The following is a 57671-nucleotide window of genomic DNA, read 5'->3' as shown; positions in this document are numbered from 1 at the left end:
ATCTCGGTTATGACGGCGTACAGCAGCCGGTAATGATTGAGGGGGATGACGTTTTGCTGGGCGAACTCTGCGCTAACCTGCTGGAGAATGCGATCAAATACACGCCGGAGCAGGGCATCGTGACGGTGTACCTGCGCATGGATAACGATGCCGTTGAGCTGAGCGTGGAGGACAGTGGACCGGGTATTGCCGAAGACCAGATCTCCCAGGCCATGCTGCCGTTTCATCGGCTGGATAACGTGGGCGATGCCGCCGGGTCCGGCATTGGCCTGGCGCTGGCCAACGATATTGCCCGCCTGCACCGCAGCCATCTTCAGCTGATGCCCAGTGAAAATCTGGGCGGCCTGTGCGTAAAAATGCGTTTTTTATTGATGATATAAATACCGATATTATCAAATCGTTACAAACTAATTGCCCGATGTCCACTGAGCGCATTGATCCCACAGACAGTCAGGTTAAAATCTCGCGGTTTTTGGACATCTCTGAATATATTGTGCGGGATCACGACAATGAAAAAAGTGGCATTAATGGGCTTAGGCCTGATGTTTGTATCGGCAGCAGCCAACGCTATTTCCTTCAACGGCTCGGCGGGCGAAGATTATACCCACCTGGGCTTTGGTCTTGGCACGGATAGCGCAGGCCTGGCGATGACCGGCGGCTGGACGCATAACGACGACGATGGGGATGCGGCAAGCCTGGGGCTGGGCTTCAACGTACCTTTGGGTCCTTTCCTGGCGACAGTCGGCGGTAAAGGGATTTACACCAACCCGAACGACGGCGACGAAGGTTACGCGGCGGCAGTGGGCGGCGGTTTGCAGTGGAAAATCGGCGACAGCTTTGGCCTGTTCGGTGAGTACTACTACTCTCCGGATTCCCTCTCCAGCGGTATCGATAGCTATGAGGAAGCCAACGTGGGTGGACGCTGGACCATCATCCGTCCTGTCACCATCGAAGCGGGTTATCGTTATCTGAACCTGGCGGGTAAAGACGGCCACCGCGACAACGCGCTGGCAGATGGTCCCTACATCGGTGTGAGCGCAGGTTTCTAATCCTTTCGGCGCGGCGTTCAGTCGCGCCAGTTTCTCTCTTCCCCCGGTCTTCGATTGCGCTATAGTGTTTTGACCATTGAAATGGGAGAACACAATGATAAACGTGGAAATGTTATCCACTGGCGACGAAGTGCTGCATGGGCAAATCATTGATACCAATGCCGCCTGGCTTGCCGATCTCTTCTTTGAGCAAGGATTACCGTTAACGCGCCGCAACACCGTGGGTGACAATCTTGAGTCGCTGGTCAACGTTCTGCGCGAGCGCAGCGAACGCTGCGACGTGCTGATTGTGAACGGCGGGCTTGGGCCCACCAGCGACGATCTCAGCGCGCTGGCCGCCGCCACGGCCAGAGGTGAAGGCCTGGTCCTGCACGAGGCGTGGCTGGCACAGATGGAGCGATTTTTCTCCGAGCGTGGCCGCGTGATGGCCCCCAGCAACCGCAAGCAGGCTGAAATTCCCGCCAGCGCGGAACTGATTGATAACCCGGTCGGCACCGCCTGCGGGTTTGCCGTTCAGCTGAACCGCTGCCTGATGTTCTTCACCCCGGGCGTGCCGTCGGAATTTAAAGTGATGGTCGAGCAGCAGATCCTGCCGCGCCTGCGCGCGCGCTTCACGCTGCCTGAACCGCCGCTGTGCCTGCGTCTGACCACCTTTGGCCGCTCGGAAAGCGATCTGGCTCAGAGCCTCGATCACCTGCAACTGCCTCCCGGCGTGTCGATGGGCTATCGCTCCTCCATGCCGATTATTGAACTGAAGCTGACCGGACCGGCGTCAGAGAAAGCCGCTATGCTGGCACTGTGGCCGGAAGTGCAGCGCGTCGCCGGGGAAAGCCTGATTTTCGAAGGAACGGAAGGGCTGCCGGCGCAGATCGCAGCGCATTTGCATTCCCGCCAGCTGAGCGTGACGTTAAGCGAGCAGTTTACCGGTGGGCTTCTGGCGCTTCAGCTTACCCGGGCGGGTGCGCCGCTGCTGGCCAGTGAAGTGGTGCCGTTCCAGCAGGAGACGCTGGCGCAGACGGCGCGCTGGGCATCCGAGCGCAGAGTGAAGCATTTCGCGGGGCTGGCGCTGTTTGTGGGCGGGCTGGATGAGGAGCATCTCAACTTCGCCCTGGCAACACCGGAAGGGACCCACGCCCTGCGGGTGAAGATGAGTATTACCCGCCACAGCCTGGCCGTGCGTCAGGAGGTGTGCGCGATGATGGCGCTGAACATGCTGCGCCGCTGGCTGAACGGGAAAGAGGTCGCCAGCGAGCACGGCTGGATCAACGTCGTGGAATCGCTGTTCGTAGAGTGAGGATGTGCCGGGGCAGTGTCCCCGGCAACGGTTACGCCAGTGCGTTTGCCAGCAAGGTAATGGGATGTTCACAGCGTTTGCTGGTGGACATCTCGATCTGCCACTTGCAGGTTTCACAATCCGTCACCACGATATCTGCGCCGCTCTCTTCAATCTGCCGGAACAGCGGCGCGCCAATGGCCTGTGACGTTGGGTAGTTTTCACGCTTGAATCCGTAGGTGCCAGCGATGCCGCAGCAGCGTGAGTCCAGCACCGTCAGCTCCAGCCCCGGGATCAGCCGCAGCAGCTCCAGCGTATAGATCGACCAGCCCATCTTCTCCATATGACATGGCGTGTGATACACCACCTTCAGCGGCAATTTGCCCAGCGGTAACGTCTGCCCGCTGTCAAGCTTGCGCCAGAGAAAGCGAGTCGCCAGCTCAATGTGCTCGCGCAAGCCGGTGTTATCCACATCCAGCAGATGCGGATATTCATCGCGCAGCGTGAAGGTACAGGTTGACGACGTCGCCAGTACCGGTATCCCGTTGTCGACGATCGCCTCACGTAAAGAGGTGACGTTGCTTTTCGCCTGCCTGCGCGCTTTGTCGGTAAAACCGTTGGCAATCAGCGGAACGCCGCAGCACTTCTCTTTGCTTAGCAGCTGAACCCCCGTCCCCATGGCGTTCAGCACTTTCAGCAGGTCTTTTCCCAGCTGCGGATGGTTGTAGTTCACGTAGCAGCCGTGGAAGAAGGCAACCTGCTCAGCGAACTGCGCCTGTTCTGCCGCCACGGATTTATACCAGCGGCGGAAGGTGCCGTGAGAATATTTCGGCAGACTGCGGTGATGGTCGATTTTGAGCGTCGCATCCAGCAGCCTGCGCACCGGCTTCAGGGCGGTGGCGGCATTGACGACCGGCGCGAAAGGCGTCGAGAGGCTGCCCATCAGATCGGTGTGGCTCAGTATCGCGTCGCGCAGCGTCGGTTTTTGCGTACTGTAGCGGGCGCGGGCGCGCTGGATGATATCGCCTATTTTCACGTCCGACGGGCAGGCAACTTCGCAGCGTTTACAGTTGATACAGTATTTCAGCGCCTCGTCGTAGAGCGCGCCGTCCTTCAGGCGCAGACGCTCCCCGTCGGGGCCGGCCTGTTTCGGGCCGGGATAGCGCGGATCAACGCCGCTGACCGGGCAAACCGTGGTGCAGACCGTGCATTTGATACAGCTTTCAAATCGGGTGTCGTTCATTGTGCTCCCTCCCTGCGCTGGATAATCTGCTCCGCGACATGCAGCGCGGTGACGGCGCAGACGCCGCCACCGCAGCCCTGTGCCACGGGATCGTACCCGCCCAGAACCGAGCCGATGGCGTAAAGATTTTCAACCGGTTCCCCGCCCAGCTGCGGGCGCAGTTGGGTATCGACGATCACGCCGAACTGCTGCCAGGGCTGCGGGGTGAAGAAATCGCTTTGATACCAGTCCGCGCGGGAAGCGCTTTGCCGGACATCCAGCCCGAGAATTGCCTCACGCACGCCATCCCGGCTGCTCAGCAGACCGTTACTGAAGAAACTGCCGCTTGCCAGCACCGTATAGCGTGCACGAAGCGGGATGTCGCCGTGGTTGCGGGTCCAGATTTCGCTTACCGCGCCCTCTGCCAGGGTGATTTTTTTCACCTCGTCGCCTGCCATCCAGACGCCACCCTGGGCGACAAACTGACGCTGAAGCTGGGTATGCAGACGAATGCCGGGCACGGAAGGGGGGAGCGTCGGCAGTAAACCGAGCGTACAGGGCAGGCGCGCCGAGAGCCAGCGCCAGAGCCGGTTGTCCGTTAAGCCAAAACAGGCGGGCATAAACAGGGCGTCGCAGCTCTCGCCGAGCGGTTGAAGCGCCGCGTACAGCTGCGGCCAGTAGCGTTCATTATCCAGCAGGCGGGCAATGTTCACCGCACGAAACTCGCTGGGGTTTTCGCGCAGCACGTCGAGCTCGGGGAGATCAATCTCCGCCGTATCCACCTGAATGCCTTGCTGTCTGAGAGACGCGGCGGCAAGATGCGGCTGGAAATCAAGGAAACCGCTGATCCCCACCACCCGCACGTGCCCGGCAGCGATGGGGGCGACAGGCACCTCTTCCGGGCTAAGCCAGGCGGCGCGCAGAGTGCCGAGCGGCGTGACGCGCTGATGATTTTGCTCGGCGTCACCCTGCATGCGTGCGCCGCAGGCGGTCAGCAGGTGTTCGGTTTCGCAGGCAAAGCGGGCCATATTCTCTGCGCCCGTCAGGCGGTAGGGATGTTCAGGCGGCAGATCGGCGAACGATAGCGCGCCCAGTAAATCCAGCGAGCCGGAAGAGAAGTGCAGGGCACTTTGACCGCGAGTGACAATGGCGCAGCGCAGACCCCGCTGCGTCAGTTTGAGACCGCACAGCAGGCCCGCCAGCCCTCCACCCACAATCACGGTATCAAATTTCATGGTTGTGCTCCTTCTCCAGACCGCAAAGTCCCTGATAGACCCAGCGGGTAAACTCACTTTCGCGCAGGGCATCGCCCCAGGCGACGGGCTGAATGCCTTTCCAGCGCTCATTTAAAAAATCGCTGAGCTGGGCGAGCGACTGGGTTGAGGAGGTGGCATGAAAACGTTGTAGCAGCCCGGCGGCACGGCAGGCGCACAGTTCCCCCTGACAGGTGCCCATCCCGACTCGCGTGCGGCGGCGTAAATCAAGCAGGTTGTTCACCGTCAGGTTTTCCACGGCATATTGCACCTCGCCTGCGGTCACGGCTTCGCATTCGCACACCAGGCTGCGGCTGAGTCGCCCTTCACCAAGCCAGGTCGGGGTGCGGTCGCCGTGGCGGTAAATCGCCGAACCGCGAAGCGGGGCAGGAAGTGAAATGATTTTGTGCAGCGTTTTTTCTGTCGATTGCTGCGAGCCGGGCAGGGCCCGCTCCGCCGTCACGCACGGCGCGGTGTTACCGAGCTTACGGCAGACGGCATCGGTGGCCCACTCCGCCATCAGCCGGTAGGTCATCAGCTTGCCGCCGGTAATGGTGATAAACCCGTCCATGCCGTCGCGTTCGGCGTGATCGAGCAGCACGATGCCGCGGCTGACGTTACGCCCGCTCGGATCGTTGTCGCTGGCGACGAGGGGACGCACGCCCGCGTAGGCACGCAGAATACGCGTCTGCGCCATCACCGGGGCCAGCTTTTCCCCTTCGCGCAGCAGATTATCCACCTCTTCGGCGGTAACGCGGTTGTAATCAATTTCGCTGTAGTCCACATGCATTGAGGTCGTGCCGATCAACGAAATGGTGTCCCCCGGCACGAGGATGTCGGCGTCAGACGGTTTACGGCAGCGGTTGATGACATGGTTATTGATGCGATGGTCGAGGATCAGCAGCGAGCCTTTGGCCGGGAACATGCGGACGGATAAATCGGCGTATTCCGCGATGCGCTGGCCCCAGATCCCCGCCGCGTTGACCACGACGGTGGCATACAGCTCGCGGTGTTCATTGTACTGCGTATCACACACGCGCACCCCGCGTACGGTATTACCTTCACGAATAAGCCCGGTGACGTGATGCCCGGTCAGGATCTGTGCGCCGTGTTCCCGCGCGTCGAGCATATTGGCGGCGGTCAGGCGGAAAGGATCAACGGTTCCGTCAGGCACTTTTACCGCGCCCAGTAACGCCGGGTTCACCGAGGGTTCCAGACGGCGCGCCTGCGCAGGATCGAGCGCCTCGGCCTGAATGCCTGCCGCCGTGCAGGCGGTAATAAAGGTTTGCTGAAAGCCGAGGTCATCCTCGGGAAGGGTGATAAAAAGGCCGTTGGTCGGTTCAACGCAGTGGCGGGCGATGCGCCTGAGGATCTGGTTTTCAGCAATACACTCGCGCGCGGACTCAGCGTCAGTGACCGCATAGCGGGCGCCGCTGTGCAACAGACCGTGGTTACGCCCCGTTGCGCCGGTGGCGATGTCGTGGCGTTCCAGAAGCGTGACGCTCAATCCCCGCAGGGCGCAGTCGCGTGCGATGCCGGCACCCGTCGCGCCACCGCCAATGATAATCACATCGCTGAAGCGTGGATCGTGAATTGTCATTGCCTTTCCTCTATGTTCGTTTTTTAGCATTTAGCCACATTGATCGTGTGGTTTGTTTGATTTCGAACATAAACGCGCGAAATTCGAAAGTGAAACGTGATTTCATGCGCTTTTTTGCGCATTCTGTCATATTTCTGTAACAATCTGTGCGTTGATTCACAGTAACATTCACCGTGATTTCTTAACATCGCCGCCTCTGTAGCCGGGCGCGAGATGCCCGGTCATTTTTGAAAGGCCACGGAGGCTGTTATGCTCAGTATCTTTAAACCTGCGCCACACCGGGCGCGACTGCCAGAGGCAGAGATTGATCCTCTCTACCGCCGTCTGCGTTGGCAAATCTTCCTCGGGATCTTCTTCGGGTATGCGGCGTACTATCTGGTACGTAAAAACTTTGCGCTCGCCATGCCGTACCTGGTGGAACAAGGCTTCTCCCGCGGCGATCTGGGCTTTGCGCTGTCGGGGATCTCCATCGCGTACGGTTTTTCGAAGTTCATTATGGGGTCGGTGTCGGATCGCTCGAATCCGCGCGTGTTCCTGCCCGCCGGTCTGATCCTCGCGGCAGCGGTGATGCTGTTCATGGGCTTTGTGCCATGGGCGACCTCCAGCATTGCCGTCATGTTCGTGCTGCTGTTCCTCTGCGGCTGGTTCCAGGGGATGGGGTGGCCGCCATGCGGACGTACCATGGTGCACTGGTGGTCACAGAAAGAGCGCGGTGGGATTGTATCGGTCTGGAACTGCGCGCATAACGTCGGGGGCGGGCTTCCGCCGCTGCTGTTCCTGCTGGGGATGGCCTGGTTCAACGACTGGCACGCGGCGCTCTATATGCCTGCCTTTGGCGCCATTCTGGTGGCGATTATCGCCTTCGCCCTGATGCGCGACACGCCGCAGTCCTGCGGCCTGCCGCCGATTGAAGAGTACAAAAACGACTACCCGGATGATTACAGCGAGAAGCACGAAGAAGAGCTGACCGCGAAACAGATCTTCATGAAGTATGTGCTGCCAAACAAGCTGCTGTGGTACATCGCGGTGGCGAACGTGTTTGTCTACCTGCTGCGTTACGGCATCCTCGACTGGTCCCCGACTTACCTGAAAGAGGTGAAGCACTTCGCGCTGGATAAATCCTCCTGGGCCTATTTCCTGTATGAATACGCGGGCATTCCCGGCACGCTGATCTGCGGCTGGATGTCGGACAAAGTGTTTAAGGGCAACCGTGGGGCGACGGGCGTGTTCTTTATGACGCTGGTGACCATCGCGACGGTCGTTTACTGGCTTAACCCGCCGGGTAATCCGGGTGTGGATATGGCCTGTATGATCGTAATCGGCTTCCTGATTTATGGTCCGGTTATGCTGATCGGCCTGCACGCGCTGGAGCTGGCGCCGAAAAAAGCGGCAGGCACGGCGGCAGGCTTTACCGGTCTGTTTGGCTACCTCGGCGGTTCAGTGGCGGCAAGTGCCATCGTCGGTTACACCGTCGATTTCTTCGGCTGGGACGGTGGCTTTATGGTGATGATTGGCGGCAGCGTGCTGGCGGTTCTGCTGTTGATCGTCGTGATGATCGGTGAAAAACGTCACCATGCCGAGGTGCTGGCGCGTCGTCAGTAAGGAGCATTGCGATGAAATTAACTCAGTTAGCGACAGGCCTGCTGCTGGCGGGCCTGATGACAGGCTCCGCGCTGGCGGCGGATAAAATCGTGATCGCCCACCGTGGCGCCAGCGGTTATCTGCCAGAGCATACGCTGCCGGCAAAAGCGATGGCCTATGCCCAGGGCGCAGATTATCTGGAGCAGGATCTGGTGATGACGAAGGACGACCAGCTGGTCGTTCTGCATGACCATTATCTTGACCGCGTGACGGACGTGGCGGAGCGTTTCCCGGATCGTGCCCGTAAAGATGGCCGCTACTACGCCATCGACTTCACGCTGGCGGAGATCCGCTCGCTGAAGTTTACCGAGGGCTTCGAGATTGAGAACGGTAAGAAGGTGCAGGTCTATCCGGGGCGTTTCCCGATGGGCAAGTCTGACTTCCGTATTCACACCTTCGAAGAGGAGATCGAGTTTGTTCAGGGGCTGAACCACTCGACGGGCAAAAATATCGGTATCTACCCGGAAATCAAAGCGCCGTGGTTCCACCATCAGGAAGGAAAAGACATTGCCGCGAAGACGCTGGAGGTACTGAAAAAGTACGGCTACACCAGCAAGAAGGATAAGGTTTTCCTGCAATGTTTCGATGCCGCGGAACTGAAGCGCATCAAAACTGAGCTGGAGCTGAAGATGGGGATGGATCTCAATCTGGTGCAGCTGATTGCCTATACCGACTGGAATGAAACTCAGGAAAAACAGCCGGACGGGAAGTGGGTGAATTACAGCTACGACTGGATGTTTAAGCCGGGCGCGATGAAGCAGATTGCGCAGTACGCCGACGGCATCGGGCCGGATTACCACATGCTGGTGGCGAAAGGCTCAACGCCGGGCCACGTGAAGCTGACGGCGATGGTGAAAGAGGCGCATGCGAGCAAGATGCAGGTGCATCCGTATACCGTGCGTGCAGACCAGCTGCCGGAGTATGCGACGGACGTGAATCAGCTTTACGACGTGCTGTATAACCAGGCGGATGTGGACGGATTGTTTACGGATTTCCCGGATAAAGCGGTCGAATTCATTCACCGGAAGTAGGTTTTGTAGGTCGGGTAAGGCGAAGCCGCCACCCGACAATCAGGCTCTGCGGCCTGATGCCCTCACCCTAACCCTCTCCCACCGGGAGAGGGATCCCAGTAATTTTTTTATGCAGAAGCAATAAAGTTGCTTTCTAAATGACTGAGGGCTGTCAGCGATGCCCTGGTCCGGCTGTAAATCGCTGAGGCGTTTGCCTTCCGGCCGGGGCGAGGCGCAGGGATGCGCCGAGAGGGCGGCTTTACAGGGACGTTGCCTCCGCCCGTACCCGATAAGCCGGAAGGAATAAGCCGAGGGCACCGCGAAGCGGCGATTTACCGCCGGGAGCCCGGGTCGCCAGGGTGGTGGCGACTGAGCCACCCTGGCACGTTCACCGGTCATGTCGTTACAGAGTAGCAATGAACATAAAGTGAACGGAATGACCACCACCGCCGTATGTTCCCCTCACCCTAACCCTCTCCCCGGAGGGGCGAGGGGATTGCTCAGTGCTCACATTAATTTGTGGGGAACCCTCTCCCACCGGGAGAGGGGATAAGGACAACATCACATCTCGATCTCTATATCGCCTTTTGCCCGGCAGCAGCAGGGCAAAATTTCCCCTTCACTGATAAAGGCCAGCGGTTCGGTCAGCCAGTCTACCTGGCCTGCGACCAGACGGCAGCGGCAGGAGCCGCAGTAGCCTTCACGACACTGGTACTCGACTTCTACCTGATGCGCTTCAAGCGCCACCAGCAGAGAAGGGTGCTCTTCCTGGCACAACACCTCTGTACCCGAAAGGCTCAGCGTTACGCGGCTCATCAGAGCTGGAAATCGCTCAGGTCGTCGGTGTTGACTTCAGAATCAATCTGACCGACCAGGTAAGAACTCACTTCCACTTCCTGCGGCGCGACCTGCACGTTATCGGACACCAGCCAGGTGTTGATCCACGGGATTGGGTTAGAGCGCGTCTGGAACGGCAGGTCGAGACCGACGGCCTGCATGCGGATGTTGGTGATGTACTCAACGTACTGGCACAGAATGTCTTTGTTCAGGCCAATCATGGAGCCGTCGCGGAACAGGTAGTCTGCCCACTCTTTCTCCTGCTGGGCCGCCAGCACGAACAGGTCGTAGCATTCCTGTTTGCACTCTTCCGCAATTTCCGCCATCTCCGGATCGTCTGCACCGCTGCGCAGCAGGTTCAGCATATGCTGAGTCCCGGTCAGGTGCAGGGCTTCGTCACGGGCAATCAGACGGATAATTTTGGCGTTGCCTTCCATCAGTTTGCGCTCGGCAAACGCGAAGGAGCAGGCGAAGCTCACGTAGAAGCGGATCGCTTCCAGGGCGTTGACGCTCATCAGGCACAGATAGAGCTGTTTTTTCAGGATCCGCAGGTTTACGGTGACGGTTTTACCGTTCACGTTGTGCGTACCTTCGCCCAGCAGATGCCAGTAGCTGGTCATCTCGATCAGTTCGTCATAGTAGTGCGCAATGCCTTCGGCGCGCTTCTGGATCTGTTCGTTGGTGACGATATCATCAAACACCACCGCCGGATCGTTCACGATGTTGCGGATGATGTGGGTGTAAGAGCGGGAGTGGATCGTCTCGGAGAACGCCCAGGTCTCAACCCAGGTTTCCAGCTCAGGAATCGAGATCAGCGGCAGCAGCGCCACGTTCGGACTACGCCCCTGAATGGAGTCCAGCAGCGTCTGGTATTTCAGGTTGCTGAGGAAGATGTGCTTTTCGTGTTCCGGCAGCGCCTGGAAATCGATACGGTCGCGGGAAACGTCAACTTCTTCCGGACGCCAGAAGAAAGAGAGTTGCTTTTCAATCAGCTTTTCGAAGATGTCATATTTTTGCTGATCGTAGCGTGCCACGTTGACCGGCTGGCCGAAGAACATCGGCTCTTTGAGCTGGTCGTTTTTCGTCTGTGAAAAGGTGGTATATGCCATTGCGGTGAGTCCTGTGGTGTTATTTCCCCTCACCCCGGCCCTCTCCCACAGGGAGAGGGGGAAAGAGTTCCCTCTCCCTGTGGGAGAGGGTTAGAGTGAGGGAATTTATTAGATCTTACATGCGCCGCTTTCGCAGCCATCGTCCTGAATTGACGGCGCCAGGTCGTCCTGCGCGTCTTCCGCACCATCACGGGTGTTGTGATAGTACAGCGTTTTCACGCCAAATTTGTAGGCGGTGAGCAGGTCTTTCAGCAGTTGCTGCATCGGAACCTTGCCTGACGGGAAGCGCGTCGGGTCGTAGTTGGTATTGGCAGAGATCGACTGGTCGATAAACTTCTGCATGATACCCACCAGTTGCAGGTAGCCGTCGTTGTTTGGCATTTCCCACAGCAGCTCGTAGTTGTTGCCCAGCGTTTCGTAATCCGGTACCACCTGACGCAGCACGCCGTCTTTCGACGCTTTGATGCTGACGTGGCCGCGCGGTGGCTCAATACCGTTGGTGGCGTTGGAGATCTGCGAAGAGGTCTCGGACGGCATCAGGGCAGAGAGCGTGGAGTTACGCAGGCCGTGAGTTTTAATGGACTCGCGCAGGCCTTCCCAGTCGAGGTGCAGCGGCTCGCTGACGATCGCATCCAGGTCTTTTTTGTAGGTGTCGATCGGCAGAATGCCTTTCGCGTAGGTGGTTTCATTGAACCACGGGCACGCGCCTTGCTCTTTCGCCAGCTCGTTGGAGGCTTTCATCAGGTAGTACTGAATGGCTTCGAACGTCTGGTGCGTCAGATTGTTGGCGCTGCCGTCGGAGTAACGCTTGCCGTTTTTCGCCAGCCAGTAGGCGAAGTTGATCACGCCGATACCTAAAGTGCGACGGCCCATTGCGCCGCGTTTTGCCGCCGGGATTGGGTAATCCTGGTAGTCCAGCAGGGCGTCGAGCGCACGAACCGCCAGCACGGCCAGCTCTTCCAGCTCGTCCAGGCTCTTAATCGCACCCAGGTTGAACGCAGAGAGCGTACACAGGGCGATTTCACCATTTTCATCGTTCACATCGTCCAGCGGTTTGGTCGGCAGGGCGATCTCCAGGCACAGGTTGGACTGGCGCACTGGCGCAACCACCGGATCGAACGGGCTGTGGGTGTTGCAGTGGTCAACGTTCTGGATGTAGATACGGCCGGTAGAGGCACGTTCCTGCATCATCAGGGAGAACAGATCGACCGCCTTCACGCGCTGCTTGCGGATGCTGTCGTCTTTTTCGTATTTGGTGTACAGACGCTCGAATTCGTCCTGATCGGCGAAGAACGCGTCGTACAGGCCCGGCACGTCGGATGGGCTGAACAGGGTGATATCTTCACCTTTCAGCAGGCGGGTGTACATCAGCTTGTTGATCTGCACGCCGTAGTCCATGTGACGCACGCGGTTGCCTTCCACGCCGCGGTTGTTCTTCAGAACCAGCAGGCTTTCCACTTCCAGGTGCCACATTGGGTAGAACAGGGTGGCAGCGCCACCGCGCACGCCGCCCTGAGAGCAGGATTTTACTGCCGTCTGGAAGTGCTTGTAAAACGGGATACAGCCGGTGTGGAACGCTTCACCGCCGCGGATCGGGCTGCCCAGCGCACGGATACGACCAGCGTTGATGCCGATACCAGCACGCTGGGAGACGTATTTCACGATGGCGCTGGAGGTCGCGTTGATGGAATCCAGGCTGTCACCACACTCGATCAGTACGCAGGAGCTGAACTGACGGGTAGGGGTACGCACGCCAGACATGATTGGCGTAGGCAGAGAAATCTTGAACGTAGAGACCGCATCGTAGAAACGCTTCACGTAGTCCAGACGGGTTTCACGTGGATAATTAGAGAACAGGCAGGCGGCCACCAGAATATAGAGGAACTGGGCGCTCTCGTAGATTTCGCCCGTCACACGGTTCTGAACCAGGTATTTGCCTTCGAGCTGCTTCACCGCCGCGTAGGAGAAGTTCATGTCGCGCCAGTGATCGATAAACCCGTTCATCTGCTCGAACTCTTCTTCCGTATAGTCTTCCAGCAGATGCGTGTCGTATTTGCCCAGCTCAACCATTTTCACTACGTGATCGTAAAGCTTCGGCGGCTCGAACTGGCCGTAGGCTTTCTTACGCAGGTGGAAAATCGCCAGACGCGCAGCGAGGTACTGATAATCCGGTGCGTCGCGGGAGATCAGATCTGCCGCTGCTTTGATAATGGTTTCGTGGATATCAGACGTTTTGATGCCGTCGTAGAACTGAATGTGAGAACGCAGTTCGACCTGGGATATAGATACGTTGTTCAGTCCTTCTGCTGCCCAGTCGAGAACTCGATGGATTTTGTCCAGATTGATACGCTCGGTAGTACCGTCGCGCTTTGTCACCAGCAGACTCTGATTCATGTGGGTTTTTACCTGTCCGTGAAATAAAAAAATATCCCCCGCTTATCCACAGAACCGCCTTGTGACTAACTCTGTGGATAAATACTACATATAGGGGTTTTGCGATAAGAAGAACGCTATATGGTGAGTATTCTAGTATCGAATCTTTTCAGCACAAGGGTTGATTTTGACGTTAAATTGAGGTTGTGAAAGGGTAAAAAAGGCTAAGTCCTCGTACCGTAAGGCCTGGAAGAGATGTCAATATTCCAGAAAAAAAATTCAAAATTTGATCGAGTGCTGATTTCTTCAACGGGAGGTTAGAATTGCGCAACATGATGTCGCGCAATCTTTATAAGAATAACGAATGACGTTAGTCGTTTTTGGCGGTTGTGTGCAACATATAGTTAACATCCACGCCCGGGGCAAGTTTGAATTTATCCGTCAGCGGATTGTAGTGCAGACCCGTCATGTGCTGTTCCTTAAGCCATGTCTGGTCAACCCAGCCCAGCAGTTCGGCAGGCTTGATGAACTTCTTCACGTCGTGCGTCCCTTTCGGCACCATGCGCAGCACATATTCCGCGCCTACCACGGCCATCAGCCAGGCTTTGCCGTTGCGGTTGATGGTCGAGAAGAAGACCTGTCCACCCGGTTTCACCAGTTTTGCACAGGCGTTGACGACCGACTGCGGATCGGGAACGTGCTCCAGCATCTCCATGCAGGTCACCACGTCATACTGGTGCGCATGTTTAGCCGCGTGCTCTTCCACGGTTTCCTGGACATATTCTACCTGTACGCCGGACTCCAGCGCATGAAGACGCGCAACCTGTAGAGGTTCGAAGCCCATGTCCAGACCGGTGACGGTGGCCCCTTCGCGCGCCATGCTTTCCGCCAGGATGCCGCCGCCGCAGCCGACGTCGAGCACTTTCTTACCGAACAGACCGCCGGAACGCTCCGCGATATAGCCCAGACGTAGCGGGTTAATACGATGCAGAGGTTTGAACTCACCTTCGAGATCCCACCAGCGGGACGCCACCGCTTCAAATTTGGCAATCTCTTCGTGGTCAACGTTGTGAGCCACCGGGGATTTTTCGGCATTCATGGGCGCTTTTACTCCTTATTTAGCAAGACAAATGAGTATATCAGGCAATCCCTGTGAATAAAGCGTATAGGTTTACCTGTATCACCGCGGCTGTGTTATAATTTGCGACCTTTGAATCCGGGATACAGTAGAGGGATAGCGGTTAGATGAGCGACCTTGCGAGAGAAATTACACCGGTTAACATCGAGGAAGAGCTGAAAAGCTCCTATCTGGACTATGCGATGTCGGTCATTGTTGGCCGTGCGCTGCCGGACGTCCGCGATGGCCTTAAGCCGGTACACCGTCGCGTACTATACGCCATGAACGTATTGGGCAATGACTGGAATAAAGCCTACAAAAAATCTGCCCGTGTCGTTGGTGACGTAATCGGTAAATACCATCCCCATGGTGATTCCGCGGTGTACGACACCATTGTCCGTATGGCGCAGCCTTTCTCGCTGCGTTACATGCTGGTAGATGGTCAGGGTAACTTTGGTTCTATCGACGGCGACTCCGCCGCGGCAATGCGTTATACGGAAATCCGTCTGGCGAAGATTGCCCATGAGCTGATGGCTGACCTGGAAAAAGAGACGGTTGATTTCGTTGATAACTACGACGGCACGGAAAAAATTCCTGACGTTATGCCAACGAAGATCCCAAACCTGCTGGTGAACGGTTCGTCCGGTATCGCCGTCGGTATGGCAACCAACATTCCGCCGCACAATATCACGGAAGTGATCAACGGCTGCCTGGCCTACATTGACGATGAAGACATCAGCATTGAAGGGCTGATGGAACACATCCCTGGCCCGGACTTCCCGACGGCGGCAATCATCAATGGCCGTCGCGGTATTGAAGAAGCGTACCGTACCGGTCGCGGCAAGATTTACATCCGTGCCCGCGCCGAAGTGGAAGCGGACGCCAAAACCGGCCGTGAAACCATTATTGTTCACGAGATCCCGTATCAGGTGAACAAAGCGCGACTGATTGAAAAAATCGCCGAGCTGGTAAAAGAAAAACGCGTTGAAGGCATCAGCGCGCTGCGTGACGAGTCTGACAAAGACGGTATGCGCATCGTGATTGAAATCAAGCGCGACGCGGTGGGTGAAGTTGTGTTGAACAACCTTTACTCCCAGACTCAGCTTCAGGTCTCCTTCGGTATCAACATGGTTGCGCTGCACCATGGCCAGCCGAAGATCATGAACCTGAAAGAGATCCTGAGCGCGTTCGTGCGTCACCGCCGTGAAGTGGTGACTCGCCGTACCATCTTCGAACTGCGCAAAGCGCGCGACCGTGCCCATATCCTTGAAGCACTGGCCGTTGCGCTGGCGAACATCGACCCGATCATCGAACTGATCCGCCGTGCGCCGACGCCAGCAGAAGCGAAGGCGTCGCTGGTTGCGCGTCCATGGGATCTGGGTAACGTGGCGGCGATGCTGGAACGTGCCGGCGATGATGCCGCGCGTCCTGAGTGGCTGGAGCCGGAATTCGGCGTGCGTGACGGTCAGTACTACCTGACTGAACAGCAGGCCCAGGCGATTCTGGATCTGCGTTTGCAGAAACTGACCGGCCTTGAGCATGAAAAACTGCTCGACGAGTACAAAGAGCTGCTGGAGCAGATTGCCGAGCTGCTGCATATCCTGGGTAGCGCAGAGCGCCTGATGGAAGTGATCCGTGAAGAGCTGGAGCTGGTTCGCGATCAGTTCGGCGACGAGCGTCGCACCGAAATCACGGCTAACAGCTCTGATATCAACATTGAAGATCTGATCAACCGCGAAGACGTGGTCGTGACGCTGTCTCACCAGGGTTACGTGAAGTATCAGCCGTTGACCGACTACGAAGCACAGCGTCGTGGCGGTAAAGGCAAATCTGCGGCGCGTATTAAAGAAGAAGACTTCATTGACCGTCTGCTGGTGGCCAACACCCACGACACGATCCTCTGCTTCTCCAGCCGGGGCCGTCTGTACTGGATGAAAGTCTATCAGCTGCCGGAAGCGAGCCGTGGCGCGCGGGGTCGACCTATCGTTAACCTGCTGCCGCTGGAAGCGAACGAACGTATCACCGCCATTCTGCCGGTACGCGAGTACGAAGAGGGCGTGAACGTCTTTATGGCAACCGCGAGCGGTACCGTGAAGAAAACCGCGTTGACCGAATTCAGCCGTCCACGTTCCGCCGGGATCATCGCGGTGAACCTGAACGAAGGCGACGAGCTGATCGGCGTGGATCTGACCTCCGGTTCTGATGAAGTGATGCTGTTCTCTGCGGCCGGTAAAGTGGTGCGCTTTAAAGAGAACGCCGTGCGCGCAATGGGTCGTACGGCGACCGGCGTGCGTGGTATCAAGCTGGCGGGTGAAGACAGCGTGGTTTCCCTGATCGTTCCGCGTGGCGAAGGCGCAATCCTGACCGTCACCCAGAACGGCTACGGTAAACGTACGGCGGAAAGCGAATACCCGACCAAGTCTCGCGGCACGCAGGGCGTTATCTCCATCAAAGTGACCGAGCGCAACGGTTCCGTTGTTGGCGCGGTACAGGTGGACGACGCGGACCAGATCATGATGATCACCGATGCCGGTACGCTGGTGCGTACCCGCGTGTCAGAGATCAGCGTGGTGGGTCGTAACACCCAGGGCGTTATCCTCATCCGAACTGCGGAAGATGAAAACGTCGTCGGTCTGCAACGCGTTGCTGAGCCGGTGGATGACGAAGAGCTCGACTCTATCGACGGCAGCGTCGCGGAAGGGGATGATGAAATCGTCCCGGAAGCGGACACCGATGATGAAGCAGCGGATGACGCTGACGAGTAACGTCTCCTGACGCATAAAGGGCCGGTTTCCGGCCCTTTTGTTTTGCGCAAGCAGACAAGTGAACGTTGCGACAAGCCGCGTTTACCGCTACCTTAACCACATTCTTTTTTCCCCGATGGCGGAGCCTCGCCCCTTTGAAATACCTCGTCTCCTTTCGTACCACGTTAAAAGTCTCTCGCTATCTGTTTCGGGCGCTTGCGCTACTGCTATGGTTGCTGGTGGCACTGCTCTCGGTGTTTTACATCGTTAACGCGTTACACCAGAAAGAAGCGGAGATCCGCCAGGAGTTTAACTTAAGCTCGGATCAGGCCCAGCGCTATATCCAGCGCACGTCTGACGTGATGAAAGAGCTTAAGTATATCGCTGAGAATCGACTGACGGCGGAGAACGGCATTCTTGCCCTCCGCGGTCGGGATGAAAAAACCGAAGTACCTGATTTCGAACCGCTCTTCCCGGACTCCGATTGTTCCGCGATGGGTAAAGCCTGGCGTGGCTCACTGGAGTCCCTGTCATGGTTTATGCGCTACTGGCGCGATAATTTTTCGGCCGCTTACGATCTAAACCGCGTCTACCTGATTGGCAACGAAAATCTTTGCATGGCGGACTTCGGTCTGCGGGATATGCCCGTCGAACGCGAAGACGCGTTGAAAAGCCTGCATGAGCGGATAGTGAAATACCGCAATGCGCCTCAGGAAGAGCGCGGGAACAACATCTTCTGGATAAGCCAGGGGCCGCGCATGGGCGTCGGCTATTTCTATGCCCTGACTCCGGTTTACCTCGGAAACCGCCTGCAAGCGCTGCTGGGGATTGAACAAACCATCCGCATGGAAAACTTCTTCACGCCGGGCAGTCTGCCGATGGGCGTGACCATTCTGGATGAGAACGGCCACCCACTCATCTCCCTTACCGGGCCTGAAAACCGCCTGAAGGTGGAGCCCAGCTGGATGCAGGAGCGGTCATGGTTTGGCTATACCTCCGGGTTCCGCGAGCTGGTGCTGAAGAAAAGTTTACCGCCATCGTCGCTGAGCATTGTCTATTCGCTGCCGGTGGACAAGGTGCTGGAGCGCATTCGCATCCTGATCCTTAACGCCATTTTGTTGAACATCGCGGTAGGCGTCGCGCTGTTTATGCTGGCGAGAATGTATGAGCGGCGGATCTTTATTCCGGCGGAAGCGGATGCTCAGCGTCTGGAGGAGCACGAGCAGTTTAACCGTAAGATTGTCGCCTCGGCGCCGGTAGGGATCTGTATCCTGCGTACTCAGGACGGGACAAATATCCTCAGTAACGAGCTTGCCCATAACTACCTGAACATGCTCACGCATGAAGACCGCCAGCGGTTAACGCAGATCATCTGTGGGCAACAGGTTAACTTTGTGGATGTGCTGACCAGCACCCACACCAACCTGCAAATCAGCTTCGTCCATTCGCGCTACCGCAATGAAAACGTGGCGATTTGCGTGCTGGTGGACGTCTCCGCGCGCGTTAAGATGGAAGAGTCATTGCAGGATATGGCGCAGGCGGCGGAGCAGGCCAGCCAGTCGAAATCGATGTTCCTCGCGACCGTCAGCCATGAGCTGCGTACGCCGCTGTACGGCATTATCGGTAACCTCGATCTTCTCCAGACCAAAGAGCTGCCGAAAGGGGTCGACCGCCTGGTGACGGCGATGAACAACTCGTCCAGCCTGCTGCTGAAAATTATCAGCGATATTCTCGACTTCTCTAAAATTGAATCCGAGCAGTTGAAAATAGAACCGCGTGAGTTCTCCCCGCGCGAGGTGATGAACCATATCAGCGCCAACTATCTGCCGCTGGTGGTGCGCAAACAGCTGGGGCTGTACTGCTTTATCGAGCCGGATGTGCCGCTGACGCTGCATGGCGATCCGATGCGTCTGCAACAGGTCATCTCGAACCTGCTAAGCAACGCCATCAAATTCACCGATATCGGCTGTATTGTGCTGCATGTCTGCCGGGCAGGGGAGTACCTGACTATTCGCGTACGCGACACGGGTGTTGGCATTCCGGCGAAAGAGGTCGTTCGCCTGTTCGATCCGTTCTTCCAGGTGGGGACGGGCGTCCAGCGTAATTTCCAGGGGACCGGGCTGGGTCTGGCGATTTGCGAGAAGCTTATCAGCATGATGGACGGGGATATCTCCGTCGATACCGAGCCGGGTATGGGCAGCCAGTTCACCATCCGTATCCCGCTCTACTCGGCACACTATCCGGTGAAAACCACGGTCGACGGGCTGAGCGAAAAGCACTGCTGGCTGGCGGTGCACAACGCCTCCTTACATGATTTCCTGACCTCGATGCTGACCAGCAGCGGCGTGCGGGTCTCACGCTATGAAGGCCAGACGCCGGACGCAGATGACATGCTGATTACTGACGTTGAGCCAGACAAGGCGTGGGCGGGGCGGGGCGTGGTGATGTTCTGCCGCCGTCATATCGGTATTCCGATTGAGCGTTCGCCCGGGGTATGGGTGCACAGTGTGGCGACACCGCACGAAATGTTGGGCTTGCTGGCGCGTATTTACAGCGTACAGCTTGAGGACAGCGATGGCGCTACCGTGCTGGCTTCCCCTGATGAGCTGGCATCGGTGAATGACGATATGATGATTCTGGTCGTCGACGATCATCCGATTAACCGTCGTCTGCTCGCAGACCAGCTTGGCTCTCTGGGCTATCAGTGTAAAACGGCCAATGATGGTGTGGATGCCCTGAATGTCTTAAGTAAGAATCATATTGATATTGTGCTCAGCGATGTGAACATGCCTAACATGGACGGCTATCGTCTGACGCAGCGTATCCGACAGCTGGGGCTGACGCTGCCGGTGGTGGGGGTGACAGCCAACGCACTGGCGGAGGAGAAGCAGCGCTGTCTGGAGTCGGGAATGGACAGCTGTCTGTCGAAGCCGGTCACGCTGGATGTACTGAAGCAGACGCTATCCGTGTATGCGGAGCGGGTGCGAAAAGCAAGACAATAAAAAAGGCCCGAAAGGGCCTTTTTTATGTGTCCGACGGCACTGCGCTTGCGCGGGCCTACGGGGTCTTTAGACCGGGTAACCGCGAGGGTCACCCGGCGTAGACAGCGACGATCAATCTTTGTCCGTTGCGCTCAGCGTCACGGAAGAGAGATAGTTCAGCAGGGCGATATCGTTATCCACACCCAGCTTCATCATCGCGGATTTTTTCTGGCTACTGATGGTTTTGATACTGCGGTTCAGTTTCTTGGCGATTTCAGTAACCAGGAAACCTTCAGCGAACAGACGCAGAACTTCACTCTCTTTAGGCGAGAGACGCTTGTCGCCATAGCCACCTGCGCTGATTTTTTCAAGCAGGCGTGAGACGCTCTCAGGCGTGAATTTCTTCCCTTTCTGTAGCGCCGCCAGCGCTTTAGGCAGATCGGTAGGTGCGCCTTGTTTCAGCACAATCCCTTCAATATCAAGATCCAGAACGGCGCTCAGGATCGCCGGGTTATTGTTCATGGTCAGAACAATGATCGAAATGTCCGGGAAGTGGCGTTTAATGTATTTGATGAGCGTAATCCCATCACCGTATTTATCCCCAGGCATGGAGAGATCGGTAATGAGCACGTGCGCATCAAGTTTCGGCAGGTTGTTAATAAGGGCTGTGGAATCTTCAAATTCACCGACTACATTCACCCACTCGATCTGTTCAAGTGATTTGCGAATACCGAACAGTACAATCGGATGGTCATCGGCAATAATTACGTTCATATTGTTCATGTATAAGGCTACCTTGCTACAGCAAGCTCTTGACGTAAGCGTCAATGTCGCTGATGTATTTTTCAATGCCAGAGGCATCTTTCTCACGAATTAGATGTTCCAGCGTTTCACATAACTGCTTGCCGGGAACCAGATTAAGCATGGCAAACACCCCTTTAAGCCGGTGTGCTGTCTGTGCCAGCGCTGCAAAATCCTGCGCAGCGGACTCAGTATACAACCGCTTAACATCATCTGGTACTGTATCAACGAAGAGCGAATAATATCCGCTGGCATGGAGTTCGGCATTTTCATCGCCGCCTAACGGTGACTCCAGGATCTCTTCCTGCGCCAGATTCTCTTCAATCAGTTGTAATACAGCTTCCTGCATTGCATTGCTCATATTAAAGTTGACGCGCAGCTGCCCAGGGCCGATTTTCCGCACGCCTGGCTCATCATCGCTTAAAAGCAAGCCGGAGGCAGTAAGATTAGACGGATTATCAGTTAAAAATAGATCAAATTCTTGACTCGCGAGCCTTTCGTCCGGGGTAATGCAGGACGCGCCCCAGTTTTCCAGCTGACGAACGACGATATTACGGATCTCACTTGAGGTCACGTCCACCATCACCACCACATCATCCAGCAGACGCTCTTCATCCTCTTCCTGAGGATTCGCCGCCATTTTAACATGCAAGGAGTAGCGGGTGCCGAGGGATTCGCGCGCCTTAATGTTCAGATGACCGCCCAGCTTACGCGCCAGCTGATCGCAGAGCCAGAAGGTGAGGGCATTCGCCTTACCGTAGTGGTCGCGCTGGGTATCGTTCAGGAACGGGAAGTGCAGGTTATCGATTTCGCTCACGGTGACGCCTTCGCCCGTATCCAGAATACGGAACGTCAGACGATCGTCGGTGGACTCATCGGTGCTGACTTCAAGGGTGATCTTGCCGATCTGTGTCGTGGTGACGGCATACTGAATCAACATCATCAGGATGCGACGCAGCGCATCGCGATCGCCGTGACGCTCGTCGTTGGCCGGTAAATGGTTGTTGATCAGCAGCTGGAGCCCTTTGCGCTTGATCACCGGCAGGACTTCCGGAACCACCTCATCAATCAGATCCTGGATGGAGAAGAGCGTAGGGGTGCCCTTCCAGATGTCATTCTCCAGCATGTTCGCAAGCTGGATTTCGTCCACCAGACGAACCAGCGAGTCGGCCTGACTGCTAAGCTGTCGGCTTTCCGGCGTGCTTAAATCAGCAATCTGCGTGGCGAGTGACTTCAGCGGCTGTTTAAAGGCATCGCCAATGTTTTGCATAAACGCCGCGCGGCCATGCTGGTTTTTCTCATACAGCCTTTGCGCCTGCTTGAGCTTTTTATTCACCAGCACTTCGCGATCCTGATCGCGGATGATGAAGATTTGCGTGCGCGAGGCGACCTGACTGCGGAACTGACGGATCTCATACAGTTCATTATTAATGGTGGCCTGAATGACGCCCTGATGCTGGTCCGCCATGGCCGTAATATTTTGCAGGTTAAGATGCGGCAGAAGGTGATCGGCAATTTTGTTGCTCATCACCGTCCGGTTTGCCTCCTGATCGTGAACAAGCACCCCAAGCGGCAGCACGGAAATAATCTCTTCATTCAGGGCACGAAGAACACGCAACTCGTTGCTGGTCCCGGCTGATACCGACGTCGAGTCGCTCTGGCGGCCCGACTGGAAACGGAAGGTGCTGTAGCCAAACAGCGCCAGCGCCAGCAGGCCGATATTCAACAGCAGCGGCAGCATAATGTTTTGCAGGGTATCAAGCATCAGGGTGCCAAAAGGCACCTGCCACACCAGCCGCATACCGGTTGAGTTGAGCGATGAGGCAATCTCAATCTTCGAGCCATTGAATGAGATCGCTACGCTGTCCGGGCCTTCTTTATCCGACGGCGTGCGCATATTTTGGGTGCTGTTGTCTGGCTCCAGTCGGAAACTGTCCAGCGGCATATCCGGCGGGATAAGATCGTTAATTGGCAGATCGAAGGCAACCACGGTCGCCAGATGGCCCGGCTGGTTAAAGGTGGTTCGCAGCGTAAAGTAGTGGCCATTCTGCCAGGCAAGACGGCGTAATGACGAGAAACTTTCGCGCTCGTCCAGCGCGTTGGCCTGTTGCAGCATTTCTGCCCGACGGGAATCGACAATGCTGCCAACGGTGGTCTCTTTAAAGCCCGACGAGAGATCCTTAAGCGGCAGGGTCGAGATCAGGATCATGCTGTTGTCCTGACCGTTCAGGTAATACATGGACCACGGTACGGTCTCGGCGCCCCACAGGGTGTCCAGATAGGAGGAGATCCGCTGCGTCATCTCAAGCGTTGCGCTGTCGTGCGAGCCGAAAATCAGGGCTTCCGTCTTACGCTGCGGTTTTTCAAGGTAATACACATCCTGCTTAAGGCGCGTTTCCTGCAACCCTTCGCCTGATGAGGTGGCAGGTGTGGCGGCGATATTGTCGTAGATTTGCCAGGTCGCGTAGCGCCACGTATCAATGCGCTTATGCACCGCATGGGTGATATCGACAATTTGATAGCTTTTATCTTTAAGCCAGGTATTCACGGCGCTCTGAACCATCACTCCCATTGTGACTAACAGCACAACGATCAATAGAAGAAAGAAACGGGTGATGCTGCCCGGTAGAAGGGAGAATTTGCTCGGGGCGGTAGTTTCAGTCTGACTCATCGATGTGTTTAACCCGTAATGGCCGCGCGGTAATGGGATAGGGCAGTATAAAGGGTAATAACTGAATTTCCAGCGTCGTTATCGGTATGACCTTGACTTTTTATCTGTCGCAACCCGCTTCAACGTCATCCGTGTGAAAGATGTACAAAACCCAGTGAAATGTACAAATATGCTGTTACAACGGCAGTAAAATAGCACGAATTAACAAGAAATTAATTTTGAAAGTGAAAAGGAAAATCTGTAAACGCCGGGCGATGGATTTAGTTAATAGTCGTTATCATTACAGACGGGTAGCACATAAAATGTCTGTTGACGTAAAGAAAGGTAAAAAAAAACCGAATGCGGAGCATCCGGTTCAATTAGGGATAAACAGACATTCAGAACTGAATGACGGTAATAAATAAAGTTAATGATGATAGCGAGGGTTATTTTAGTGGTGTTGACGGGAATTTTTTTGTCATTCAGTGCTGTACTCTTTTTTAAGATAGTCTTTTGAATTTTATAGGATATATTTTTGTTTTGATTATCCGTGCTATATTTTTAAACTTTTGATGCTTTGTGAAAGTTCCTTGAAATTTACATATTGAAACATCTTGATGGTAAAGTGAAACATCTTCAAAGTTTTCGTATCATATTCCTGTTGGATTATTCTGCATTTTTGAGGAGAATGAACTTGCCGACTGGTTAAGAGGGTTGACCAGTAAGCAGTGGTAAATAATAAGGCATATAACAGAGGGTTAATAAAATGAAAGTTAAAGTACTGTCCCTCCTGGTACCAGCTCTGCTGGTGGCAGGCGCAGCAAATGCGGCTGAAATTTATAACAAAGACGGCAACAAATTAGATCTGTACGGTAAAGTGGATGGCCTGCACTATTTCTCTGATGACGACAGTGCAGACGGCGACCAGACCTACATGCGTCTGGGCTTCAAAGGCGAAACTCAGGTTAACGACCAGCTGACCGGTTACGGCCAGTGGGAATACCAGATCCAGGGTAACTCTGGTGAGAACGAAAACAACTCATGGACGCGTGTGGCGTTCGCAGGTCTGAAATTCGCTGATGCGGGTTCATTCGACTACGGTCGTAACTACGGCGTTGTTTACGATGTGACTTCTTGGACCGACGTTCTGCCGGAGTTCGGCGGCGATACCTACGGTTCTGACAACTTCATGCAGCAGCGTGGTAACGGCTTCGCGACCTACCGTAACCAGGACTTCTTCGGTCTGGTTGATGGTCTGAACTTCGCGTTGCAGTACCAGGGTAAAAACGGCAGCGCAAGCGGCGAAGGCCAGACCAACAACGGTCGTGAGGCACTGCGTCAGAACGGTGATGGCTACGGCGGCTCTCTGACCTATGATCTGGGCGAAGGCTTCGCTATCGGTACGGCAGTCACCAGTTCTAAACGTACTGCTGACCAGAACGCTGCGGGCTACTACGGTGAAGGCGATCGCGCAGAGACCTACACCGGTGGTCTGAAATATGACGCGAACAACATCTACCTGGCTGCACAGTATACTCAGACTTACAACGCGACCCGTGCGGGCGACCTGGGCTGGGCTAACAAAGCGCAGAACTTCGAAGTGGTTGCGCAGTATCAGTTCGACTTCGGTCTGCGTCCATCCGTGGCGTACCTGCAATCTAAAGGTAAGGACCTGGAAAACGGCTACGGCGACCAGGATCTGCTGAAATATGTTGATGTTGGCGCGACTTACTACTTCAACAAAAACATGTCCACCTACGTTGATTACAAAATCAACCTGGTTGATGAGAACGACTTCACTCGCGCAGCAGGTATCGGTACTGACGATATCGTCGCGCTGGGTCTGGTTTACCAGTTCTAATTGCTCATACAGCGACAAAGGGGCCATCAGGCCCCTTTTTTCATGCTTTTTTAGGGTCTTACAAATACGCTGTTTTAGTGTACTCTTGCCGCCCTGGCATGAGGATAATAACCAATGGATATGACTTTTTTACGCGCCAGCGTTCTGGCGACTTTTTTACTCCTGACCGCGTGTGACTCTTCTACACAGCCCGCAAAAATCGACGCACCCGCCGCGACGGTGCTGGAAGGGAAAACCATGGGGACCTTCTGGCGCGTCAGCGTGATGGATATTGATAAGTCCCGCGCTGAAGAACTACGCGGTAAAATTCAGGCGCAGCTGGATGCCGACGATCAGCTACTCTCTACCTATAAAAATGACTCAGCGCTGATGCGTTTCAATCGCTCCAGCAGCACCTCGCTGTGGCCGGTGAGCGAAGCAATGGCCGATATCGTCACGGAAGCCATGCGCGTGGGCTACAAAACCAACGGCGCAATGGACGTGACCGTGGGGCCGCTGGTGAACCTGTGGGGATTTGGCCCCAACAAGCAGCCGGTGACCACACCCGATCAAGCCGCCATCGACGACGCCCGCGCGCGTACAGGGTTACAGCATCTGGCGGTGATCTCCCAGTACGGTCAGCAATACCTGCAAAAAGACATTCCCGACCTGTTTGTGGATCTCTCCACGGTAGGCGAGGGGTATGCTGCGGATCATCTCGCGGCCCTGATGGCGCAGGAAGGTATTCCCCGTTATCTGGTTTCCGTCGGGGGCGCGCTCGTCAGCCGGGGCATGAACGCCAGCGGCAGGCCGTGGCGAGTGGCCATCCAAAAACCAACCGATCAGCAGAACGCGGTGCAGGCGATTGTCGACATCAACGGGCACGGTATCAGCACCTCCGGAAGCTACCGCAACTATTACGAGCTGGATGGCAAACGTATCTCGCATGTGATTGATCCGCAAACCGGACGCCCGATTACCCACAACCTGGTGTCCGTGACGGTGATAGCGCCAACTGCGCTGGAAGCCGACGCCTGGGATACCGGATTGATGGTGCTCGGCACGGAGAAGGCCAAAGAGGTGGTGCGTCAGGAAGGGCTGGCCGTTTATATGATCACCAAAGAGGCTGACGGGTTTAAAACCTGGAGTTCACCGCAGTTCAACAGCTTCCTGGTGAGCGAAAAAAATTAAAAAGCAAGGTTGCGGGTTTTTGTTCGGTGGCGTTCAGGCAAGCTGAGCGTATGCTTGTAAGAGGAGCCGATGATGAAAAACACAACCTATCTTACCGATGAGGATCGCTGGCAGGCTGTTCTGGCCCGCGATCCGCGTGCGGATAACCAGTTTGTCTTTGCCGTGCAGACGACCGGCATTTATTGTCGTCCGTCCTGCCGTGCCCGCCACGCGCTGCGTAAAAATGTCTGCTTTTATCCTGATGCTCACCAGGCCGCGCAGGCGGGTTTCCGCCCCTGTAAGCGCTGTAGGCCGGACCAGGTCGACCCTATGGCGCAGAAAAAGGCCAACGTTGCGCTGGCCTGCCGACTGCTTGAGCAGGATGCCGCGCTGAACCTGGAGGCACTGGCGCAGCAGGTTGGCATGAGTCCGTTCCATCTCCACCGCTTGTTTAAATCCGTTACCGGCATGACGCCGAAAGCATGGCAGCAGGCTGCGCGTGAACAACGCCTGCGTAGCCTGCTTGCACAGGGCGGTAAAATCACCGACGCCGTACTGGCCGCTGGCTTCCCGGACGGCAGCAGCTACTACCGTAAAGCCAACGGCGCGCTGGGCATGACGGCGAAACAGTACCGTAACGGAGAGGCTGCGGTCCGCTATGCCATCAGCGACTGCTCGCTGGGCCACTGTCTGGTGGCGGAAAGCGAGCGCGGGATCTGCGCAATACTGCTGGGTGATGACGACGCCGGGCTGACGGCTGAGCTGCTGTCACTGTTTCCGCTTGCCGTCCGCGAACCGATGGAAGGCGCATTTGCCGGGCGTGTTCGTCAGGTGATTGCCTCTGTCGACAGCCGCGCGACGCCGTTGACGCTGCCGCTGGATATCCGGGGTACCGCCTTCCAGCAGCAGGTCTGGCAGGCGCTGCGGGCTATCCCCTGCGGTGAAACGGCAAGCTATCAGCAGGTGGCGAAGGCCATTGGTAAACCCAATGCCGTACGTGCCGTGGCGGGGGCCTGCGGAGCCAACAAACTGGCGATAGTTATCCCCTGTCACCGCGTGGTGCGTAACGACGGTGCGCTGTCGGGTTATCGCTGGGGCGCAGCGCGTAAGGTGCTATTGTTGAAACGTGAGGCGAACAACCCGGAGGGATAATGCTCGATCTTTTTGCTGATGCTGAACCCTGGCAGGAGCCGCTCGCGCCGGGGGCGACGATCCTGAGACGTTTTGCGCTTTCCCGCGCGGCGGCGCTGTTCGACGGTATTGATACCGTCACCGCCCGTTCGCCGTTTCGCCATATGGTCACGCCGGGCGGGTATACCATGTCCGTGGCGATGACCAACTGCGGCGAACTGGGATGGGCGACGAATGAGCGGGGCTATGTATATGCCGCGAACGACCCGCTGACGGAGAGGCCGTGGCCGCCGATGCCGGAGGCGTTTCAGGCGCTGTGTCACGATGCCGCCGTCGCGGCCGGCTATCCTGATTTTCGTCCCGATGCCTGTCTGATCAACCGCTATGCCGTCGGCGCAAAACTCTCCCTGCATCAGGATAAGGACGAGCCTGACCTGCGCGCGCCGATTGTCTCGGTATCCCTTGGGTTGCCCGCTGTCTTTCAGTTTGGCGGCCTGCGGCGCAACGACCCGCTCAAACGGCTGATGCTGGAGCATGGCGATGTGGTGGTCTGGGGCGGTGAATCACGGCTTTTTTATCACGGCATTCAGCCGCTTAAAAATGGCGATCACCCGGTGGCGGGGGCGTTTCGCTACAACCTCACGTTCCGCCAGGCAGCGTACAGAGAATAAAAATAAGAATTATTCTTGATGTGTGTGAAAGGCAGTTTACACTGCTGGCTGATTTTTCTTGTCCGGATTGCTCTGCATGCAACTACTTCTTCTTGTCTGGCGGCAGTATCGCTGGCCTTTTATCGCGGTGATGGCGCTAAGCCTTGCCAGCGCGGCGCTGGGGATCGGCCTGATTGCCTTCATTAACGTGCGTTTGATCGAAATGGTCGACACGTCACTCTCCGTCCTGCCGGAATTTCTGGGTTTACTGCTGCTGCTGATGGCAGTCACGCTCGGGTCACAGCTGGCGCTGACCGCGCTCGGCCACCACTTCGTTTTCCGTCTGCGCAGCGAGTTCATCAAACGGATCCTTGATACTCAAGTGGAACGCATCGAACAGCTGGGAAGTGCTTCTCTGCTGGCGGGGCTGACCAGCGATGTGCGCGCCATTACCATCGCCTTTGTGCGCCTGCCGGAGCTGGTGCAGGGGATCATCCTGACCTTTGGCTCGGCAGCCTATCTCGCCTGGCTCTCCAGCAAAATGCTGGCGGTAACGGCGCTGTGGATTGTTATTACCATCTGGGGCGGGTTCCTGCTGGTATCACGCGTCTATAAGCACATGGCGGTGCTGCGCGAAACGGAAGACAAGCTCTATAACGATTATCAGACAGTGCTGGAAGGGCGCAAAGAGCTGACGCTGAACCGCGAGCGCGCCGAACATATCTTCAACCATCTCTATATCCCGGATGCGCACGAATATCGTCATCACATTATTCGCGCCGATACGTTCCACCTGAGCGCCGTGAACTGGTCCAACATCATGATGCTGGGTGCCATTGGCCTGGTGTTCTGGATGGCGAACAGCCTGGGGTGGGCGGATACCAACGTGGCGGCAACGTACTCCCTGACGCTGCTGTTTTTACGCACGCCGCTGCTGTCGGCCGTTGGCGCACTACCGACGCTGCTGAGCGCACAGGTGGCCTTCAACAAGCTGAAGAAGTTCGACCTTGCGCCGTTTAAGTCTGAGTTCCCGCGCCCGCAGGCCTTTCCGAACTGGCAAACGCTTGAGCTGCGTAACGTGACCTTCCGCTATCAGGATAACGCCTTCTCCGTGGGGCCGATAAATCTGACCATTCACCGCGGCGAACTGCTGTTCCTGATCGGCGGTAACGGCAGCGGCAAATCCACGCTGGCGATGCTGCTGACGGGCCTCTATCAGCCGCAGTCAGGCGAAATTTTGCTGGATGGCAAAGCGCTGAGCGCGGAGAAACCGGAGGACTACCGCAAGCTCTTTTCGGCGGTATTTACCGACGTCTGGCTGTTCGACCGGCTGCTGGGCCCGGAAGGGCAGCAGGCGGATCCGGCGCTGGTGGAGAAGTGGCTTGCGCATCTGCAAATGTCACACAAGCTGGAGCTACAGGATGGCAAAATCCTGAATCTCAAGCTGTCGAAAGGGCAGAAGAAGCGCGTGGCGCTGCTGCTGGCGCTGGCCGAAGAGCGCGACATCATCCTGCTGGATGAATGGGCCGCCGATCAGGACCCGCACTTCCGTCGCGAGTTTTATCAGGTCCTGCTGCCGCTGATGCAGGCGATGGGGAAAACCATTTTTGCCATCAGCCATGACGATCACTACTTCATTCACGCCGACCGTCTTTTGGAGATGCGCGACGGCAAACTGAGCGAGCTGACCGGCGATGAGCGCGATGCGGCGTCACGGGACGCGGTGGCGCGCACGGCCTGATTGCAATTGTGCCGGGTGGCCCCCGGCACACTCATTTTTCATATATGCCGTTTTTTTCTCCATCCCGACCCGCCGTTTATTCTTATTTACATATCCCCGCGCTATGCTTAACGCCAACTCATTTAATGGATTTATGATTGATGTCGGTATTAAAGAAAAACAGCGCCAGGCAGCGTGACCAGGAGCGTGCGCGGCTCATCTGGCTCCTGACGACCGATAAAGCGGTCACGTCAACGTTATTGGGTAAGCTAACCCTGGCTGAGCAATATGATGTCGGCACGCTGGCCGACGATATTGCTGAGGTAGGTGCGCTGGTTGCACATTTACCACCTCCGGATCTGGCGGACACCCTGGAGGCATTGCCTTCCGAGGAGCGCCACGCCCTGTGGCGGCTGGTGCAGGATCATGAGCGCGGTCAGGTGCTGCTTGAAGCCTCGGAAAACGTCTGGGATGACCTTATCGATGAGATGAGCGATCGGGACATTCTTGACGCCCTGCAAACGCTGGATATCGATGAGCAGATTTACCTCGTTCAGCATCTTCCGCGCAACCTGACCGGACGCCTGCTGGCTTCCCTGCCTGCCGAGGAGCGGGCGCGCGTGCGTCAGGTGATGCACTACGAGAAAAACAGCGTCGGCGCGATCATGGAGTTTGGCGTCATCACCGTGCGTCCGGACGTCACCCTGGGTACGGTGCAGCGCTATCTTCGTCGCCTGGGCAGTATGCCGGACAACACCGATAAACTGTTCGTCACCTCGCGGGATAAAACCCTGCTCGGGGAGCTGGAGCTGAAAACGATCCTGCTGAACAGCACCCAGCAGCGGGTAAGTGAGGTCATGGAAACCGAGCCGATGGTCTTCTCGCCGGAAGACGATGCCGAAAAAGCCGCGCGTACCTTCGAACGTGATGACCTGGTGAGCGCGGCGGTGGTGGATTCGGTGGGCAAGCTGATGGGGCGTCTGACCATTGATGAGATCGTTGACGTGGTCTATGAAGAGACCGATAACGACCTGCGTGCCCTTGGCGGTATCAGTGCCGAAGACGATGTTCATGCCTCCGTCGGCAAGGCCGTCAAAACCCGCTGGGCGTGGCTCGCCATCAATTTATGCACCGCGTTCGTGGCGTCCCGCGTTATTGACGGCTTCGAACATACCATTTCCCAGCTGGTGGCCCTGGCGTCGTTGATGCCGATTGTGGCGGGGATCGGCGGGAACACCGGCAACCAGACAATCACCATGATCGTTCGCGCCCTGGCGCTGGAAAACATTCAGCCGGGTAATTTTTCGTGGCTGATTTTCAGGGAGATGGGCGTCGCGCTGATTAACGGCCTTGTCTGGGGCGGCATCATGGGCGGCATTACCTGGTGGCTGTACGATGATATGGCGCTGGGCGGGGTCATGATGCTGGCGATGGTGCTGAACCTGCTGGTGGCGGCGATGATGGGCGTGATTATCCCATTGACGATGACCCGGCTGGGGCGCGACCCCGCGGTGGGGTCGAGCGTGATGATCACCGCCATTACCGATACCGGCGGTTTCTTTATTTTTCTTGGACTGGCGACGATTTTTCTTCTGTAGCCAGTGCTTTTTGCTTAAGTCGGGCAGGGAGGATGAACATCATCACAATCCCGCCCAGCACGCCAATCGCCAGGTTGCCGGTGTAAACCGTTGCCACAACCGTCACCAGCATCACGACGGTTTCAGCCACCGGCGCGTTTTTCAGCGTGCCGGGCTGAACGCTATGCCAGCTAAAGGTCTTGACGGCCACAATGGCCATAATACCCGCCAGTACCGCCATCGGGATTTTGGCCATCACCTCGCTGAGCGCCGTAACCAGCACAAGCAGTACGATACCCGCCGCAAGGGTGGAGATACGGCTTCTGCCTTTCCCCATCTCCACGTTAACGATGGTCTGCCCAATCATCGCGCAGCCCGCAATGCCGCCGTAGAACCCGGCCATAATATTCCCCACGCCCAGACCGATGCTCTCGCGGCGCTTGCTTGAAGGGGTAACGGTCAGTTCATCCACCAGCTTAGCCGTCAGTAGCGATTCCAGCAGGCCAACAAAAGCGATACTTAGCGCGCACGGCCAGATAATGCTCAGGGTTTCCAGATTGAGCGGCACCAGCAGTTGCGTAAAGCCCGGCAAACCGCCGCTCATGGAGCCTTCATCCCCTACCGTCGGCAGGATTTGCCCGCTGGTGACGGTGAACAAAGTCAGCAGCACAACGGCAATCAGCGGGGAGGGTACGCTTTTAATATAGCGTGGCACCCACAGCACAATCAGCAGCGTCAGCACGAACAGGCCTACTATCAGCGGGCTTCGGCTCCAGAAATGGGGCACCTGGGCAAAGAAAATCAAAATGCCAAGGGCGTTAACAAACCCGGTCATCACCGACTGGGGAATAAAGCGCATCAGCCGCGCCATTCCCAGCGCGCCGAACAGGATCTGAATCACGCCAGCCATCACCACCGCGGGCAGAATGTACTGTACGCCGTGTTGATGGACCATCGGGCCAATCACCAGCGCGACGGAACCGGCCGCCGCCGTCACCATGGCCGGACGCCCGCCGATCAGGGAAAGGGCGAAACAGAGCACCACGGAGGCGATAAGGCTCACTTTCGGATCCACGCCCGCGACCACGGAAAACGAAATCACTTCCGGGATCAGCGCCAGCGCGGTAATCACGCCGGCCAGGGTTTCGCGCATCAGACGTTGAGGCGAACGTAAAACGGTGGCGACATGGCCTTCTTGGGGTACAGACGAGTGAGGTAATGACATAACAATTCGCTGGTAGGGGCAGGCTTCCGTGCGCGCGATCACAAAGTGCAGCATCATAGCCAGGAAAATCGTCGGGTGCCAGCCTGTATGCCAAAACCCTACAAACAATCCATCATTAAATTTCACAATTACAATAATTTCGTAACCTTTAAACAATATTTAAAAGTTGCTACCGTGCCACCGCAGCGTGTTTCACCTGTAATTTCTACGCATCAAGCACTATTCAACTAAGGCATAAATGATGAAAAAAATGACTGCCGTGCTCTTTTCTCTGGCCGTGGGGCTGAACGCCGTCTCGCTGGCGGCGAAGGCTGACGCACCAAAAGAGCAGGAAACGGATGTCCTTTTAATTGGTGGCGGCATCATGAGCGCCACGCTGGGCACATATCTTCAGGAATTAGAGCCGAACTGGTCCATGACCATGGTCGAGCGCCTTGATGGCGTGGCGCAGGAAAGCTCTAACGGCTGGAATAACGCCGGGACGGGGCACTCGGCACTTATGGAACTGAACTATACGCCGCAGAAAAAGGACGGTTCCATTAGTATCGAGAAGGCGGTAGAGATCAACGAAGCGTTCCAGATCTCACGTCAGTTCTGGTCTCACCAGGTGAACAGCGGTGTGTTGCACAATCCGCACTCCTTCATCAACACCGTTCCGCACATGAGCTTTGTGTGGGGCGATCAAAACGTCAACTTCCTGCGCGCGCGCTACGCAGCCCTGCAACAGAGCACGCTGTTCCGCGGGATGAAATACTCTGAAGATCATGCTCAAATCAAAGAGTGGGCGCCGCTGGTTATGGAAGGCCGCGATCCGAACCAGAAAGTGGCGGCGACCCGCACTGAAATTGGTACTGACGTTAACTACGGTGAAATCACCCGTCAGCTGGTGGCCTCTCTGAAGAAAAAAGAGAACTTTAACCTGCAACTCAGCTCCGAAGTGCGTGGTTTCAAGCGCAACGCGGATAACAGCTGGAGCGTGACCGTTGTCGATCTGAAAAACAACGAAGCCGAGCATGTGATTAAGGCGAAGTTCGTGTTTATCGGTGCTGGCGGCGCGGCGCTGAAACTGTTGCAGGAGTCCGGTATTCCGGAAGCGGACGACTACGCCGGCTTCCCGGTTGGCGGCCAGTTCCTGGTGTCGGAAAACCCTGAAGTGGTTAACCGTCATCTGGCTAAAGTGTACGGTCAGGCTTCTGTTGGTGCGCCACCGATGTCCGTTCCCCATATCGACACCCGTATGCTGGACGGTAAGCGCGTAGTGCTGTTCGGGCCGTTCGCCACATTCTCCACCAAGTTCCTGAAAAACGGTTCCCTTTGGGATCTGCTGAGCGCGACCACGACGTCGAACGTCAAGCCAATGATGGACGTGGGACTGGATAACTTCGATCTGGTGAAATACCTGATTAGCCAGGTGATGCTCTCTGATGAAGAACGCTTCGAGGCGCTGAAAGAGTACTATCCGCAGGCGAAGAAAGAAGACTGGCGTCTGTGGCAGGCGGGTCAGCGCGTGCAGATCATCAAACGCGATCCGAAAGAGGGCGGTGTGCTGCGTCTGGGTACCGAAGTAGTAAGCGATAAGGATGGCACTATTGCCGCGCTGCTGGGAGCATCCCCGGGGGCGTCTACCGCTGCGCCAATCATGCTACACCTGATGGAAAAAGTGTTTAAGGACAAAGTATCCAGCCCGGAATGGCAGGCGAAGCTGAAAACCATTATTCCATCCTACGGTACGAAGCTGAACGGTAACGTTGACGCCACGGAACAAGAGCTGGAATACACCAGTCGCGTTCTGCAACTGCAATACGTCAAACCGCAGGCTGCGGATGCTGCGCCACAGGCAGAGCTGAAGCCTCAGGCGGAAAACAAGCCGGTGGCGGATATCGCGCTGTAAGCTAAACGCAAAACGGTAACATCCGTTACCGTTTTTCGTGTTTTCTCCCTCTCCCACCGGGAGAGGGTTGGGGTGAGGGCACCAGAACGCACCCTTTCCAGGTCGGGTAAGCGTGAGCGCCACCCGACTTATTTTTAACGAACTACTGCTTGTCCTACCGTCTCATCCGCCTTCCATACGCGATATTTCACATCCACGTTTTCCGGCGTATAAACGACAATCGGCAGCTTGCTGTTATAGCGCAGCAGACTGTTATCACCCAGATAGGCGGTGATAAATTTCTTCTCTTTCTTGCCGTCCGGGCACGCCATCATGGTGGAGACTGGCGAGGTTACTTTGTCGAAGACATAGTAGTCATAACCCCAGCCTTCCAGCGTTTTGCTTTCCAGTTGGCCGCCCAGACGATGCTGGTTGCAGTCCACTTCCAGCGTCTGGCCGATTAACAGCTCGACTTTGAAATTCCCTTCATTCTGCTGAGCCGGGAGCTGAATAACCTGGCGCTTCATCCCTTTGTCCGCTTGCGGATACGGGGCAACTTTTTCCAGCGGCTGCTCTTTTGGGGTTTCGCTGGCGAAAGCGCTGGTGCTCGCGCACGCAGCGGCGATAAGGGCGATGGCAAATTTAGGTGCGTTTTTCACTGTCATTCCTTTTTGTTAAAACGATCCCGAAAAGACTAACATAATGTATGTGAATGGTTGGCGTAATTTACTCACGTTTTCATTTTAAACGGAGTAAAGCACTGCTTTTATGCTCTTTTATTGGTGTTTAATGCTGTGGTGGAGTCGGTGCAGAGATCGTGTTATTTTACGCGTTAATTATTGTTATTCATCTGTAAAGGGAGAAGAGATGGTACGGGAAAAACTGAAGACACCTGAAGGCCGCAAGTTCCTGCTGGCGTTACTGGTTGTGTTTATGATTGCTGCTGCATGCGTGGGGCGAGCAACCATTGTCGGCGTGATCGAGCAGTACAACATCCCGCTCTCTGCGTGGACAACCAGCATGTTTGTCCTGCAATCAGCGATGATCTTTGTTTACAGTCTGGTGTTCACCGTCCTGCTGGCGATTCCGCTGGGGATTTTCTTTCTCGGTGGGCGTGAGAAGCACTAAGCATTGTGCATGCGAAGACAGGTAATAAAAAACCAGCCATAAGCGGCTGGTTTTTTTGTGTAGTTTTGGTCGGCACGAGAGGATTTGAACCTCCGACCCCCGACACCCCATGACGGTGCGCTACCAGGCTGCGCTACGTGCCGACGCATAAAAGGAATACTACTCGATTCCTTTTTGATTGCAAGGGGGAAGCAACGCTAACTGATTCATAAATAATCAGTTAGCGATAAAGCGCTTCTCGTCTGTCAGCACCTGCAACAGCAAGCTGAGCTGCGGTTTCTGGTCTTTCAGCTTCTCACCTTCGAGGCTGTACGTCTGGTAATTGCCGTTGCTGTTCAGCACAAGGGACAGCGTCGGCGTGGTCACCACCAGCGTGTTTTCGCCAGCAGCCGTGACCCAGTTATGACGCCGCGTGGCGCTAAAGAGGTCTTGTCCCTGCGAGTATTCAATTGCCGGCGTGCTAACGTGCAGCAGCCGCTGCATTAACGTGGTCATGACGTCTTTATGGTCGGTCAGCATGTTGATGCGTTGCGCGGGAGTGCCCGGCCAGTGGATCACCAGCGGGACATGCAGGTTCGGACGCGACCAGTCCATGCCCTTCGCTTCGTCGCCGAGCGGCACGCCATGCCCCGCCGTGATAATGACGACCGTATTGTCCAGCTTGCCCGCGTCGCGCAGGGCGGTCAGCACGCGAGCGATCTGCGCATCGACATCACCCGCCGCACGGCTATAGCGGCGCGCGAAGCCTTTCTGATTGCTGTCATCAAGATTTGTGCCGTTAAACGCAACCCAGGAGAACCAGCGGTTATCTTCCTGTGCATAGCGCTTCAGCCAGTCTATCCACTGGTCAGCAGTCCGATCGTCAGACTGGCTCTGCGCGGCTGGCAGTGAGAAATCAGACAGCAGCGCCTGGCGGTACAGCGAGCTGTTGAAACCATCAGAGGCGAACAGCCCCAGCTGGTAGCCCTGCTGATTAAGCCCGGTAATCAATGCAGCCGGAATACGGGCCGACAGCACGCCGTCCATATAACTCGGTGAAATGCCGTAGAACAGACCGAAAATACCCGCGTCGGTCGAATTACCGGAACTCATGTGCTGAGTGAATACGATGTTGTTCTCAGCGAATTCAGCCAGGGCAGGCATTTGCTTCTCATAGCGAGAATAGTTCAGGCCATCGACGGTAATCAGCAGCACGTTCTGACCGCGCCCCATGTCGCGATATTTCAGATCGCTCAGGGGATACTGCACGCTGACCGCTTCCGGATTACCCTGTTCGACCAGACGACGCTGATACTCCTGCGCGTCCAGCAGACCGTGTTTTTCAAGGAAACGACGTGCCGTCATCGGATAGGAGAGCGGCAGATTCGCGCGCTGCATGGTAATAGGGCGGTAGAAGTTCGCATCTGCCCAGATATACATCAGGTGCGAACCGATAAATGAGGCGAAAAAGAGCGCCGCGACGGGCTTCGCATAATGTCGGCGTCGGGTCAGGCTGCGGAGCTTTTGCCAGCTCCACGTCGCGAACAACATTTCGATTAGCAGGATAATCGGCACGCTGATAAACATCAGCTGCCAGTCGCGGGCGGTCTCGTTCTGATCCGGGTTAATCACCAGCTCCCAGACGACAGGATTCAGGTGCAGGTGGAACCGGGTAAAGACTTCGCTGTCGATAAGCAACAGCGTCATGCCCGCCGTCGCAAGAATGGCGGACAGGAAGCGCATCAGCCGCTGCGACATGACGATAAACGTCAGTGGGAACAGGATCAGCAGATAGGTGGCGAAGACCAGAAAGCTAAAGTGACCAACAAGGCTCATCCACGAGTAGATACGCCCGGTTAACGTGGTTGGCCAGTCTGCCACAAACAGATAACGGCAGCCGAGCACCATCGCCAACAGAATGTTGAACAGGGCAAACCAGTGCCCCCAGCTGACCATCTGGGAGACTTTTTCACGGTAGCGCTGACGATTCGTCACCATAAACTGTTGTTCGTTTCCCTTAGTGTGCCTGGTCGTCGCTAACTGATGACTGCAAAGCCTGGGCGAAAGATTTGGCGATCGCCTGACGCTGAGCCGGAGCAACGCTGGTATTGATCAGGTTGGTAACCATATTTCCCAAAACCATCAGGGAGAGATCGGTTGGCGTTTTATGTTTTTCCAGTACGTTGACCAGCTCACTGAGCAGTTGTTCAACGTGTTCGTCACTGTAGCGGGAATGTTGTGGCATAAATCAAAATCAGTTTGTTGAGAGAAGGGCGACATATTACCGTAGCAACAGCTTTTTTTCCCCTTTTTTATCTTCTGTTGCACACATGCGTTGATGGTGGTTGAATACCGCCCGGTCTAAAAGGAGAGTTTATCATGAGTCTGGAAATCAACCAGATTGCCTTGCACCAGCTTATCAAGCGTGATGAGCAAACCCTTGAAGTGGTGCTACGCGATTCGTTACTGGAACCAACGCCTACCGTTGTCGAGATGATGGCGGAGTTGCATCGCGTCTACAGCGCGAAAAATAAAGCCTATGGCTTGTTCAGCGAAGAGAGCGAGCTGGCGGATAGCCTGCGCCTGCAACGTCAGGGCGAAGAGGATTTCCTGGCATTCAGCCGCGCTGCAACCGGCCGTCTTCGTGACGAACTGGCGAAATATCCCTTCGCCGATGGCGGTATCGTCCTGTTCTGCCACTACCGCTATCTGGCGGTAGAGTATCTGCTGGTCACCGTGCTGAATAATTTAAGCAGCATGCGTGTGAACGAGCAGTTGGATATCAGCTCAACGCACTATCTGGATATCAACCATGCGGATATTGTGGCGCGTATTGATTTAACTGAATGGGAAACCAATCCGGAATCGACGCGCTACCTGACCTTCCTTAAAGGCCGCGTGGGCCGCAAAGTGGCCGATTTCTTTATGGACTTCCTCGGTGCCAGTGAAGGGCTGAACGCCAAAGCGCAGAACAAAGGTCTGCTCCAGGCGGTGGATGACTTTACCGCTGAGGCGCAGCTGGATAAATCTGAGCGTCAGACCGTGCGTCAGCAGGTTTACAGCTACTGTAACGAGCAGTTACAGGCCGGGGAAGAGATTGAGCTGGAGTCGCTGTCCAAAGAGCTGGCGGGCGTCAGCGAAGTCAGCTTCCAGGAATTTACCGCAGAAAAAGGCTATGAGCTGGAAGAGAGCTTCCCGGCGGATCGCAGTACGCTGCGTCAGCTGACGAAATTTGCCGGTAGCGGCGGTGGGTTAACCATTAACTTTGATGCCATGCTGCTCGGGGAACGTATCTTCTGGGATCCGGCGACCGACACGCTGACCATTAAAGGCACGCCGCCGAATCTGCGCGATCAGCTCCAGCGTCGCACCTCAGGCGGTAAGTAGCGGCCATAAAAAAACCCCGCAGAAGCGGGGTTTTTCTCGACTGGTTTGCGATTACGCGCGAACGAAGTCGATGTGAGACAGTTTTGGCTTGAACGGGTGACGCTGAACAGCCTGAACTTTCACTTTTTCTTCTTTACCGCCAACAACGATGGTCAGAACTTCGCTGTAGAATTCAGCTTTATTCTGCATGTTCCACACTTTGTCGTGATCCAGTTCGATTGCAACTGGAGCAGCTTCGCCACCGTAAACGATAGCCGGGAACTTGTTAGCGTTACGCAGGCGGCGGCTCGCACCCTTACCCTGCACGTTACGTACTTCTGCTTCGATAGTGAACATTGATTTCTCTCTGTATTTAAAACCCTGCTACAGGCGACCCAGCAGCAGGTGAGTGTTCTGCCTCACGGATGTGAAGCGGGCGGCATTTTATACTCAAATGGCTCGCGCATCAACGAAAAGTCCCGTTAACCGCGCAATTCGTTTGCCCGGCGAAAGCGTCCTTCATAGTCAAAGACCTTCTCACGCACCTGCCAGAACTGCCCTTTTTTACGGGCGACAACAAAATCAGGATGGCGCAGCAGCGCCTGCTGGCGCACGATATCGGCAACGGTTATCCAGCGCAGCGGCACGCCGGGCGTGCGGGTATGCGGGCGGATAAAGAGCTGTTCGAACGCGGTGCGCTGGGCGGGCGTCTGGACCCTGAACCGCTCGCTCACGTCTGCGCCGTCTTCGTCGTAATAGGTAATCTTTAGCCACTCGCCTTTTTCATCCGCACCGGGCTGTAAGACCATGCCGGAACAGCGCAGCACCAGCGCATCTTTCAGTTTCAGCGCCGCTTTCAGCATGTCATCCGGGTCGACCAACACCGTGTCACACTCCCGACAGCGGCGGGCAGCGATATCGTTCTCGGCGTTGCACTGCGGGCAGTTTTTGAAGCGGAAGCGGAAATCACACTGTTCGCGATGGCCTTCATCGTCTTCAAACCAGCCCTGACAGCGGCGGCCAAAATGTTCGATCAGCGTGCCGTCGGCGGTAGTTTTGCCCCAGAAAGTGTTGGCAAACCCGCAGGCCGGACAAAACACCTGTACCGGCACGTTGTCGCTCTTGCCTTTTGGCGTGCCCACTTCCGGGGAGTAGAGATCGTGCGGATTACCGGCATAATCGAGGATCAGACAGTCGGTTTTGCCCGGTGCCAGGCGCAGGCCACGGCCGACAATCTGCTGGTACAGGCTGACGGATTCGGTTGGGCGAAGAATCGCAATCAAGTCAACGTGCGGTGCGTCAAACCCGGTGGTTAATACGGAGACATTCACCAGGTAGCGGAACTGCTGGGCTTTGAAAGCCTCAATCAGGCTGTCGCGCTCCGGCCCGGGGGTTTCACCGGTAATTAACGCCGCGTCGTTGGTGGGCAGAAGCCCCGTGATTTCACGCGCGTGTTCGACGGTAGCAGCAAAAATCATCACCCCTTTACGCGTTTGCGCAAATTCTTCAATCTGGCTGATGATATGCGGCGTGATCCGCTTCTGTTTTTTCAGCTCATGGTTAAGATCCGCCTCGCTGAACAGCCCGTTGCTCTGCGCCTGTAAGCGGCTGAAATCGTACTGCACGACCGGCATATCCAGCCGCTCCGGTGGCGTCAGATAGCCATGCTTGATCATGTAGCGCAGCGGAAGCTCATAGATACAGTCGCGGAACAGGGCCTTTTCATCGCCACGCACCATGCCGTGATAATGAAACTGATAAATCCAGCCCTTGCCCAGACGAAATGGCGTGGCGGTCAGGCCAAGCAGGCGTAAGTGAGGGTTCACCTCTCTCAGATGAGTGAGGATTTGCTGATACTGGCTGTCGTCGTCATCGCTGATGCGGTGACACTCATCGACAATCAGCAGGGAAAACTCGCTGCGAAACAGGTCCAGGTTGCGCGCAACGGACTGTACGCTGCCAAACACCACTTTCCCGTGGCTCTCTTTGCGCTTCAGCCCGGCGGCAAAAATATCGGCCTCCAGGCCGAGCGCGCAATATTTGGCGTGGTTTTGCGCCACCAGCTCTTTTACGTGCGCCAGCACCAGCACGCGCCCGCGAGCCAGGCGCGCCAGTTCGGCAATCACCAGGCTTTTACCGGCTCCGGTCGGGAGCACGATGGCGGCGGGTTCCCGGTGCTTGCGAAACCAGGCGAGGGTGGCATCAACGGCTTCTTGCTGATAGGGGCGTAGTGTGAACGTCATGGCTTCTCTATTCAGTTAACTCGCATATAGTATGCCACGAAACTTTTTCCCTTGAGTGGCGCAACCAGACCATTATACTGAACTGTTTCTGACTGCTTCTTTTTCGGACGCGTAGTCCGACTTCCAGCACCATTAAGGCTAAAAAGATTTCATGCGACTTGATAAGTTTATCGCTCAGCAACTCGGCGTAAGCCGCGCTATTGCCGGGCGTGAAATTCGCGCCAGCCGCGTAACCGTGGACGGCGACATTGTGAAAGACAGCGCTTTTAAACTCCAGCCTGACCACCAGGTGGAGTATGACGGCAACCCGCTGACCCAGCAGAATGGCCCGCGCTACTTCATGCTCAACAAACCGGAAGGTTACGTCTGTTCAACGGACGATCCGGATCACCCGACGGTGCTCTACTTCCTCGACGAACCTGTGGCGCACAAGCTGCATGCGGCAGGGCGTCTGGATATTGATACCACCGGCCTGGTGCTGATGACCGATGACGGTCAGTGGTCGCACCGCATCACCTCCCCGCGCCATCACTGTGAGAAAACCTATCGGGTGACACTTGAGTCGCCGGTCTCGGATGACACGGCAGAGCAATTCGCGAAAGGCGTTCAGCTACATAATGAAAAAGATCTGACCAAACCGGCGGTGCTGGAAGTCATTACCCCAACGGACGTCCGTCTGACCATCAGTGAAGGCCGTTACCACCAGGTGAAACGGATGTTTGCCGCCGTGGGCAACCACGTTTTGGGGCTGCATCGTGAACGTATCGGCGCGATTGAACTCGATCCAGACCTGGCGCCAGGGGAATATCGCCCGCTGACGGAAGAAGAGATTGCCAGCGTCGGGCTGCTTTCACGCTAAATTCAGGAGAACCCTGTGACCACCAGGCCACACTCGTCGTTTAAAATCGTATTTATCCTTGGCCTGTTGGCCATGCTGATGCCGCTGTCTATCGATATGTATCTGCCCGCGCTGCCGGTGATTTCCGCGCAGTTTGGCGTACCGGCAGGCAGCGCACAGATGACGCTCAGCACCTACATTCTTGGTTTTGCGCTCGGCCAGCTCTTTTATGGCCCAATGGCAGACAGCCTGGGGCGCAAACCCGTTATTCTGGGCGGGACGTTGATATTTGCCGCGGCGGCGGTGGCCTGCGCGCTGGCGCAGAGTATCGATCAGCTGATCGTGATGCGTTTCTTCCATGGCCTGGCTGCGGCTGCGGCAAGCGTGGTGATTAACGCGCTGATGCGCGACATCTACCCGAAGGAAGAGTTCTCACGCATGATGTCGTTCGTCATGCTGGTCACAACCATTGCGCCGCTGGTCGCCCCCATGGTGGGCGGGGCGGTGCTGGTGTGGTTCAGCTGGCATGCGATTTTCTGGATCCTGGCGATTGCCGCGCTGCTGGCCTCGGTGATGATCTTCGTCTTTATCGATGAAACGCTGCCGGTCGAGCGCCGTCAGAAGTTTCACGTCCGCACCACGCTTGGCAACTTTGCCTCGCTGTTTCGCCATAAGCGCGTGCTGAGCTATATGCTGGCCAGCGGCTTTAGCTTTGCCGGGATGTTTTCGTTCCTGAGCGCGGGGCCGTTTGTGTACATCGAACTGAACCATGTGTCACCCCAGCACTTTGGTTACTACTTCGCGCTGAATATCGTGTTCCTGTTTGTGATGACCATTATCAACAGCCGCTTTGTCCGGCGGGTCGGGGCGCTGAATATGTTCCGCGCCGGGCTGTGGATCCAGTTCGTGATGGCTATCTGGCTGGTATTGAGCGCATTGTTGGGCGTAGGTTTTTGGGCGCTGGTGGTGGGCGTGGCGGCGTTTGTTGGCTGCGTCTCGATGGTCTCATCCAACGCGATGGCGGTGATCCTCGACGAATTCCCGCATATGGCGGGCACCGCCTCGTCGCTGGCAGGGACGTTCCGTTTCGGGATTGGCGCGATTGTCGGGGCACTGCTCTCAATGGCGACGTTTAATACTGCCTGGCCGATGCTGTGGGCGATTGCCCTCTGCGCGACTTGCTCCATCCTCTTCTATCTTTACGCCAGCCGGCCCCGTAAGACGGCGCATAAATGAGCACTTAAGGCCCGAAACGGGCCTTTTTGTTGACCCATATCAACCAACCCTCGGTTCGTTTACCCGGTGTTTGTTTCTTTTATGTAAAATCTATTTATGTAAAAAGTCACATCATTGTATTTAAAAAGGTTGAGTTAGATCGCAGAAACGGGTACATATAGCGCCGACGCGAGCCTGCAACGCCTATAAAATCCGCTAAACAGTGCAGGTTGGCGATGATGTGTTACTATAAATGTAAATAAATTGTGAAGTAAATTTGCTTCCGGGGATCTGAACGTGAATACATTACAACTCTCCATTGTCCATCGCTTGCCCCAGAGCTATCGCTGGTCGACGGGTTTTGCAGGTTCGAAAGTTGAACCGATTCCGCAAAGCGTTGCCGGGGAGGATAATTGTCTGGTGGCGCTCAAGCTGCTTAGCCCGAGCGATGAAAATGCGTGGCCGGTTATGGAACGTCTCAGCCAGGCGCTGACGGACATCGAAGTAGACAGCTCCGTGCTGGAATGCGAAGGTGAGCCGTGCCTGTTTGTTAACAGCCAGGATGAATTTGCTGCGACCTGCCGTCTGAAAAACTTCGGCGTGGCCATTGCCGAACCGTTCTCCGGTCAATATCCTTTCTGAGTGCTAGTCAGCGGACAATAGCTGGCGCGTGTAATCCTGCGCAGGCGCAGTGAATACGCGCTGGCACTCTCCCTGCTCAACGACTTCTCCCTGCCGCAATACCACCACCTGATGGCAAAGCGCACGCACCACCTGTAAATCGTGGCTGATAAAGATATAGGCCAGCCGATGCTTTTCCTGTAGCCCCTTCAGCAGCGCCAGAATTTGCGCCTGCACGGTGCGGTCCAGTGAAGAGGTAGGCTCGTCCAGCACGATCAGCTCCGGTTTAAGGATCAACGCGCGGGCAATCGCTATACGCTGGCGCTGTCCGCCGGAAAACTCAGCCGGATACCGGTGCCGGGTCTCGGGATCTAAACCCACTTCCGCCATCACCCGCTTCACGTCGATTTCACGCTGTTGTGCCGTCAGCGCGGGCTGATGAACGCGCAGGCCCTCTTCAATAATCTGCAATACGCTCAGCCGCGGGTTCAGCGAAGAGTTCGGATCCTGAAAGACCACCTGCATCCGCGGGCGGACGGGCAGCATTTGGCGGCGGCTCAGGTTTTGCAGCGGCATGCCGTCAAAGAGAATGCTTCCCTGCGAGGCGATCAGGCGCAGCAGCGCCAGGCCGGTGGTGCTTTTGCCCGAACCGGATTCGCCCACAAGCCCAAGCGACTCGCCCGGACGCAGAGAGAAGCTCATGTTTTTCAGAACATGATTGTGATCGACCACGCGACGCAAAATGCCTTTGCGGATCGGGAATGACACCGACAGGTCCTCAACCTTCAGCAACGGTGCGCTGTCAGCGTTAAGCGGAACCGGGTCGCCAGAGGGTTCGCTATCGAACAGGCGCTGTGTATACGGGTGCTGAGGCGCGCTCAGCAGGGCAGTTGCCCTGTTCTGTTCGACACAGCGGCCGTTTTGCATCACGGCCACCGCGTCAGCGAGCTTTTTCACGATGCCCAGGTTATGCGTAATAAACAGCAGGCTCATGTTCAGCTCGTCGCGCAGTTCACGCAGCAGTTGCAGAATTTGCGCCTGCACCGTGACGTCCAGCGCGGTGGTGGGTTCATCCGCAATCAACAGTTCGGGGCGCGTCAGCAGCGCCATCGCGATCATCACGCGCTGGCGCTCGCCGCCGGAAAGCTGATGCGGGAAATCGTTCAGCCGTTTCGCCGCATTACGAATGCCGGTGCGTTCAAGGCAGTCCAGAATTTCCCCCCGCGCTGCCTCTTTACGCATTCCCCGATGAAGTGACAGCACTTCATAGAGCTGTTTTTCCAGCGTATGCAATGGATTGAGCGACACCATCGGCTCCTGAAAAATCATGGCAATCTTATTGCCACGAATGCCGCGCAGGGTTTGCTCATCAGCGTTCAGCAGGGATTGTCCATGGAACAGAATATCCCCCTGCGGATAGCTAACCGGCGGGGAAGGGAGCAGGCGCAGCACCGACAGAGCCGAAACGCTCTTACCGGAGCCGGATTCCCCGACCAGCGCCAGCGTCTCTCCGCGCTGGATCTGCAACGATAAATCCGTCACCACCGGGCGAGATTCGCCCTGCTTTGAAAACGCAATCGACAGATTTTCTATGCTCAGAAGAGGCCGGGTCATGTCATACCGCCTTGTTGGGATCGAAGGCATCGCGCACGGCTTCGCCAATAAAAATCAGCAGGGAAAGCAGCACCGCCACGGAGAGGAATGCGGCGATGCCCAGCCAGGGGGCCTGTAGGTTGTTTTTGCCCTGCAACAGCAGTTCGCCAAGAGACGGTGAGCCCAGCGGCAAACCGAAACCAAGAAAATCAAGCGACGTCAGGGTGGTAATGGAGCTACACAAAATAAACGGCAGGAAGGTGAGGGTCGCCACCACCGCATTGGGAAGCATGTGACGGAAGATAATTGCGCGATCGCTCACGCCTAATGCCTGCGCGGCGCGAATATAATCGTAATTTCGCGTGCGCAGAAACTCCGCGCGCACCACGCCGACCAGTGCCATCCAGCCGAACAGGACGGTGATGCCTAACAGCCACCAGAAGCCAGGCTGTACTACGCTGGACAGCAGGATAATCAGAAACAGCGTCGGCATACCGGACCAGACTTCAATTACGCGCTGCCCCCACAAATCGATTTTTCCACCGTAATAGCCCTGCATGGCGCCCGCCACGACGCCCATCACGCTGCTAAAGAGCGTCAGAAGCAGCCCAAACAGGAGCGAGATGCGGGTGCCATAGAGGATGCGCGCCAGCACATCGCCGCCGTTGGCGTCCGTTCCCAGCCAGTTCTGCGAGGAAGGCGGGGAAGGGAAGGGGGTGGACGTGGCGTAGTTAATACTGTTCGCGCCAAAGCGAATCGGTGCCCAAAGCGCCCAGCCGTGCTGCGCGATCTGTTCACGTAACCAGGGATCCTGATACTCGGCTGGCGTCGCAAACGGACCGCCAAAATCGCTTTCGCTATAGGTAGTAAGCACCGGCACGTACCAGCGATCTTTGAAATGCACCAGCAGGGGTTTATCGTTGGCAATCAGTTCGGAACACAGACTTAAGGCAAACAGGACGGCGAAGATCCACAGCGACCAGTAGCCGCGACGGTTGTGGCGAAAGCGCGCCCAGCGGGCCTGATTGACGGGGCTTAAACGCGACATTAGCGGCCCTCAAAATCGATACGGGGATCGACCAGCGTATAGCTGATATCGCTGATGATATTCAGCAGCAGGCCGATCAGGGTGAAAATGTACAGTGTGCCAAACATCACCGGGTAATCACGGGAGACGGTGGCCTCATAGCCGAGCAGCCCTAAACCGTTGAGAGAGAACATCACTTCTATCAGCAGAGAGCCGGTAAAAAACATACTGATGAACGTGGCGGGAAAACCGGCAATCACCAGCAGCATGGCGTTACGAAAAACGTGCTTCCACATAATCTGCTTTTCACCGACGCCTTTGGCGCGCGCGGTGACGACGTACTGTTTGCGGATCTCATCAAGAAAGGCATTTTTGGTCAGCATCGTAAGCGCCGCAAAACCGCCGATAACCGTCGCCAGCACCGGAAGCGTGATGTGCCAGAAGTAATCGGTGATTTTCTGATACCACGGCAACGTGCTGAAATCCGCAGAGACCAGCCCGCGCAGCGGGAAGAGGTCGAAATAACTGCCGCCAGCGAAAAAGACAATCAGCAGCACGGCAAACAGAAACGCCGGGATAGCGTAGCCGATGATAATGAACGTGCTGCTCCAGATATCAAAACGGCTACCGTTGTAGACCGCTTTGCGGATCCCCAGCGGAATGGAGACCAGATAAATAATCAGCGTCCCCCACAGTCCGAGCGTGATGGAAACCGGAAGGCTTTGCTTGATCAGGGTTAGCACCGAGGCGCTGCGAAACAGGCTGTCGCCAAAATCGAAACGGACATAATCCCAGAGCATCCTGAAATATCGCTCGTGCAGCGGCTTGTCAAAACCATAGCGATGGGTGATCTCGGCGATCACCTCCGGATCCAGTCCCCGACCGCCCCGGTAGTGGCTTTCGCTGATATTGCCCACGCCCGTCCGGGCATGGCTGGCCCCCATTCCTTCACCGCCGCCGCCCGGCATGCCGCCAGCGTGACCAAATTCTATGGCCGCAATCGCCTGGTCCACCGGGCCGCCGGGGGCAATCTGCACGATAAAAAAGTTAATGGTAATGATGGCCCATAGCGTCGGGATAACCAGCAGCAGCCTGCGGATAAGATAAGCGCCCATCGTCACTCCTCAACGCCGCGCTGCGGGCAGTTTTGCGGCTTTATTCACGTCATACCACCACGTATCAAAACCAAGCGTATAAACCGGGCGAACGGCGGGCAGGGAGAATTTGTCCCAGCGGGCCACGCGATCTTCACCCATGTACCACATCGGCAGCATGTAATAGTTCCAGGTTAACACCCGGTCAAGCGCGCGCCCGAGCGGCAGAAGTTTCTCTTTATCGCCCTGAGCGGCAACGATTTTCGCGATCAGCGCATCAATCACCGGACTCTTTACCCCCGGAGCGTTGTAGGAGGAGTCGATATACCCCGATGCCCAGGAGATTTGCAGGTCTGAACTCGGCCACGGCTGGGCAGCCCACAGGGTTTGCATCATGTCGTAATCGCGACTGCGCTTGCGGTTGGTCAGCTGGGCAATATCGACCTGGCGGATATTCATGGTCACCCCAAGACGGGCAAGGTTCTTCTTAAACGGCAGCACCCACTGATCGTTTGCGCCGGAGGCAATCAGCAGTTCGAAGCTGAGCGGCTTACCAGTTTTAACATTTACTCGTAGCCGATTTTTCAACACCCAGCCAGCGTCATCCAGCAGTTTGCTGGCTTTCAGCAGGTTGTCCCGGTCGAACCCGTTTCCGTCGGATTTTGGCGGTTCAAATAGGCGGGTGAACACTTCCGGCGGGAGCTCCGCTTTCATTGGCGCCAGCAAAACCAGCTCGTCCGCGTGGGGATAATCACGGGCGGCATATTCAGTATTCTGGAAATAGCTGTTCGCCCGGCTGTAGGCTCCGTAAAACAGCGCTTTGTTCATCCATTCGAAATCAAACGCCAGGGTAATAGCTTCACGCACCCGACGATCGGAAAAAACCGGGCGCTGAATATTAAACGCCAGCCAGCGCGTGTCCTGCGCGGATTCGTTTTTATGTTCGTCTTTAACGATATAGCCTTTCGCGAAATTTTTTCCGATATACCGGGTCGCCCAGTTTTTGGCGCTGTTCTCGACACGTAAATCAAATGCGCCTGCCTTAAACGCCTCGAAGGCCACGTTATCATCCAGGTAGTAGTCGTAGCGGATTGTATCGAAGTTCCAGCGGCCCCGGTTTACCGGCAGCGTGGCTGCCCAGTAATCTTTCACGCGGGAATAGATCACGTACTGGCCCATTCGCCAGTCGGTAATGCGATACGGTCCTCCGGCCAGCGGCGGGGAAGAGAGGGGATCGCTCAGCTTATGGTTTTTCCAGAATGATTCGGGCATGACGGGCAGGGAGAACAGGCTCAGCATATTCTCTTTGTTTGGCTCAGGGAGTTCGATTCGCACGGTCAGCGGGGCGATGGCTTTCACCGTGGTGCCCTTGTACACCAGACGAAACTGCGGCACGCCTTCGGTCATAAATTTATGAAAGGTGAACGCCACATCGCGGGCGCTAACCGGCGTACCGTCGTGAAAACGCGCCCGCGGATTAATCGCGATTTCTGCCCAGCTAAAATCATCGGCGTAACGCACGTTCTCAGCGACCAGGGGATAATAGCTGCCGGGCTCGTCGTCGGAGGTGACGAACAGCGTGTCATAGAGGGATTCGGTACGCGCTGCCGCCACGCCGCGCAGGGCGAAGCGGTTAAAGTTGTCAAACGTTCCGGTCGCGGAAAGCGTCACGTTCCCGCCTTTCGGGGCGGCGGGGTTCACATAATCGTAGTGAGTAAAGTTGACCGCATACTTCGGCTCGCCAATGACGGCAAAGGCCGTGCTCTCTTTGATGGTCTGCGCCTGGCTCGACAGGCTCACCAGCGCCAACAGCATCATTACAACGCGCATAATCATAGTGCGGCGGATCCCTTTGTTCACAGGCAGGCTCGGTTGAGGAGAATAATAAGGGACAGCGCCGTGATTGTGAAATTATTCCCCGAGCGTGATGTCGGGTTGCCACGTCCTGAACTGCTCCAGCGGCATTGGTCGGCCGATCCAGTAGCCCTGAAGATAGTTCACGCCATGCTCGCGCAGCCACGCCGCCTGCTCGGGCGTTTCAACACCCTCGGCGACGGTTAACATATTCAGGCGTTCTGCCAGCGTCAGCACCGCGTCAAGCACTGGCGAGGTAACGGTTTCAGTCCCGATGGCATTCACGAAGCCACGGTCAATTTTCAGGTAATCCATCGTGAAGCGTTCCAGATAGATCAGCGCGCTGTGACCGGTGCCAAAATCATCGATGGCGATTTCAAAACCTTCATTGTGCAGCCATTCAAACAGCTGATTTGCCTCGCGGTGGTTGATCATGTCGCGCTCGGTTATTTCCAGCACAATCTGGAAGTGATCGGGCGGAAGGGCAGCGGCAAACGCGCGCATATCCTCCTTAAAGTTTTCCGCATGCAGATGACCGGGCGCGATGTTGATCCCAAACTTGGCCCCAGGCGGGAGCACCGTTTGCAGGACAGGGGCATCGCGGATAATCAGGTCAAAAAGATGCAGCGTCAGCGGGACAATCAGCTTCTGCGCTTCAGCGAAGTTAATAAAGGCATCCGGTGGAATTTCGCCCATCACCGGGTGCTTCCAGCGCATCAGGGCTTCCAGCCCGGTCATTCTGAGCGACTGCGCATCCACGACGGGCTGATAGACCACGTAGAACTGGTCGTGCTTGATGGCCGTAAGGATCTCTTTCCCGGGATTCAGACGGATAGTGAGAATATAGAAATTCAGCAGACCTGCCGCAATACCGCAGACCAGGCCGAAGAACACGGCGTAGAGCAGTTCATCGGTCTTCCAGGCTTGCGCATAGACGTTAACGGTCAGAGGAATATTTTTCAGCGTGGCGGTGCGGGCAGGGACCTCAGGCAAATCCCGCGCCTGAACCAGCATTCCGGACTGGGTGGATAACGCGGAGTCGCCAATGACGATCGATATTCCGGAAAATTCATCCTGACGTGACGTATAAAGAAGGTAAGGCGTCAGGTTGATGTTCACGGAGGTAAATACGCCGCCGTCTTTTACCAGCGGATTGCGATACCAGATAGCGATCGCGGGTTTATCCGGCAGCATGGGCGTACCCGGCAGGAGCGCGATATCAACAGGTTTGCTGATGTGTAGCTGAGGGATAAGCGTTTCCATCGGGGTATTCATCGGACCTGTTGCCGAAGAGCAGAAGGCCTGTTTATCCCGGACCAGCAAAAAGGCGCGCACGTTAATACTGAAGGCCGCGCGTGAGGTGAGCGCCGCACTGACCTCTTCACAGCTGTTCAGCGTGAGCGGCTGGAGCGTATCAATAGAGGTTTTAAGCTCGTCGAAAAAGCTCTCCATGTAGACGCTTAAATCCGTAATGAGGGTATCGTACCTGACTTCTCGCTTGTGATAACTCCAGTAAAACTGTAACGCACTCAGAAGCAGGGCGGTAAACAACCCCGTCAGAATACTGAGAAACAGTATCTTGCGGTTGCTGGAGAAGTAGCGGGTAAACATAGATGTCGTGATTCCTGAAATGACGCTGGATGTCTATCAGTGTAACGGGCAAAAAAAAACACTGCCGGAGCAGTGCTTTTTTAATCGTATCGCCAGCCAAGGGATAACCAACGATACGACAGCAATATTAACTACGGCTCAGAACGCGGCGAGCTTCGTTGTAGCGCTTCTTCCAGTAAGGTTCGTTCATGCTGGAAATCGTCACACCACTGCTGGTGGAAGCATGGACAAACTGATCGTTACCGATATAGATGCCAACGTGTCGACCGGTTGAACCTGCTCTGAACAGGACTAAATCGCCCGTACGCAGTTTAGTGCGCGAAATGGACTTGCCCATTTCCTGCTGTTCATAAGTAGAACGCGGAAGGTCTAACCCAAACTGCTCACGGAAAGTACGCTGTACGAATGCGGAGCAATCGATGCCTTTCTTGGTGCTGCCGCCCAGGCGGTAACGCACGCCTTTCCAGTCAGCATACTGATCCATAATACGCGACTTAACGTCGAGATTACGTACCATATTTTCAAATTCATCCTGAGAGGCTTGCAGTGAAGAGGAATCTTCCATTCCCACAACACGCGTCTCAGGATGCATATTCTTCGCGGTGTTCGTCGTACTACATGCCGAAAGCAGAACCGCCACTGCAATCGCCGGGATCCCCCGCAAGATATATCTCAAAATTGGTTGAGATTTGACCATTTTGTTTGTTTTCCCTTGAAGTCCTTAACGAAAATATCGTTATAAAAATGCCAACCGTGACGAGACTAATTATCTGTTCACAATGAGACAATTCTTTATGGTGAAATCTGTGGCACAACGCACAAAATTATTCACCACGATAATAATTATCTCAATGGGGCAAAACGAGTTCGAGGTTAACCGATTGCAAAGGGCATTGCGAGCAAAATAGACCGTTTTTTTATAAGAAAATGTGATACACAACGTTACAGCGCGGAATTGCTCAAAATGCCGCCATTCATACCGGTAATCCCTGCAATTGCTTCATTTTTATCACGAATTGTATGACGGAATGATGACAGCGCTGAATGATGCCGGAAAGAAGTGACTCAGGGATCGAAAACGATCCCTGATGAATGGTGTTAATTAGCGTTATTTATTTGTTTCAGACTTGTTTAAATTTGCCGGGAAGATAGCGATCAAAAATACTTATTACGCGATCGCTCAGGGGAGTCATCAGCACCCAGGGTAAACCAATTAACACCGCCGTGAGGGAGCCTACGGCGATATCTGTCAGCCAGTGAGCGCCAATCATCACCCGCGGGAATGCAAATACCACCACAATAACCAGGGCGATGGCGAAGGCTTTTTTACCGAAATAGCGCAGCATGAAGCCAGCAAAAATCAGCAGCATCATACCGTGGTCGCCCGGGAAGCTGTCCTTCGAGGCGTCTTTGGTTGGAATATGAAGCAGCTCGCTGACGCGGTTAATATTCGGGAAAGAGAGCGACGGACTGGCGCGTTTAACCGGCATCAGATGCTGCGCCAGCTGGTTGATAATCACGGCTGCCAGCAGCATGACCAGGCCGATAATCAGAATACGGCGACGACCCGTTTTGTCTTCCTTCAGCCAGAAGGAGAGCATCAGACAGCCCATTGCCAGCAGCGAACAGCCGTCAAACGCGCGGTTGTTGGTGATCGCCACCAGCCACAGGAAGGCTTCACTCTTCGCCAGCGCCTGGTTAAAGAAGTGGAACAGCCCGGAATCCAGCGGGAACCAGAAACCGTGATCCGCCGGGATATACCAGGAGAAAAAGAGCGCCAGACCGGCAGCGTTGAGCAATAAAATAGCAGGAAGTCGAGTCGTCATAGTCTTCAGCAATGTGTGAAATCAGGGGCAACGTTAGCCGCCCAAACTTAAACGAAGCTTCAACAGGCTTGACTGGAGGGCATTCCAGTCGGTATTAACCGCACTAATTAACTCTATCCGGCTGTCGGGTGGCGCGACGTTCTGGGTTTCTATAAAGAAATCCTCGCCCTGACGATTAATGCGCACCAGACCATCCGGGGTGCGCATGATCCCTTTTACCCGCTCAACCGGCGCCAGTCTCGCCCATTCCAGTATACCAATGGTGTCGAAAACCGTATCGGCATCGAAGATCCAGCCGCAGGCCTGGTGTCCCTGGCCGCTGTTCAGATTTCGACGCCAGCGCTGATGTTCGGGCAGGCTCAGCGCTGCAAGACCTTGCTTCGCGCCGTGGCTATGTGAATGCTCTGCGCTGGCAGGCAGTTGCGCCTGGTTGAGGCGGGGAAGATCGAGCAGGGCGCCATCAATGTTGCCCTGGGTGGTCTGCACGTACTGACGTCCACCGCCAGCCTGCTGCCACCAGGCATTGAACGCGGCCTGACTTTCAGGCGTCGCGCGATCGGATTTATTCGCCACGATGATATCTGCCGAGGCGAGCTGGTCGCGGAAATTGTCGTTATTGATCGCTTTTTCATCCAGCAGCTGGCGGGGGTCGAGCAGGCAAAGCGTTGCACGCAGCTCAAGCCACGGCTCGTAGACCGGGGCGGTCAGTAAATCAAGAATTTGCTTCGGATGACCCAGCCCAGTGGGTTCAATCAACAGACGGTCAGGCTTGCCCTGACGCAGCAGCGTATTCAGCCCGACCTGCATCGGCAGACCATTCACGCAGCACATACACCCGCCCGGGATCTCTTTCACCATCGCGCCGCTGTCGGCGAGCAACGCGCCGTCGATCCCCACTTCGCCAAATTCGTTGACCAGCACGGCCCACTTTTCCGCCGGATCTTTATTGGCCAGCAAATGCAGAATGGACGTAGTTTTACCGCTGCCGAGAAAACCGGTGATCAGGTTGGTTTTGGTCACGTGCGCTCCGATAAATAATTGTGATGTAGTAACAACTATCTATCATCCTGACGAAAAAATCGGGCATTGAGAAGAGGGAGGGCGAACGGAGCGTAAAACCGTTCGCCTTAAACGCAATAATCGCTAAATTTTTAACGTTTCGATAACGGCCTGACGCGCGCCGAGCCGGACGAGGCGCTGGTACGCGCCGGTGATTACCTCGACAAAGACAGGGTTTTGCGGCAGGTCGTCGCCAAAGATTTCTTTTAGCGTCAGCAGGGCGCTAACGCGTTCTGCGTCACTGCTGGTAGCGACAATGGCCTGAAACTTGTCGCTCAGCGGATCGCGCACGTCAATGGCGTTGCCCTGGTCGTCCGTCCCGCTGACGTAGCGCATCCAGCCTGCGACGCCCAGCGCCAGTAATGGCCAGGCGGTGTTACGCTCAAGATGCACGCGGATCCCATCCAGCATGCGCTGAGGCAGCTTCTGACTGCCGTCCATGGCGATTTGCCAGGTGCGGTGCTGTAGGGCCGGGTTGGCGAAGCGGTCAAGCAGGCTGTCAGCATAGGCTGTCAGATCGACGTTGGTGATGCGCAGCGTAGGGGCCTGCTCATTCAGCATCAGCCTGCGGGCAGCCTCGCGGAAGCTGTCGTCCTGCATACATTCATTTATGTGCGCGTAGCCGGCAAGGTAGCCCAGATACGCCAGGAAGGAGTGGCTGCCGTTCAGCATCCGCAGCTTCATCTGCTCCCAGGGCAGGACATCCTCAACCATCTGTACGCCTGCAACCTCCCATTCCGGACGCCCGGCGACAAAGTTATCTTCCACTACCCACTGAATGAACGGTTCACAGCTGATGGCGCAGGGATCTTCAACGCCAAGTTCCTGGGTGATTTCCGCGAGTGAGGCGTCAGTGGCGGCGGGCACGATTCGGTCGACCATGGTGCCAGGGAAGCTCACGTGCGCCTCGATCCATCCGGCCAGCTCTGCGGAACGCTTTCCGGCCATGCCGAGAACGGCATTTTTCACCACGTGGCCGTTATCGGGAATGTTGTCGCAGGAGAGCACGGTAAACGCCGGCAGGCCGCGCTCGCGGCGGCGATGAAGCGCCTCGACCAGAATACCCGGCGCGGAATGCGGCTCAGACGGATGCTCAAGATCGTGCAGAATGCGGCTGTTGTGCATATCCAGTTTCCCCGTCGCCGGATCGATGCAGTAGCCTTTTTCGGTAATGGTGAGGGAGACAATGGCCACCTGCGGTTCGCAGAACTTCTCAATAATGGCTGCCAGCGAGTCGAGTTTTGCGTTCAGGCACTCTTTTACCGCACCGATAATAATGGGCTGATTGCCTTCGGCACCTTTCTCCAGCACGGTAAACAGATGATCCTGCGCGCGGAGCTGGCGCATGAGAACATCGCCGCTAAAGAGGCTAATCTCACAAATACCCCAGTCGCCTCCTTTGGCGTTCAGCACCCGGTTTGTTAACAACGCCTGATGCGCCCGGTGGAACGCGCCAAAGCCGAAATGGACGATGCGGGAGCGTAACTGCTCGCGATCGTAGCGGGGCTGCTGGACATGAGCAGGAAGCGCGGTGGAGGCAATAGTCTTCATGTAGTACACACCTGATTAACCATTAATTAACAATGCCAGTGTAAAGTTATATGACAACAAATTAAATTGGTAAGCCGTAAATATCCCGGTTATGTGAGTTTGATCAATCAATGTCGCGCGCTGTGTTGACCACTTCGATTAAACATGTATGGTAGTCGTCATTGAGGTAATCCATATTGGTATAACAACTTGAGAGGGTGGGGCAATGGAACAAACCTGGCGTTGGTACGGGCCGAACGATCCGGTTTCTCTTGATGATGTGCGTCAGGCTGGCGCAACGGGTGTGGTCACGGCGCTGCATCATATTCCGAACGGTCAGGTGTGGCCGGTGGAGGAAATCCAAAAGCGTCAGGCACAGCTGGCAGAGAAGGGTCTAACCTGGTCTGTCGTGGAAAGTATTCCGGTTCACGAAGATATCAAAACCCACTCCGGTGAGTGTGAAACCTGGATTGCGAATTATCAGCAGAGCATTCGTAACCTGGCGGCCTGCGGTATTGATACCGTCTGCTATAACTTTATGCCAATTCTGGACTGGACGCGTACCGACCTGGAATATGAAATGGCCGATGGTTCGAAGGCGCTGCGTTTCGATCAAATCGCTTTTGCGGCTTTTGAGCTGCACATTCTGAAGCGTCCGGGGGCGGAAGCAGACTACACCGCCGAAGAGCAGCAGCAGGCGCTGGCGTGGTTCAATGCCGCCAGTGAAGCGGACATTGAGAAGCTGGTTCGCAATATTATCGCGGGCCTGCCGGGGGCGGAAGAGGGCTATACCCTCGATCAGTTCCGCGCGCGCCTGGCGGAATATGGCGATATCGATAAAAACCAGCTGCGTGAAAACATGGCGCACTTCCTGCGCACTATCGTGCCGGTGGCAGAAGAAGCGGGCGTGCGGCTGGCGGTTCATCCGGACGATCCTCCGCGCCCAATCCTCGGCCTGCCGCGTATCGTGTCGACCATTGAGGATATGCAGTGGCTAAAAGAGACGGTGGACAGCATCTACAACGGCTTTACCATGTGTACGGGCTCTTACGGCGTGCGTGCGGATAACGATCTGGTGCGGATGATCGAAACCTTTGGGGATCGCATTCATTTCACTCACCTGCGTGCAACCTGCCGTGAAGAGAATCCAAAAACCTTCCATGAAGCAGCCCACCTTGGCGGCGACGTGAACATGGTTGCGGTGGTGGATGCCATTCTCTCTGAAGAAGTACGTCGTAAGCAGGCGGGGGATGTACGTCCTATCCCGTTCCGTCCGGATCACGGGCATCAGATGCTGGACGATCTGCGCAAGAAAACGAATCCAGGGTATTCGGCGATTGGCCGTCTGAAAGGGATGGCGGAAGTGCGCGGTATCGAGCTGGCGCTGAAAATGACGAAGTATCCAGAGCTTCTGTAAGCCTGATTGCCCGGTGGCGCTACGCTTACCGGGCCTACGAAAAACCGGCTCTGAGGCCGGTTTTTGTGTTTTTGTAGGCCGGGTAAGGCGCAGCCGCCACCCGGCAAACGCCAGAATCAGTCAGCGCGACCCATATAGCGTTTTTCTTCGATATGGATACGGATTTTCTCGCCCGCTGACAGGTATTCTGGCACCTGTACGACCAGACCGGTAGTCAGGGTAGCCGGTTTGTTACGCGCGCTTGCAGACGCGCCTTTGATGCCCGGTGCCGTTTCAACGATTTCCAGATCAACGGTCTGCGGCAGCTCCAGCGCCAGCAGCACGCCATCCCAGGTCAGCACCTGCATGTCCGGCATTCCACCTTCAGGAATAAACAGCAGCTCTTCTTCGATCTGATCTTTGGTGAAGATATACGGGGTGTAATCTT

The 57671-nt window shown here is 56.0% G+C and carries 45 protein-coding genes and 1 tRNA gene (2 of these 46 cut by a window edge); 20 read left to right on the top strand and 26 right to left on the bottom strand.

Annotation, left to right across the window (positions count from 1 at the left end; translation table 11 throughout):
* The 3 genes from ACOTXC_RS07040 to ACOTXC_RS07030 form a co-directional block, all read left to right on the top strand.
* Positions 1-380: the 3' portion of a sensor histidine kinase gene (locus tag ACOTXC_RS07040; RefSeq protein WP_023306632.1), read on the top strand. It extends 1030 nt beyond the left edge of the window; only the last 380 of its 1410 coding nucleotides appear in the window; the start codon falls outside the window, past its left edge; it ends in the stop codon at positions 378-380.
* A 129-nt stretch (positions 381-509) separates the two neighbouring features.
* Complete coding sequence (locus ACOTXC_RS07035) at positions 510-1049, top strand: YfaZ family outer membrane protein (RefSeq protein WP_022648809.1); 540 nt, start codon at positions 510-512, stop codon at positions 1047-1049.
* Positions 1050-1143: 94 nt separating this feature from the next.
* Positions 1144-2343, top strand: coding sequence for a nicotinamide mononucleotide deamidase-related protein YfaY (locus ACOTXC_RS07030; protein ID WP_252066060.1), 1200 nt, complete (start codon positions 1144-1146; stop codon positions 2341-2343).
* 31 nt (positions 2344-2374) lie between these two features.
* On the opposite strand, the gene glpC is transcribed toward ACOTXC_RS07030, so the two are convergent.
* From glpC to glpA, 3 genes are read right to left on the bottom strand one after another with little or no spacing between them, the layout of a single operon-like run.
* Positions 2375-3565, bottom strand: coding sequence for an anaerobic glycerol-3-phosphate dehydrogenase subunit GlpC (gene glpC, locus ACOTXC_RS07025; protein WP_023306631.1), 1191 nt, complete (start codon positions 3563-3565; stop codon positions 2375-2377).
* Positions 3562-4779, bottom strand: a complete 1218-nt coding sequence (glpB, locus tag ACOTXC_RS07020) for a glycerol-3-phosphate dehydrogenase subunit GlpB (RefSeq protein ID WP_023300613.1) — start codon at positions 4777-4779, stop codon at positions 3562-3564. Before glpB ends, glpC begins: the two co-directional genes overlap by 4 nt.
* A complete protein-coding gene (gene glpA / locus ACOTXC_RS07015) occupies positions 4769-6397 on the bottom strand; it encodes an anaerobic glycerol-3-phosphate dehydrogenase subunit A (RefSeq protein WP_421767526.1) in 1629 nt (542 codons plus the stop codon). The genes glpB and glpA overlap by 11 nt, the downstream gene beginning before the upstream one ends.
* A gap of 249 nt (positions 6398-6646) precedes the next feature.
* On the opposite strand from glpA, the gene glpT reads away from it, so the two are divergent.
* Positions 6647-7999 carry a glycerol-3-phosphate transporter gene (glpT, locus tag ACOTXC_RS07010; RefSeq protein ID WP_022648804.1) on the top strand — a complete coding sequence of 451 codons (1353 nt, stop codon included), beginning with the start codon at positions 6647-6649 and terminating at the stop codon, positions 7997-7999.
* Between the two features lie 11 nt (positions 8000-8010).
* The gene (gene glpQ, locus ACOTXC_RS07005) at positions 8011-9069 is read left to right on the top strand and encodes a glycerophosphodiester phosphodiesterase (protein ID WP_421767525.1); all 1059 of its coding nucleotides are present in this window, start codon (positions 8011-8013) and stop codon (positions 9067-9069) included.
* A gap of 540 nt (positions 9070-9609) precedes the next feature.
* Here the strand turns inward: glpQ and yfaE are convergent.
* From yfaE to ubiG, 4 genes are all read right to left on the bottom strand, one after another.
* A complete protein-coding gene (yfaE, locus tag ACOTXC_RS07000) occupies positions 9610-9864 on the bottom strand; it encodes a class I ribonucleotide reductase maintenance protein YfaE (RefSeq protein ID WP_003859419.1) in 255 nt (84 codons plus the stop codon).
* A complete protein-coding gene (nrdB, locus tag ACOTXC_RS06995) occupies positions 9864-10994 on the bottom strand; it encodes a class Ia ribonucleoside-diphosphate reductase subunit beta (protein WP_023306627.1) in 1131 nt (376 codons plus the stop codon). Before nrdB ends, yfaE begins: the two co-directional genes overlap by 1 nt.
* Positions 10995-11102: 108 nt before the next feature.
* On the bottom strand, positions 11103-13388 hold the full coding sequence (gene nrdA / locus ACOTXC_RS06990) for a class 1a ribonucleoside-diphosphate reductase subunit alpha (RefSeq protein ID WP_023300610.1): 2286 nt from the start codon (positions 13386-13388) through the stop codon (positions 11103-11105).
* 349 nt (positions 13389-13737) lie between these two features.
* Positions 13738-14466 (bottom strand): bifunctional 2-polyprenyl-6-hydroxyphenol methylase/3-demethylubiquinol 3-O-methyltransferase UbiG, encoded by a 729-nt coding sequence (ubiG, locus tag ACOTXC_RS06985; protein ID WP_045620901.1) that lies wholly within the window; start codon positions 14464-14466, stop codon positions 13738-13740.
* A 146-nt stretch (positions 14467-14612) separates the two neighbouring features.
* Here ubiG and gyrA point away from each other — a divergent pair, with 146 nt between their 5' ends.
* Both gyrA and rcsC read left to right on the top strand, forming a co-directional pair.
* Positions 14613-17249, top strand: a complete 2637-nt coding sequence (gene gyrA / locus ACOTXC_RS06980) for a DNA topoisomerase (ATP-hydrolyzing) subunit A (RefSeq protein ID WP_023300608.1) — start codon at positions 14613-14615, stop codon at positions 17247-17249.
* Between the two features lie 134 nt (positions 17250-17383).
* Entirely contained in the window at positions 17384-20230 is a 2847-nt protein-coding gene (gene rcsC, locus ACOTXC_RS06975) for a two-component system sensor histidine kinase RcsC (protein ID WP_023300607.1), read from the top strand.
* A 111-nt stretch (positions 20231-20341) separates the two neighbouring features.
* Here the strand turns inward: rcsC and rcsB are convergent, their stop codons facing one another.
* Both rcsB and rcsD read right to left on the bottom strand, forming a co-directional pair.
* The gene (gene rcsB / locus ACOTXC_RS06970) at positions 20342-20992 is read right to left on the bottom strand and encodes a response regulator transcription factor RcsB (RefSeq protein WP_003859405.1); all 651 of its coding nucleotides are present in this window, start codon (positions 20990-20992) and stop codon (positions 20342-20344) included.
* Positions 20993-21008: 16 nt separating this feature from the next.
* Complete coding sequence (gene rcsD, locus ACOTXC_RS06965) at positions 21009-23681, bottom strand: phosphotransferase RcsD (RefSeq protein WP_022648798.1); 2673 nt, start codon at positions 23679-23681, stop codon at positions 21009-21011.
* Between the two features lie 745 nt (positions 23682-24426).
* Here rcsD and ACOTXC_RS06960 point away from each other — a divergent pair.
* The 6 genes from ACOTXC_RS06960 (at position 24427) to mgtE (ending at position 31769) form a co-directional block, all read left to right on the top strand.
* Positions 24427-25521: a porin OmpC gene (locus ACOTXC_RS06960; protein ID WP_003859401.1), complete on the top strand. Its 1095-nt coding sequence runs from the start codon at positions 24427-24429 to the stop codon at positions 25519-25521.
* A gap of 114 nt (positions 25522-25635) precedes the next feature.
* Positions 25636-26691 carry an FAD:protein FMN transferase ApbE gene (gene apbE, locus ACOTXC_RS06955; protein WP_023300605.1) on the top strand — a complete coding sequence of 352 codons (1056 nt, stop codon included), beginning with the start codon at positions 25636-25638 and terminating at the stop codon, positions 26689-26691.
* 72 nt (positions 26692-26763) lie between these two features.
* Complete coding sequence (ada, locus tag ACOTXC_RS06950) at positions 26764-27822, top strand: bifunctional DNA-binding transcriptional regulator/O6-methylguanine-DNA methyltransferase Ada (RefSeq protein ID WP_063151796.1); 1059 nt, start codon at positions 26764-26766, stop codon at positions 27820-27822.
* On the top strand, positions 27822-28472 hold the full coding sequence (alkB, locus tag ACOTXC_RS06945; protein WP_421767524.1) for a DNA oxidative demethylase AlkB: 651 nt from the start codon (positions 27822-27824) through the stop codon (positions 28470-28472). The genes ada and alkB overlap by 1 nt, the downstream gene beginning before the upstream one ends.
* 76 nt (positions 28473-28548) lie before the next feature.
* Complete coding sequence (locus ACOTXC_RS06940) at positions 28549-30192, top strand: multidrug ABC transporter permease/ATP-binding protein (RefSeq protein WP_046619099.1); 1644 nt, start codon at positions 28549-28551, stop codon at positions 30190-30192.
* Positions 30193-30332: 140 nt separating this feature from the next.
* Positions 30333-31769, top strand: a complete 1437-nt coding sequence (gene mgtE / locus ACOTXC_RS06935) for a magnesium transporter (RefSeq protein WP_006811337.1) — start codon at positions 30333-30335, stop codon at positions 31767-31769.
* On the opposite strand, the gene ACOTXC_RS06930 is transcribed toward mgtE, so the two are convergent.
* Entirely contained in the window at positions 31732-33027 is a 1296-nt protein-coding gene (locus ACOTXC_RS06930) for a SulP family inorganic anion transporter (protein ID WP_421767561.1), read from the bottom strand. The genes mgtE and ACOTXC_RS06930 overlap by 38 nt on opposite strands.
* A 187-nt stretch (positions 33028-33214) precedes the next feature.
* On the opposite strand from ACOTXC_RS06930, the gene mqo reads away from it, so the two are divergent.
* Positions 33215-34864 (top strand): malate dehydrogenase (quinone), encoded by a 1650-nt coding sequence (mqo, locus tag ACOTXC_RS06925; protein ID WP_421767560.1) that lies wholly within the window; start codon positions 33215-33217, stop codon positions 34862-34864.
* A 134-nt stretch (positions 34865-34998) separates the two neighbouring features.
* Here the strand turns inward: mqo and eco are convergent, their stop codons facing one another.
* Positions 34999-35508 carry a serine protease inhibitor ecotin gene (eco, locus tag ACOTXC_RS06920; protein WP_032622478.1) on the bottom strand — a complete coding sequence of 170 codons (510 nt, stop codon included), beginning with the start codon at positions 35506-35508 and terminating at the stop codon, positions 34999-35001.
* A gap of 202 nt (positions 35509-35710) precedes the next feature.
* On the opposite strand from eco, the gene ACOTXC_RS06915 reads away from it, so the two are divergent.
* A complete protein-coding gene (locus tag ACOTXC_RS06915) occupies positions 35711-35971 on the top strand; it encodes a DUF2534 family protein (RefSeq protein WP_006811332.1) in 261 nt (86 codons plus the stop codon).
* A gap of 66 nt (positions 35972-36037) precedes the next feature.
* On the opposite strand, the gene ACOTXC_RS06910 is transcribed toward ACOTXC_RS06915, so the two are convergent.
* From ACOTXC_RS06910 to ACOTXC_RS06900, 3 genes are all read right to left on the bottom strand, one after another.
* Positions 36038-36114, bottom strand: a tRNA-Pro gene (locus tag ACOTXC_RS06910).
* Positions 36115-36187: 73 nt separating this feature from the next.
* The gene (yejM, locus tag ACOTXC_RS06905) at positions 36188-37948 is read right to left on the bottom strand and encodes an LPS biosynthesis-modulating metalloenzyme YejM (RefSeq protein WP_022648735.1); all 1761 of its coding nucleotides are present in this window, start codon (positions 37946-37948) and stop codon (positions 36188-36190) included.
* 19 nt (positions 37949-37967) lie between these two features.
* A complete protein-coding gene (locus tag ACOTXC_RS06900; protein WP_001135586.1) occupies positions 37968-38195 on the bottom strand; it encodes a YejL family protein in 228 nt (75 codons plus the stop codon).
* A gap of 134 nt (positions 38196-38329) precedes the next feature.
* Here ACOTXC_RS06900 and yejK point away from each other — a divergent pair, with 134 nt between their 5' ends.
* Positions 38330-39337 (top strand): nucleoid-associated protein YejK, encoded by a 1008-nt coding sequence (gene yejK, locus ACOTXC_RS06895; protein ID WP_017693031.1) that lies wholly within the window; start codon positions 38330-38332, stop codon positions 39335-39337.
* A 51-nt stretch (positions 39338-39388) separates the two neighbouring features.
* On the opposite strand, the gene rplY is transcribed toward yejK, so the two are convergent.
* Positions 39389-39673: a 50S ribosomal protein L25 gene (gene rplY / locus ACOTXC_RS06890; RefSeq protein WP_022648733.1), complete on the bottom strand. Its 285-nt coding sequence runs from the start codon at positions 39671-39673 to the stop codon at positions 39389-39391.
* Between the two features lie 125 nt (positions 39674-39798).
* Positions 39799-41559 (bottom strand): DEAD/DEAH box helicase, encoded by a 1761-nt coding sequence (locus ACOTXC_RS06885; RefSeq protein ID WP_022648732.1) that lies wholly within the window; start codon positions 41557-41559, stop codon positions 39799-39801.
* A 151-nt stretch (positions 41560-41710) separates the two neighbouring features.
* Between ACOTXC_RS06885 and rsuA the strand changes: the two genes are divergently transcribed.
* The 3 genes from rsuA to ACOTXC_RS06870 all read left to right on the top strand — a co-directional run bounded on the left by rsuA (position 41711) and on the right by ACOTXC_RS06870 (position 44254).
* Positions 41711-42418, top strand: coding sequence for a 16S rRNA pseudouridine(516) synthase RsuA (gene rsuA / locus ACOTXC_RS06880; RefSeq protein ID WP_421767523.1), 708 nt, complete (start codon positions 41711-41713; stop codon positions 42416-42418).
* Positions 42419-42433: 15 nt separating this feature from the next.
* Complete coding sequence (locus ACOTXC_RS06875; protein ID WP_022648730.1) at positions 42434-43633, top strand: Bcr/CflA family multidrug efflux MFS transporter; 1200 nt, start codon at positions 42434-42436, stop codon at positions 43631-43633.
* Positions 43634-43909: 276 nt separating this feature from the next.
* Entirely contained in the window at positions 43910-44254 is a 345-nt protein-coding gene (locus tag ACOTXC_RS06870; protein ID WP_003859372.1) for a YejG family protein, read from the top strand.
* A 3-nt stretch (positions 44255-44257) separates the two neighbouring features.
* Here ACOTXC_RS06870 and yejF read toward each other — a convergent pair whose 3' ends face one another.
* The 9 genes from yejF to ACOTXC_RS06825 form a co-directional block, all read right to left on the bottom strand.
* On the bottom strand, positions 44258-45847 hold the full coding sequence (yejF, locus tag ACOTXC_RS06865) for a microcin C ABC transporter ATP-binding protein YejF (RefSeq protein WP_421767522.1): 1590 nt from the start codon (positions 45845-45847) through the stop codon (positions 44258-44260).
* Between the two features lies 1 nt (position 45848).
* On the bottom strand, positions 45849-46874 hold the full coding sequence (locus ACOTXC_RS06860) for a microcin C ABC transporter permease (protein ID WP_023330165.1): 1026 nt from the start codon (positions 46872-46874) through the stop codon (positions 45849-45851).
* On the bottom strand, positions 46874-47968 hold the full coding sequence (locus ACOTXC_RS06855) for a microcin C ABC transporter permease YejB (protein WP_003859369.1): 1095 nt from the start codon (positions 47966-47968) through the stop codon (positions 46874-46876). Before ACOTXC_RS06855 ends, ACOTXC_RS06860 begins: the two co-directional genes overlap by 1 nt.
* Positions 47969-47977: 9 nt before the next feature.
* Positions 47978-49783: an extracellular solute-binding protein gene (locus tag ACOTXC_RS06850; RefSeq protein ID WP_126315032.1), complete on the bottom strand. Its 1806-nt coding sequence runs from the start codon at positions 49781-49783 to the stop codon at positions 47978-47980.
* A gap of 75 nt (positions 49784-49858) precedes the next feature.
* Positions 49859-51412 carry a cyclic di-GMP phosphodiesterase gene (locus tag ACOTXC_RS06845; protein ID WP_421767521.1) on the bottom strand — a complete coding sequence of 518 codons (1554 nt, stop codon included), beginning with the start codon at positions 51410-51412 and terminating at the stop codon, positions 49859-49861.
* Between the two features lie 127 nt (positions 51413-51539).
* Positions 51540-52109, bottom strand: a complete 570-nt coding sequence (gene mepS / locus ACOTXC_RS06840; protein ID WP_003859364.1) for a bifunctional murein DD-endopeptidase/murein LD-carboxypeptidase — start codon at positions 52107-52109, stop codon at positions 51540-51542.
* 424 nt (positions 52110-52533) lie between these two features.
* Positions 52534-53238, bottom strand: coding sequence for a phosphatase PAP2 family protein (locus tag ACOTXC_RS06835; protein ID WP_023306616.1), 705 nt, complete (start codon positions 53236-53238; stop codon positions 52534-52536).
* A 33-nt stretch (positions 53239-53271) separates the two neighbouring features.
* On the bottom strand, positions 53272-54258 hold the full coding sequence (locus ACOTXC_RS06830; RefSeq protein WP_063146221.1) for a CobW family GTP-binding protein: 987 nt from the start codon (positions 54256-54258) through the stop codon (positions 53272-53274).
* A gap of 123 nt (positions 54259-54381) precedes the next feature.
* A complete protein-coding gene (locus ACOTXC_RS06825) occupies positions 54382-55848 on the bottom strand; it encodes a mannitol dehydrogenase family protein (protein ID WP_421767520.1) in 1467 nt (488 codons plus the stop codon).
* Between the two features lie 205 nt (positions 55849-56053).
* On the opposite strand from ACOTXC_RS06825, the gene uxuA reads away from it, so the two are divergent.
* A complete protein-coding gene (uxuA, locus tag ACOTXC_RS06820) occupies positions 56054-57244 on the top strand; it encodes a mannonate dehydratase (protein ID WP_421767519.1) in 1191 nt (396 codons plus the stop codon).
* Between the two features lie 116 nt (positions 57245-57360).
* On the opposite strand, the gene yeiP is transcribed toward uxuA, so the two are convergent.
* Positions 57361-57671, bottom strand: partial view of an elongation factor P-like protein YeiP gene (yeiP, locus tag ACOTXC_RS06815; protein WP_003859355.1) — the 3' portion only. It continues 262 nt past the right edge of the window; 311 of the gene's 573 nt are visible here — the last part of the coding sequence; its start codon lies off the right edge, out of view — the gene reads right to left on this strand; it ends in the stop codon at positions 57361-57363.

The organism is Enterobacter cloacae complex sp. IR5428, from assembly GCF_049238585.1.
Lineage (GTDB): Bacteria > Pseudomonadota > Gammaproteobacteria > Enterobacterales > Enterobacteriaceae > Enterobacter > Enterobacter intestinihominis.
The sequence above is the reverse complement of the archived record's forward strand: the minus strand, read 5'-3'. Positions and strand labels throughout refer to the sequence as shown.

Excerpts from the sequence above, each read along its gene's own strand:
- ada (WP_063151796.1), top strand. The coding sequence starts at position 26,764 with ATGAAAAACACAACCTATCTTACCGATGAGGATCGCTGGCAGGCTGTT.
- yejK (WP_017693031.1), top strand. The coding sequence starts at position 38,330 with ATGAGTCTGGAAATCAACCAGATTGCCTTGCACCAGCTTATCAAGCGT.
- glpA (WP_421767526.1), bottom strand. The coding sequence starts at position 6,397 with ATGACAATTCACGATCCACGCTTCAGCGATGTGATTATCATTGGCGGT.
- glpC (WP_023306631.1), bottom strand. The coding sequence starts at position 3,565 with ATGAACGACACCCGATTTGAAAGCTGTATCAAATGCACGGTCTGCACC.
- ACOTXC_RS06900 (WP_001135586.1), bottom strand. The coding sequence starts at position 38,195 with ATGCCACAACATTCCCGCTACAGTGACGAACACGTTGAACAACTGCTC.
- yejF (WP_421767522.1), bottom strand. The coding sequence starts at position 45,847 with ATGACCCGGCCTCTTCTGAGCATAGAAAATCTGTCGATTGCGTTTTCA.
- ACOTXC_RS06835 (WP_023306616.1), bottom strand. The coding sequence starts at position 53,238 with ATGACGACTCGACTTCCTGCTATTTTATTGCTCAACGCTGCCGGTCTG.
- ACOTXC_RS06850 (WP_126315032.1), bottom strand. The coding sequence starts at position 49,783 with ATGATTATGCGCGTTGTAATGATGCTGTTGGCGCTGGTGAGCCTGTCG.
- ACOTXC_RS06855 (WP_003859369.1), bottom strand. The coding sequence starts at position 47,968 with ATGGGCGCTTATCTTATCCGCAGGCTGCTGCTGGTTATCCCGACGCTA.
- uxuA (WP_421767519.1), top strand. The coding sequence starts at position 56,054 with ATGGAACAAACCTGGCGTTGGTACGGGCCGAACGATCCGGTTTCTCTT.
- glpT (WP_022648804.1), top strand. The coding sequence starts at position 6,647 with ATGCTCAGTATCTTTAAACCTGCGCCACACCGGGCGCGACTGCCAGAG.
- nrdB (WP_023306627.1), bottom strand. The coding sequence starts at position 10,994 with ATGGCATATACCACCTTTTCACAGACGAAAAACGACCAGCTCAAAGAG.
- ACOTXC_RS06915 (WP_006811332.1), top strand. The coding sequence starts at position 35,711 with ATGGTACGGGAAAAACTGAAGACACCTGAAGGCCGCAAGTTCCTGCTG.
- glpQ (WP_421767525.1), top strand. The coding sequence starts at position 8,011 with ATGAAATTAACTCAGTTAGCGACAGGCCTGCTGCTGGCGGGCCTGATG.
- rsuA (WP_421767523.1), top strand. The coding sequence starts at position 41,711 with ATGCGACTTGATAAGTTTATCGCTCAGCAACTCGGCGTAAGCCGCGCT.
- ACOTXC_RS06845 (WP_421767521.1), bottom strand. The coding sequence starts at position 51,412 with ATGTTTACCCGCTACTTCTCCAGCAACCGCAAGATACTGTTTCTCAGT.
- mgtE (WP_006811337.1), top strand. The coding sequence starts at position 30,333 with ATGTCGGTATTAAAGAAAAACAGCGCCAGGCAGCGTGACCAGGAGCGT.
- alkB (WP_421767524.1), top strand. The coding sequence starts at position 27,822 with ATGCTCGATCTTTTTGCTGATGCTGAACCCTGGCAGGAGCCGCTCGCG.
- gyrA (WP_023300608.1), top strand. The coding sequence starts at position 14,613 with ATGAGCGACCTTGCGAGAGAAATTACACCGGTTAACATCGAGGAAGAG.
- mqo (WP_421767560.1), top strand. The coding sequence starts at position 33,215 with ATGAAAAAAATGACTGCCGTGCTCTTTTCTCTGGCCGTGGGGCTGAAC.
- ACOTXC_RS06860 (WP_023330165.1), bottom strand. The coding sequence starts at position 46,874 with ATGTCGCGTTTAAGCCCCGTCAATCAGGCCCGCTGGGCGCGCTTTCGC.
- ubiG (WP_045620901.1), bottom strand. The coding sequence starts at position 14,466 with ATGAATGCCGAAAAATCCCCGGTGGCTCACAACGTTGACCACGAAGAG.
- ACOTXC_RS06885 (WP_022648732.1), bottom strand. The coding sequence starts at position 41,559 with ATGACGTTCACACTACGCCCCTATCAGCAAGAAGCCGTTGATGCCACC.
- ACOTXC_RS06940 (WP_046619099.1), top strand. The coding sequence starts at position 28,549 with ATGCAACTACTTCTTCTTGTCTGGCGGCAGTATCGCTGGCCTTTTATC.
- rcsB (WP_003859405.1), bottom strand. The coding sequence starts at position 20,992 with ATGAACAATATGAACGTAATTATTGCCGATGACCATCCGATTGTACTG.
- rcsD (WP_022648798.1), bottom strand. The coding sequence starts at position 23,681 with ATGAGTCAGACTGAAACTACCGCCCCGAGCAAATTCTCCCTTCTACCG.
- ACOTXC_RS07030 (WP_252066060.1), top strand. The coding sequence starts at position 1,144 with ATGATAAACGTGGAAATGTTATCCACTGGCGACGAAGTGCTGCATGGG.
- ACOTXC_RS06930 (WP_421767561.1), bottom strand. The coding sequence starts at position 33,027 with ATGCTGCACTTTGTGATCGCGCGCACGGAAGCCTGCCCCTACCAGCGA.
- mepS (WP_003859364.1), bottom strand. The coding sequence starts at position 52,109 with ATGGTCAAATCTCAACCAATTTTGAGATATATCTTGCGGGGGATCCCG.
- yfaE (WP_003859419.1), bottom strand. The coding sequence starts at position 9,864 with ATGAGCCGCGTAACGCTGAGCCTTTCGGGTACAGAGGTGTTGTGCCAG.
- apbE (WP_023300605.1), top strand. The coding sequence starts at position 25,636 with ATGGATATGACTTTTTTACGCGCCAGCGTTCTGGCGACTTTTTTACTC.
- glpB (WP_023300613.1), bottom strand. The coding sequence starts at position 4,779 with ATGAAATTTGATACCGTGATTGTGGGTGGAGGGCTGGCGGGCCTGCTG.
- nrdA (WP_023300610.1), bottom strand. The coding sequence starts at position 13,388 with ATGAATCAGAGTCTGCTGGTGACAAAGCGCGACGGTACTACCGAGCGT.
- ACOTXC_RS06825 (WP_421767520.1), bottom strand. The coding sequence starts at position 55,848 with ATGAAGACTATTGCCTCCACCGCGCTTCCTGCTCATGTCCAGCAGCCC.
- rplY (WP_022648733.1), bottom strand. The coding sequence starts at position 39,673 with ATGTTCACTATCGAAGCAGAAGTACGTAACGTGCAGGGTAAGGGTGCG.
- yejM (WP_022648735.1), bottom strand. The coding sequence starts at position 37,948 with ATGGTGACGAATCGTCAGCGCTACCGTGAAAAAGTCTCCCAGATGGTC.
- eco (WP_032622478.1), bottom strand. The coding sequence starts at position 35,508 with ATGACAGTGAAAAACGCACCTAAATTTGCCATCGCCCTTATCGCCGCT.
- ACOTXC_RS07035 (WP_022648809.1), top strand. The coding sequence starts at position 510 with ATGAAAAAAGTGGCATTAATGGGCTTAGGCCTGATGTTTGTATCGGCA.
- ACOTXC_RS06960 (WP_003859401.1), top strand. The coding sequence starts at position 24,427 with ATGAAAGTTAAAGTACTGTCCCTCCTGGTACCAGCTCTGCTGGTGGCA.